Genomic DNA, 57,671 nt, shown 5'->3' with positions numbered 1-57,671 from the left:
TCGTCGGCCGTCGGGGCATCGGCATCGGTTCGGCCGGGCTGCCCTCGTACAACATCCTGCTGGAGGGCAACAGCGACGCCCTGGAGAACGACGTGGTGATCTACCTCAAGCAGGCGCAGACGCCCGCGGTCTCCCGGCACGTCACCGACGCGGCGGTGCGCGACTACTTCCGGCACGAGGGCCACCGCACCGTGATCTCCCAGCGCGCCCTGCAGGCGCACGCCGACCCGTGGCTCGGCTGGACGGAGCTGGACGGGGCCGGGCAGCTGGTCGCCGAGGTGTCCCCGTACGCGGTCGATCTCGACTGGTCCGACATCGACGAGCCGGAGGAGATCGCGGCGGTCGTCGCCGACCTCGGCCGGGCCACGGCGACGATGCACGCCGCGGCGGACGACGAGAGCGGCCACTCGCTGGTGCCGTTCTCCACCGAGCGGGCGATCGACGCGGCGATCGCGGCGGACGAGGAGGGCTTCGCCGGCCTGCTGGTGGACTTCGCCCACGACTACGGCGCCCGGGCCCGCGCCGACCACCAGATCTTCGTGGACCTCTTCCGCAACGGCCGCATCCCGGGGCTGTAGCGGGGCATCCGCCGAGGCGGCACGAGGGGGGCGGCTGAAGCCCGACCGCCCGTGCGACGACCGCCGGCGGTCGGCCGGATCCCCCTCCCACCCACTCCGCCACTCCACGGAAAGTGCCTTGGCACCAGGGTTTCCTCCTTGTACCGTCACCGATGTTGATCTTGACCAGCTCATCAAGGAGGACCCCTGTGAATCGTCGAGTCACGCTGGCCGCCGCCGCCTGCATAGCTGCTGGCGCCTCTCTTCTCGCCGTGCCCGCCAACGCGGCCGAGCGCGACACGTCCGTGCAGGCCTCCTCGGACGTGTCGGTCGCGAGCAGCGACAGGGTCAAGTGCACCAGCCTGAGCAACGGGCAGCTCTGCATCTCCCTCAACACGAGCCCTTCTCGCATCGAGATCATCTACACCAAGAAGGGCGGCTCGACCATCAAGGCAAACCTCGGGTACCGCGTGTCCAGCACGTCCTGGAGCCCGTTGAAGACCATCAGCAACGGTGAGCGGGCCGTCGCCACCTGGAACATGAGCTACCCCTGCGGCAAGAAGTACGTGGGGCTGATCAAGGTGCAGGGGCAGGGGACCTTCGAGACCCCGGCAGCCACCCCGCCCTGCGGCTGACGGTTCACGGAGAGGCGATCCGTCGCCTCTCCGCCCACTGACGGGGCCGTGACCGGAGGAGACCGCTGAAGAGCCCGGCGAGCCGGGCCGTGCGGTACGTCACGGGAACGGGCGTCGTCCGCGTACCGGGGGTGCGCGGACGACGTGGCCGTGCGGCGGAATGCGCGGGCCCGGCGCGGGGGAACGGGTCGGCTCGGGGGAACGGGCCGACACGGGGATACGGGCCGGTACAGGCCGATACGGGCCGATGTGCCGCCCCGCCGGGCGGGGCGGCGGCGCTCCCGATACGAACGGTCCGGGACCTGTCTCGTCCGGCGCACAGGTCGGCATGGCACACTCCTGGACGATGGACATATCCGGGACGCAGCTCAGGGTCGTGCGCGCGGCGCTTTTCACAGCGCTCGTCGTCACGCTCTCCGTCGCGTCCCATGTACTGCTCTCCCAGGTCCCGCTGCCGCTGACCGTGGTCGGTCTGCTGGCCTGCGGGGTCTTCGCCACGGCGTACGCGCTGGCCGGCCGGGAGCGCGGCTTCGGCGCGATCGCCGGGCTGCTGGTCCCGCTGGAGCTGGCCGCCGACACCGTCTTCACCACCGGCCAGCACCTCTGCTACGGGGCGGCGGGCGGCCCGATCGCCGGACCGCTGCGCTCGGTCGGCGTCGATGTGCTGTGCGGGGGCGGCGAGGTCGGCAGCGGCGTGGCGGGGGCCGCCGACGTCGGCACCCCGCTCACCTCGGTGACCGATGCCGGGCACACGGCGGCCTCGCTGCTGGCCTCCCCCGGCCCGGCGGTGCCGTGGCTGCTGCTGGCCGCCCACGTGACGGTCGGCCTGCTCGCCGCGGCCTGGCTCCGGCGCGGCGAGGCGGCGCTGGTCGCCCTGCTGGGCGCGGCCGCCGCCCTGGCGTTCCGGCCGCTGCTGATCGCGGTCGCCGTGGCCGGTACCGTCCGTCGCTGCGCGCGCCGCCGGGCGCGGCCCGCCGGACACGGCCCGCACCCGCTCGTCCGCACCCGCCCGCTCGTGCACTCCGTGGGACGGAGGGGACCGCCGCGCTCGGCCGTCATCGCCTGAGCACACGCATCCCCACCGACGTACCACCACACCCATGGAGAGAAGAACATGAGCAAGCGCAACAGCCAGGCCAACAAGGCGGCGGCCCGCGAGCGTCTGCGTGCCGAGCGCGAGCGGCAGGCCAAGCGGGACAAGACCCGCCGGCAGATCGTCGTCGGCGCCTCGATCGTGGCCGTCCTCGCGGTCGCGGGCGGCGTCGGCTGGGGTGTCATGCAGCTGAACAAGCCGTCCCACTGGGAGGCGGCCAAGGACGCGAAGAACGTCACCGCGCCCAAGAACACCTCGGGCGAGAACGGCACCACCGTCGTCATCGGCAAGTCGAGCGCCAAGAAGACCCTTGAGGTGTACGAGGACTCCCGCTGCCCGGTCTGCGCCACGTTCGAGCAGGCCGTCGGCGAGACGGTGCACAAGGACGTCGACGCCGGCAAGTACAAGCTCAAGTTCATCGGCGCCACGTTCATCGACGACGTCTCCGGCGGCGGCGAGGGCTCGAAGAACGCGCTGAGCGCGCTCGGTGCGGCGCTCGACGTCAGCACGGACGCCTTCCTCGACTACAAGGCCGCGCTCTACTCCGCGAAGTACCACCCGGAGGAGAGCGACGACAAGTTCAAGAAGGACTCCTACCTGATCGAGATCGCCGAGTCGGTGGACTCGCTGAAGGGCAACGCCGACTTCAAGAAGAACGTCGAGGACGGCACGTTCGACAGCTGGGCGATGAAGATGTCCGAGAAGTTCGACGACAGCGGCGTGAGGGGCACCCCGACGCTGAAGATGGACGGCAAGAAGCTCACCGACGGCCAGAGCGAGAACGCCCCGATGACGCTGGAGGCCTTCAACACCGCGATCACGGCCGCGCTGAAGGGCTGACCGGACGGCGACGCCCCGACGACGGGTCCTCGACGGGCAGGCGAACTTCCCTTGTTCGCCTGCCCGTTGGCTTTACCCGCCAGTAGGATTTTTGTCCGTGACCAGTCACCAGAGTTTCTCGCCGCTCTCCTCCCCCAGCCGCCGCACGGTCGTCAAGGCCGCTGCCGCCACCGCCGTCGCGGCCCCCGTGCTGGGCGCCGCCACGGCCGCGCACGCCGCGGCCGGACCCGCCTTCCTGCACGGCGTCGCCTCCGGCGACCCGCTCCCCGACGGCATCCTCCTGTGGACCCGCATCACCCCGTCCCCGGACGCCGTACCGGGCTCGGGCCTCGGCGCCGACACGGCGGTGCGCTGGGAGATCGCCGAGGACAAGGGGTTCGCCCGGGTCGTCGCAAGTGGCACCACCGTCGCGCGGGCCGCGTCCGACCACACCGTCAAGGCCGACGTGCGGGGCCTGAACCCGGCCACCGCGTACTGGTTCCGCTTCACGGCGGGGGACGGCGCGGAGACCGTCTCGCCGACCGGCCGGACCCGGACGGCCCCGGCGGCCGGGGCGGCCACGTCCGGCGTCCGGTTCGGCGTGGTGTCGTGCGCCAACTGGGAGGCCGGGTACTTCTCCCCGTACCGTCACCTCGCCGCCCGCGCCGACCTCGACGCCGTGCTCCACCTCGGCGACTACATCTACGAGTACGCCACGGGCAGTTACCCGGACGCGAAGTACGTCGTGCGGCCGCACGAGCCGAGGCACGAGATCCTCACCCTCGCCGACTACCGCACCCGGCACGGCAACTACAAGACGGACACCGACCTCCAGACCCTGCACGCCACCCACCCGGTGATCGCGATCTGGGACGACCACGAGTTCGCCAACGACACCTGGTCGGGCGGGGCGGAGAACCACACCCCGGGCGCGGAGGGCGCCTGGGCCGACCGGGTCGCGGGCGCCAAGCAGGCGTACTTCGAGTGGATGCCGGTCCGCGCCTCCACCGAGGGCACCGTCTACCGGCGGCTGCGCTTCGGCGACCTGGCCGACCTCCACCTCCTCGACCTGCGCAGCTTCCGCTCCCAGCAGGCGAAGATCGGCGACGGCGCGGTCGACGACCCGGAGCGCACCATCACCGGCCGGGCACAGCTGGACTGGCTGAAGGCGGGGCTGGCCGGATCGGACGCCACCTGGAAGCTGGTCGGCACGTCGGTGATGATCTCGCCGGTCGCCTTCGGTTCCGTGCCCGCGCACCTGCTGGAGCCGCTGGCCGAGCTGCTGGGCCTGCCGAAGGAGGGGCTCGCGGTCAACGTCGACCAGTGGGACGGCTACACGGACGACCGCAAGGAGCTGATCTCGCACCTGCGGGACCGGTCGATCACCAACACGGTCTTCCTGACCGGTGACATCCACATGGCGTGGGCCAACGACGTCCCGGTGAAGGCTGCGACGTACCCGCTCTCCGCCTCGGCCGCCACCGAGTTCGTGGTGACGTCGGTGACCTCGGACAACATCGACGACATCCTGCACGTGGCGCCGCAAACGGTCTCGGTGATCGCGGCCGCCGCGGTCAAGGCGGCCAACCGCCATGTGAAGTGGGTGGACATGGACTCGCACGGCTACGGGGTCCTCGACGTGACCGCCGAGCACTCGCAGATGGACTACTACGCCGTCTCCGACCGGACGAAGCGGGACGCCACGTCCACCTGGACGCGCTCGTACCGGACGCTCAGCGGTACGCAGAAGGTCGAGCGGGTGGACCGCCCGGTGCGCTGAGGGATCATTTTCAGCCACCCTCTCGTATGTTGACGGTGGATTACGTCGTCACGGCGGGTGGCGTGTCCCACGGACCGAATGGGGACACACCACCCGCCGGGGTAACGCCCACGGTTACGTCGCCGTCTCAAACTCCGGAACCGGGGAAAGATTCCTCCCGCTTTCCCCCCTTTGACACGTGCCCGATTGGGCTTGATCATTCCTCTTCCGCGTATGGCATGCGCACGTAATCTCCCGGCGGCGGGTGAGGAAATGCCTCCCCCCGACACATCCGCAAGGAGTCTCCGTGCGCACTCTTGCCCGTATATCGCCGCGTATGCGTAACCGTGCGATCGGCACCGCCGTCCTGGCCGGAACCCTGGCCCTGGCGCCGCTCTCCGCTCCTTCCGGCTCCACCGCCTCCGCCGCCGCCAAGACCTCCGCGGCCTCCGCCCAGAAGTGCGCGGACGACACGGGCGCCTCCGCCACGGCCCGCGAGGCCCGCCCCTCGGGCACCGCCCACACCGACGACCCCAACGAGGTGACCGCGACCCAGGCCAAGGCCATGGACGCGCAGTTGAAGCAGAGACTCGCGGACCGGCGGGTCAACGGCCCCTCGCTCGCCGCGGGCGCCACGATCCCGGTGTACTTCCACGTCGTGCACTCCGGGACGACCGGCAAGCTCAGCGCGGCCGACATCGACAGCCAGATGAAGGTCCTGAACGACGCCTACGCCGGGCAGGGCACCGGCAACACCGACTCCGGCTTCCGGTACACGCTGGCCGGCACGGACTACACGGACAACAGCTCCTGGTACGACGGCGTCGCCCCGGGCTCCGCCGCCGAGAAGGCCATGAAGTCCTCGCTGCGCAAGGGCGGCGCGAACGCCCTCAACATCTACACCGCCAACCTCGGCGGCGGCCTGCTGGGCTGGGCCACCTTCCCCAGCTCGTACAAGTCCAACCCCTCGGACGACGGCGTCGTCATCCTCGACAGCTCGCTGCCCGGCGGCTCCGCCACCAACTACAACCAGGGCGACACCGCCACCCACGAGGTCGGCCACTGGCTGGGGCTGTACCACACCTTCCAGGGCGGCTGCAATGGAAACGGTGACTACGTGGACGACACCCCGGCCGAGAAGAGCCCCGCGTACGAGTGCCCGACCGGTAGCGACTCCTGCACCAAGAAGCCCGGGGTCGACCCGATCCACAACTTCATGGACTACACCTACGACTCGTGCATGACCCAGTTCACGACGGGTCAGGTGCAGCGCATGAACGACAGCTGGACCGCCTACCGGGGCTGATCCGCTCCGCACCCGTGACGGGCCCCGCGGTGGGCGGGGCCCGTCACGCGGTCACAGCGTGGCGAGGAAGCCGAGCGAGACCTTCCAGGCCAACTCGGCCGACGCCTGGTCGAAATCGGGCAGTTCGGGATCGGTGAAGAGGTGCCCCGCGCCCGGGTAGCGGTAGATCTCGACGTCGGCCCCGGTCCGCTGCATCTGGAGGTACCAGGTGTTCAGCCAGTCATGCGTCTCGAACGCGTCCGGGTCGGCGACGTGCAGCTGCACCGGGAGTTCGTCCACCGAGGCGTTCTCGGCGATGTCCGAGGTGCCGTGGAACATCAGCAGCCCGCGGGCCTTCGCGTCGCCGAGCGCCAGGGTCTGCGCGGTGGAGGCCCCGAACGAGAAGCCCGCGTACACCAGGCCCCGCTCGGAGTAGGGCGCGGCGGCGAGCACGGCCCGCCTGAGCAGCTCGTCCTTGCCCACCTCCTCCTTGAAGGCCAGGCCCTCCTCGACGGTGTCGAAGGTGCGGCCCTCGAAGAGATCGGGCACCTGCACCTCGTGTCCGGCGGCCCGGAGCCGGTCCGCGGCCGCGTGCACCGCGGGGCGCAGACCGTACGTCGAGTGGAAGAGCATGATGTTCATGGGGCCATGGTGCCAGCTGCGGCCGGGCCCCGGAGCCGGGCCAGGGCCCGGAGCCCGGCCGACCGCTCCCCTGTCCACCGGCCCACCGCTCACCTGCTCACCTGCTCACCTGCTCACCTGCTCACCGCAGACTGCGCACGTCCAGCTGCCGCAGCACCCGGTCGACGATCTCCGGATCCGTCCCCGCCTCGTTGCGGGCCGAGAGCACCGCGTGACGGGCGGCCGACATCATCTCGCGCTGGACCCGACCGACCGCCTTGAAGCGCTCGGCGCGCTGCGCGTACGCCTCGCGGCGCTCGTCGTCGACCATGTCGGGGCTGATCCGCGCCCCCATGTCGTACGCCATCCGCTGCAACCGCTCGGCGACCTCCTCCGGGAAGTCCTCCTCCGCCCGGATCTCCTTCAGCCGCTGCTTCGCCGCCCTGGCGGCGCGGATCGCGAGGTCCTTCTCCAGCGCCTCCTCGGCCGCGGTGTCCGCCTTGACGTGGAGCTTGCGCACCAGCCACGGCAGCGTGAGCCCCTGCACGACGAGCGTGGCCATGATCACGGCGAAGGCGATGAAGACGATCTCGTCACGTCCGGGGAACGGCTGCCCGTCGTCCGTCTCCAGCGGGATCGCGAGCGCCAGCGCCACCGAGGCGACCCCGCGCATCCCGGACCACCACATCACGACGGTCTCCCGCCAGCTGGTCGGGATCTCCTCGCTGACGTCGCGCCGGGTGTGCAGCCGCTTGGCGAGCCAGGTCGCGGGCAGCAGGTACAGCAGCCGTACGCCGACGACGACCGCGACGACGGCCAGGCCCCAGCCCAGCATCTGAAGTTCCCGCCCGTCCGACGTCCCGAAGACGTTGTGCAGTTCGAGGCCGATCAGACCGAAGGCGACGCCCGTGACGAGGGTGTCGACGATCTCCCAGAAGCTGCGGCCGGTGAGCCGCCCGAGCACGTCGTCGGCGTCGGCGGTGTGCTCGGCGAGGAAGAGCGCGGTGGTGAGGACGGCCAGGACGCCCGACCCCTTCAGCTCCTCCGCGAGCACGTAGCTCACGAACGGCACCAGCAGGGTGAGGCCGACCTGGAGCGTGGCGTCCCCGAGCATGCCCATGAGCTTGATCGTGAGCCAGCCCAGCACGAGGCCCACCGCCACGGCGACGACCGCGGAGAGGATCAGCAGCCCGAACGCCTCCGGCAGCGAGAAGGTGCCGCTCACCGCGGCGGCGATCGCCACGTGGTACAGCACGATCGCGGTCACGTCGTTGAACAGTCCCTCGCCCTCCAGGATGGAGACGAGCCGGCGCGGCAGCCCGACCGACCCCGCGACGGCCGTCGCGGCGACCGGGTCGGGCGGGGCGACCAGCGCACCGAGCGCCACGGCGGCCGCGATGGGCAGCCCGGGGACTATCGCGTTGGCGACCGCGGCAACCGCGGCCGTGGTGACGAAGACCAGGGCGACGGCCAGCAGAAAGATCGGTCGTTTGTTGGCGGCGAACTGTCGCCAGGAGGTGCGCTGCACCGAGGCGTAGAGCAGCGGCGGCAGCAGCGCCGGAAGGATGACCTCGGGCGGGATGTCCACGTTCGGCACGAAACTGACGAACGCCATGCCGACTCCGGCGAGCGTCATCAGCACCGGCGCGGGCAGGCCCAGGCGCTCCCCGAGCGGAACCGTCACCACCGCCCCGAGCAGCAGCAGGAGGAGCAGTGCCATTTGGTCCACGGGATGCCTTCCGGAGCACGGTTGGCCGGTTCACTCGACCGGCGGGCCGGCTCAAAGCCTGCCACGCCGGGTGCGCAATCCGGACAACACCCCCCTTCTTCCCGCCATTCGCCCCGGATTCCTCCGATGTCTCCGCGACCGGCTCCGGCCGTCACGGGACGGATCGACCGGGCCCGGCGAAAGGAAAAGGCCCGGCGGAAGGAAAGATCCGGCGGAAGCGGAAGGTCCTGCGGGAGGAGAAGGTCCCGCGGGAGAAGACCGGAAGGACCGCCCCGCGCGAACCGGCTACAGGGTGCGCCGCATCGCCCGGTGGGGCATCCCTGCATCGGGGAACTCCGGCCCGTACGCCACGTACCCGAGCCGCTCGTAGAAGCCGAGGGCATGGGTCTGGGCGTGCAGGTCGACGGCGGTCAGCCCCAGCCCGCGGGCCGCGTCCTCGATGGCCCGGACCAGCGCGGCGCCGACGCCGAGGCCGCGCGCCCGCCCGGTCACCGCGAGCCTGCCGAGCGAGCCGACGGTCGCGTCGCCCCCGGTCCGGCCGACGGCGGCCGCCCCGTGCAGCAGTCGCCCGGTCCCGAGCGCCGTGCCGTCCGCCGCGAGGGCGATCACATGTACGGCGTCCGCGTCGTGGACGTCGTACTCGATCTCCTCGGGCACCTCCTGCTCGACGACGAAGACCTCCTTGCGGACCTGGAAACAGGCCGCGAGGTCCTGCTCGCCGACAGCGGTGCGCGTGGTGTACGGGACGGCCGGGCCGTCGCTCACCGGCTCTCCGCCGCGATCTTGTCCAGGGCCTGCTGGAGGTCGTCCGGGTAGCGGCTGGCGAACTCCACCCAGCGGCCGTCGGCCGGGTGCTCGAAGCCGAGCCGGACGGCGTGCAGCCACTGCCGGGTCAGACCGAGGCGCTTGGCCATCGTCGGGTCGGCGCCGTAGGTGAGGTCGCCGACGCAGGGGTGGCGGTGGGCGGACATGTGCACCCGGATCTGGTGCGTGCGGCCCGTCTCCAGCTTGATGTCCAGGAGGCTGGCGGAGCGGTACGCCTCGATGAGGTCGTAGTGCGTCACGGAGGGCTTGCCCTCGGCCGTGACGGCCCACTTGTAGTCGTGGTTGGGGTGGCGGCCGATGGGGGCGTCGATGGTGCCGCTCATCGGGTCCGGGTGGCCCTGGACCAGCGCGTTGTACTTCTTCTCGACGACCCGGTCGCGGAACTGCGCCTTCAGCAGGGTGTAGGCCCGCTCGGACTTGGCGACGACCATCAGGCCCGAGGTGCCGACGTCGAGGCGGTGGACGATGCCCTGGCGCTCGGCGGCGCCGGAGGTCGAGATCCGGTAGCCGGCCGCGGCGAGACCGCCGATGACGGTCGTGCCGGTCCAGCCGGGGCTCGGATGGGCGGCGACGCCGACCGGCTTCACGATCACGACGATGTCGTCGTCGTCGTGCACGATCTCCATGCCCTCGACGGGCTCGGCGACGATCTGCACCGGGGCGGCCGCCTGCGGCATCTCCACCTCGAGCCAGGCACCGCCGCTGACCCGCTCGGACTTCCCGACCACCGAGCCGTCCACCTGCACCTTCCCTGCGGCGGCCAGCTCGGCTGCCTTGGTGCGGGAGAAACCGAACATCCGGGAAATGGCGGCGTCGACGCGCTCGCCCTCCAGACCGTCGGGTACGGGCAGGGTGCGGACCTCGGGATGCGTACTCACCTGATCGAGTATGCCTTGCGCCCGCTAGTCCTTGTGCACGGTGCCGTCGGGGTCCAGGCCCTTGAAGGAGAGGATCACGATCAGGATGCCGCCGCAGACGATCGCGGAGTCGGCCAGGTTGAAGACGGCGAAGTGCGCGGGGGCGATGAAGTCCACCACCGCGCCCTCGAAGACGCCCGGGGAACGGAAGATGCGGTCGGTGAGGTTGCCGAGCGCACCGCCGAGCAGCAGACCGAGCGCGATGGCCCAGGGCAGGCTGTAGAGCTTGCGGGCGAGGCGGGCGATCACGACGATCACGGTCGCCGCGATGAAGGTGAAGATGATGGTGAACGCCTCGCCGAAGCCGAACGCGGCCCCGGGGTTGCGGATCGCGTTGAGCTGGAGCCAGTCGCCGATGAGCTCGATCGGCTCCTGGTGCTCCAGCTTCGCGACCACGATCATCTTGCTGATCAGGTCGAGGAGGTAGGCGAACACGGCCACCCCGAAGAGCACCATGATCCTCCGCTTGCCCTGCGCGGGGGTCGTCTCCCCGGCCCGGCCCGCTTCCCGGTCCTCGCCCCCGGTCTCCTCGGTCCCCTCAGTCTCGGGGATGTCCGGCGTACCGATGATGCGCTCCGCCTCTGCCACGTGAGTCCCTCAACCTAGGTTCCTGACTGAGGACGAGGGTACGACACACCGCGCGGTTCAACCTCGGCGCTCCTGCTTCTGCTTGTCCTCGACACAGAGCGTGGCCCGCGGGAACGCCTGCATCCGGGCCTTGCCGATCGGTTTTCCGCAGACCTCGCACAGCCCGTACGTCCCGGCGTCCAGCCTGGCCAGGGCCCGTTCGGTCTGCTCCAGCATCTCCTGTGCGTTGGCGGCGAGCGACATCTCGTGCTCGCGGGTGATGTTCTTGGTACCGGTGTCCGCGTCGTCGTCACCCGCGCCGTCGCCGGAGTCGCGCATCAGCCCGGCGAGCGCCGCGCTGGCGGCCTCCATCTCGCTGCGCAGCCGCATGACCTCGCTGCTCAGCTCGGCCCGCGCCTCGGCGACCTCGTCCGCCGTCCAGGGGTCCTCGCCCGGCCGGACCGCCAGTTCGCCGGGGGCCGTCGTGGCGGTCCCACGGGCCGGGGGCACGGGGGCCGGGCCCCCGTCGACCGTGCGGGTCCGGGCCGCGCTCTTCTTGGCTACCACCGTGTGGGCTCCCGTCTGCTCGGCGGACTCGGCCGCCACCGTGGCCGCGTGGGCGGCCTCCTTCGAGACCTTCGCGGCCGTGCTCCGGCCGGCCCCGGCCTTCTTCGCGGGCGCCTTGCCGGCCGGCGGCCCGTGCCCGGCGTCCGTGTGCTCGGCGGATGCCGGCCTCTTCCCTGTCGTGCTCTTCCTCGCCGCGGTCTTCTTCGCGGCGGTTTTCCTGGCGGCGGTCTTCTTCGCCACCGTCTTCTTCCCGGCGGTCCGCCCGGCGGTCTTCCCCGCCTCCGCTTCCCGCGTTCCGGATTCCGGGAGGGTCTCCGTACCCGCCTCCGCGCCGGTCGTCCCGGCCACCGCGCCCGTGGATCTCGTCGGCGCCGTCTTCTTCGCGGCGGTCTTCTTCGCCACCATGGCCGCGGCCCCTTCACATATTGTGATCTTGCACGCGAATCGTGCTGGGACGATAAATCGACCCCAGCCCCGCGGCAACGGGGCACACCGCCGAATCGCTCCTCCCCACGTCGGGTTTCCGACCTGCCTGAATCCGTTGTGCCCAGCTCACCGCCGGGTAATCCGTCCCCGGCACCCCGCCCGGCCCGGTCCGCGCCCGCCTGGCCATTCGGGTCACTCCCCCTCCCGCCGGAAAACCGGTCGGCCGTTGCCCGCGCGGGCCCTTACACTTGCCACAGCGAGAGGCGTGGATGGGACGAGTAGCGTCATACGCAGCCAGGAGCGACCCGGGGACGGTGGAAGCCCGGGGGCGAGCGTGCCGTGAAGATCACCCGGAGCCGTCGGAAGAAAGCCTTGGACAGTGGGCCCCGCCCACGGGCACAGGGCGAGTAGAACCGGCATCGCGCCCCAATGAGGGGGCCACGGGCGCATGCCCGGGGCCAAGGAGGGTGGTACCGCGGGAGTCGACGAGGCTCTCGTCCCTCCGACGGAAGTGGAAAACGTCCGCCGGAGGAAGTCCGCCCATGACATCGCCGCAGTACCGCCAGGTGCCCGCCCAGGTCGACCTGCCCGCGCTGGAGCACGCCGTGCTCGATTTCTGGCGCGAGAGCAAGGTCTTCGCCAAGACCCTCGAACAGTCCGAGGGCCGCCCCGAGTGGGTCTTCTACGAGGGCCCGCCCACCGCCAACGGCATGCCCGGCGCCCACCACATCGAGGCCCGCGTCTTCAAGGACGTCTTCCCCCGCTTCCGCACCATGCAGGGCTACCACGTCGGCCGCAAGGCGGGCTGGGACTGCCACGGCCTGCCGGTCGAGCTCGCGGTCGAGAAGGAGCTGGGCTTCAACGGCAAGAAGGACATCGAGGCGTACGGCATCGCCGAGTTCAACGCCAAGTGCCGCGAGTCCGTGACCCGGCACACGGACGCGTTCACCGAGCTCACGACCCGCATGGGCTACTGGGTCGACCTCGACAACGCGTACCGCACGATGGACCCCGAGTACGTCGAGTCGGTGTGGTGGTCGCTGAAGGAGATCTTCAACAAGGGCCTGCTGGTCCAGGACCACCGCGTCGCCCCCTGGTGCCCCCGCTGCGGCACCGGCCTGTCCGACCACGAGCTGGCGCAGGGGTACGAGACGGTCGTCGACCCGTCGGTCTTCGTCCGCTTCCCCCTCACCTCCGGCCCGCTCGCCGGCAGCGCCTCGCTCCTGGTCTGGACGACCACCCCCTGGACCCTGGTCTCCAACACCGCCGTCGCCGCGCACCCCGACGTCACCTACGTCGTCGCGACGAACGGCGAGGAGAAGCTGGTCGTCGCGCAGCCGCTCGTCGAGAAGGCTCTGGGCGAGGGCTGGGAGACCACCGGCGAGACCTTCACCGGCCGCGAGATGGAGCGCTGGACCTACGAGCGCCCCTTCGAGCTGGTCGACTTCCCGAGCACCGGCGGGGGAAGCAACGGGAACGGCCCGGCCGAGGCGCACTACGTCGTCAACGCCGAGTACGTGACGACCGAGGACGGTACGGGTCTGGTCCACCAGTCCCCCGCCTTCGGCGCCGACGACCTCCTGGTCTGCAAGGCGTACGGCCTCCCGGTCGTGAACCCGGTCCGCCCCGACGGCACCTTCGAGGAGGACCTGCCGCTGGTCGGCGGCGTCTTCTTCAAGAAGGCCGACGAGGCGCTCACCGAGGACCTGGCCGCCCGCGGCAAGCTCTTCCGGCACGTCCCGTACGAGCACAGCTACCCGCACTGCTGGCGCTGCCACACCGCGCTGCTCTACTACGCGCAGCCGTCCTGGTACATCCGCACGACCGCCGTCAAGGACCGGCTGCTCCAGGAGAACGAGAAGACCAACTGGTTCCCGGACTCCGTCAAGCACGGCCGCTTCGGCGACTGGCTGAACAACAACGTCGACTGGGCGCTGTCCCGCAACCGCTACTGGGGCACCCCGCTGCCGATCTGGCGCTGCGAGGACGGCCACCTCACCTGCGTCGGCTCCCGCGCCGAACTGGGCGAGCTGGCCGGCACCGACCTCTCGGAGCTGGACCCGCACCGCCCGTTCATCGACGAGATCACGTTCACCTGCTCGCAGGAGAACTGCCAGCTGGAGGCGCACCGCGTCCCGGAGGTCATCGACGCCTGGTACGACTCGGGCTCGATGCCGTTCGCGCAGTGGGGCTACCCGTACAAGAACAAGGAGACCTTCGAGAGCCGCTACCCGGCGCAGTTCATCTCGGAGGCCATCGACCAGACCCGCGGCTGGTTCTACACGCTGATGGCGGTCGGCACCCTGGTCTTCGACAAGTCCTCGTACGAGAACGTGGTCTGCCTGGGCCACATCCTCGCCGAGGACGGCCGGAAGATGTCCAAGCACCTGGGCAACATCCTCCAGCCGATCCCGCTCATGGACCAGCACGGCGCGGACGCGGTGCGCTGGTTCATGGCGGCCGGCGGCTCCCCGTGGGCGGCCCGCCGCGTCGGCCACAACACGATCCAGGAGGTCGTCCGCAAGACCCTCCTGACGTACTGGAACACGGTCGCCTTCCAGGCCCTGTACGCCCGTACGTCCAACTGGGCCCCCTCCGCGGCCGACCCGGCCCCGGCGGACCGCACGGTCCTGGACCGCTGGCTGCTGAGCGAGCTGAACGCGCTGGTGGACCAGGTCACGCAGGCCCTGGAGGGGTACGACACCCAGCGCGCCGGCAAGCTCCTGTCGGCCTTCGTCGACGACCTGTCCAACTGGTACGTGCGTCGCTCGCGCCGCCGCTTCTGGCAGGGCGACAAGGCGGCGCTGCGCACCCTGCACGAGGTCGTCGAGACGGTGACCCGGCTGATGGCCCCGCTCACCCCGTTCATCACCGAGCGGGTCTGGCAGGACCTGGTCGTCCCGGTCGCCCCGGACGCCCCCGAGTCGGTGCACCTGGCCACCTGGCCGAAGGCGGACCCGGCGGCGATCGACCCGGCCCTCTCCACGCAGATGGCGCTGGTGCGCCGGCTGGTCGAGCTGGGCCGGGCCACCCGCGCCGAGTCCGGCGTCAAGACCCGCCAGCCGCTGTCCCGGGCCCTGGTCGCGGTGACCGGCTTCGAGACGCTCTCCCCCGAGCTGCACGCCCAGATCACCGAGGAGCTGAACGTCTCCTCGCTGGCCTCGCTCTCCGAGGTCGGCGGCTCGCTGGTCGACACGACCGCGAAGGCCAACTTCCGGGCGCTCGGCAAGCGCTTCGGCAAGGGCGTCCAGGCGGTGGCCAAGGCGGTCGCGAACGCCGACGCGGCGGCCCTCTCACTGGCCCTGCGCGAGGGCACCGCTTCCGTCGAGGTGGACGGCGAGACGGTCACCCTCTCCCCGGACGAGGTGATCATCACCGAGACGCCGCGCGAGGGCTGGTCGGTCGCGTCCGACTCGGGCGCGACGGTCGCCCTGGACCTGGAGATCACGCCGGAGCTGCGGCGCGCGGGCCTGGCCCGTGACGCGATCCGGCTCATCCAGGAGGCCCGCAAGAACAGCGGCCTGGACGTGGCGGACCGCATCGCCGTCCGCTGGACGTCGTCCTCCCCCGCCACGGTGGAGGCGCTGACCGAGCACGCCGCCCTGATCGCGGACGAGGTCCTGGCCCTGGACTACGCGCAGGGCGAGGCGGACACGGCGTACGGCGAGCCGTTCACGGACGAGGGCCTGGCCCTGACGTTCCGCCTCCGCAAGACGGAGCAGTAAGACCCGGAACACCGGAGGGGCCCGGCGGACAGCCGTCCGCCGGGCCCCTCTTCCGTTCCTCTCCCCGCACCGCCCTCCGGCCGGGGCCGCCCACCGGCCCCGCACCGCGGGCCCGCCCCGTACCAGGCAAAAGGGCCGGGCCCCGGGGAAACCCCGGGGCCCGGCCCTCAGCCTGCCGACGGCTACGCGCTCATCGCGCGTACCCGGCTCAGTTGTCGTCCTCGTCGATCAGGAACCCGCGCATCGGCGAGGGAGCCTGCTGCATCGGCTGCGGCGCCTGCGGCCGCACCGGCGCCATCGGCTGCGTCATCGCCGGCGACATCTGCTGCTGACCGCCGTACGAGGGGCCACCGCCCATGGACGGGTTGCCGCCACCCATCGGCGGGTTGCCACCGCCCATGGTGTGGCCCATGGCACCCGCACCGGCCGGGGCCAGCGAGGGCGACGGCGGCAGCGAGGCGGTCGCCGGGGTCCGCGGCGGGGCCAGCGAGTCGTCCGCCTGGGTCTCCAGCTGACGCAGCTGGCTCTCCAGGTAGGACTTCAGACGGGTCCGGTACTCGCGCTCGAAGCCGCGCAGGTCCTCGACCTTGCGCTCCAGCGTCGCGCGGGCCGACTCCAGCGAGCCCATCGCCACGCGGTGCTTCTCCTGCGCGTCCCGCTCCAGCGCGTCCGCCTTGGCGCGGGCGTCCCGCTCCAGGCCCTCGGCGCGGCTGCGCGCCTCGCCGACGATCTTGTTGGCCTCGGAACGGGCCTCCGCGATCGCCTGGTCGGCCGTCTGCTGCGCGAGCGAGAGGACACGGGCGGCGCTGTCGCCGCCGGGGCCCTGACCGGGCTGCTGCATCTGCGGCTGCTGCATCTGCTGCATCTGCTGCTGCGGGGCGTGACCGCCCATGGGGCCGCCCATCGGGCCACCCATGGGACCGCCCTGCATCGGACCGGGGCCGTGCGGGCCCTGCGGGCCGGGGCCGTGCGGGCCCTGGGGACCAGGACCGTGACCGCTGGGACCGGCGGGCAGCTGCGGAGCACCACCGGGCAGCTGGGGGGGACCCATCTGCGGGGGCTGCTGCTGGACCGGCGGTCCCGATATGGCGGCGGGCACGGGTGCGCCGGGCCTGTCCTGCGGCTCCGGCTTGCGCATGCCCTGCTGCTGGTTCTGCGCGGCGGCACGCGTTGCGGCGGCCAGCTTCGCGCGCAGATCCTCGTTCTCACGGAGCAGGCGGGTCAGCTCGGACTCGACCTCGTCGAGGAAGGCATCGACCTCGTCCTCGTCATAGCCTTCTCGGAGGCGGACGGTCGTGAACTGCTTGTTCCGCACGTCCTCAGGAGTCAGCGGCATCTCTTCTTCACCTCTACGTAGTCGTCGGCAGTCGGCAAGACCGTATCGCTCACAGCCTGATCACGATGCTGATCAGGATGTAGACGATGATCATCAGAACGAAGAAGGACAGGTCGAGTGCCACGCCCCCGAGACGCAGCGGCGGGATGAACCGCCGCAGAAGCTTGAGCGGTGGATCGGTGACAGTGTAGGTGGCCTCAAGTATGACCACCATCGGCTTGCCGGGCTGCCATGAACGCGCGAACTGGAAGACGTAGTCCATGACCAGCCGGAAGATCAGCACGATGAGGAAACACATCAGCGCGACATAGACAACTTGCACTGCGACGCCCATTTCGCGCTTCCCTCTCCCCTGGCTCTCGTAGCTCCGGCCTCACGGCCGGGGTTGTTCCCGTTGTCGTGTTCTCAGCTCTGGTTGAAGAATCCGCCCTCAGCGATGCGGGCCTTGTCCTCCGCCGTGACATCGACGTTAGCAGGCGACAACAGGAACACCTTCTGCGTCACACGCTCAATGCTGCCATGGAGACCGAAGACGAGGCCTGCAGCAAAGTCGACAAGTCGCTTGGCGTCCGTATCGTCCATCTCCGTGAGATTCATGATCACCGGAGTGCCCTCACGGAAGTGTTCCCCGATGGTACGGGCCTCGTTGTAGGTCCTGGGGTGCAGCGTGGTGATGCGGTAGGGCTCCCGCTCGGACACGACCTTGGGCATGATCACCGGTGCGTTCTTCTCCATGTTCGGACGTTCAGGTGTGATGGATGCCACGGGAGCGATCCGGGCGGGTCGTTCTCTTTCCGCCGGGATCTGAACCGGCTCCCGCTGCGCGGGGGGCTGCACCGCTCGTACCGGTTCCTCCCGCTCCCGTTCGCGGTCCCGCTCCACCTGATGCGCGGGCTGGTGCCGCCGCCGGTCCCGCTCGGGCTCCGGCTCGGGCTCGAATTCGTCGTCGGGGTCGAACCCCGGACCGTCGTACCCATCGTCCTCCACGAGGCCGAGGTAGACCGCCATCTTGCGCATCGCGCCGGCCATGCTCCGAGTCCTCCGCTCTGTGGTGGATCGGCATATGTCACCAAGTGCCCCGCGATCCACTGAGGTCTGCCCGCCATCAGCGGGAATGACCATATTTTCTGCTGTGGTCCGACCTGCTTGGCGACGTTACCCGAGCCCGGGTCGGACTCCGAGTACCGCCGTACCGACGCGCACATGTGTCGCCCCGGCCGCGACCGCGTCCTCGAGGTCCGCGCTCATTCCTGCGGAGACCATGTTCGCAGCCGGATGGTTCCCGCGCAGCCGGGATGAGAATTCCATCAGCCGGTCGAAGGCGGCCCGTTGCCGCCCCGCGTACGGTCCGGCGAGCGGGGCGACGGTCATCAGGCCGTCGAGCCGCAGCCCCGGCGCGGAGCCGACCGCGGCGGCCAACTCCTCGATCCCGTCCGGCGCGACGCCGCCCCGGTCGCCCCGTTCGCCGCTCTCCGCGTCCAGTGCCACCTGGATGAGGCAGCCCAGTTCGCGCTCCTCGCGCACGGTCGCCGCCGAGAGCGCCGCGACCAGTTTGACCCGGTCCACCGACTGCACGACATCGGCATAACCTGCCACGGAGCGAACCTTATTGGTCTGCAATTGACCGACAAAGTGCCATGTGAGCGACAGATCCGCACATTCGGCTGCTTTGGGGGCCGCGTCCTGGTCACGATTCTCCGCGACATGACGCACACCGAGTTCATGCAGAATCCGCACATCGCTCGCGGGGTAGGTCTTGGTGACCACGATGAGGGTCACTTCGTCCCGCCCGCGCCCCGCGGCGGAACAGGCGGAAGCGATACGTTCCTCCACCCGTGCCAGGTTTTCGGCGAGTTGGGTTCTACGGTCCGTCATGCCCTATCAGTCCAACCAGACATATCCGGCGAGCCGCCCGGTGGTGCGGTCGCGGCGGTACGAGAAGTGGTCGCTCGATTCGAGGGTGCAGACCGGCGAGGCCCGGCGGTCCTCGACCCCGAGCGCCTCGAGCTGGGCGTGGACCCCCGCGACGACGTCCACGGCCGGGGTGCCCCAGCTGGTCTCGGACCATGCCGCGGGGACGCTGCGCGCGACCTCGGCGCGCATGTCGGCCGGGACCTCGTAGCACCGCCCGCAGACCGCGGGACCGGTGCGGGCGACGATCCGGGAGACCTCGGCACCGAGCCCGGTCATGGCCTCGACCGCGGCGGGGACGACCCCGGCGACCAGGCCGGGACGGCCCGCGTGCGCCGCGGCCACGACCCCGGCGACCGGGTCGGCGAGCAGTACGGGGGTGCAGTCGGCCGTGAGCACGGCGAGCGGGAGGTCGCGTCGCGCGGTCACCACCGCGTCCACCGCGGGTATCTCCGCGGCGTCGCCCCACGGGCCGTCGACGACCGCGACGTCCCTGCCGTGCACCTGGTTCATCCAGACGACCCGGGCCGGGTCCAGGCCCAGGTCGCGGGCGGCGCGCCCGCGGTTGGCCAGAACGGCGGCGGGGTCGTCTCCGACCGCGCCGCCGAGGTTGAGCTCCTCGTAGGGGGCTGCGCTCACCCCGCCCCACCTGTCGGTGAAGGCGAAGTGCGCACGGCCCCCGGAGGCTACTGCGTGGTGCTGGTCTATCACTTCAAGAAGTCCGGGACATCCAGCTCTTCGGCCTGGGAGTCCTGGTAGGGACGGGCCGAGGGGACCTGCGGCGGGGCGACCGGCGGCAGGTGGCTCTCGCTCACCACCGGCTTGGGCTCCACCTGGACCGGCGGCTCCTCGCGGATGGGCACGGAGCCCAGTCCGCCGCTCTGGCGCACCGGCTCGGCGGAGCGGACCGGCGGGACCTGCTCCTCGCGCTTGGCGGAGCTCGCGCCCAGGACGTTCTCCCGGCGGGCCGGCGGCTGTCCGCCGTCGAAGCCGGCCGCGATCACGGTGACCCGCACCTCGTCGCCCAGCGCGTCGTCGATGACCGCGCCGAAGATGATGTTCGCCTCGGGGTGCGCCGCCTCGCTCACCAGCTGGGCGGCCTCGTTGATCTCGAAGAGACCGAGGTCGCTGCCGCCGGAGATGGAGAGCAGGACACCGCGGGCGCCGTCGATGGACGCCTCCAGGAGCGGCGAGGAGATCGCCATCTCCGCGGCGGCCACCGCGCGGTCGTCGCCGCGGGCCGAGCCGATGCCCATGAGCGCCGATCCGGCCTCGGACATGACCGACTTGACGTCGGCGAAGTCGAGGTTGATCAGACCGGGCGTCGTGATGAGGTCGGTGATGCCCTGGACACCCGAGAGCAGCACCTGGTCGGCCGACTTGAACGCGTCGAGCACGCTGACCTGGCGGTCCGAGATGGACAGCAGCCGGTCGTTGGGAATGACGATGAGGGTGTCGACCTCTTCGCGGAGCTCGGCGATGCCGTCCTCCGCCTGGTTCGCGCGTCGCCGGCCCTCGAAGGTGAACGGGCGGGTGACCACGCCGATCGTCAGGGCGCCCAGCGAGCGGGCGATGTTGGCGACGACGGGTGCGCCGCCGGTGCCGGTGCCGCCGCCTTCTCCGGCGGTGACGAAGACCATGTCGGCCCCCTTGAGGACCTCCTCGATCTCCTCACGGTGGTCCTCTGCCGCCTTGCGACCGACGGCCGGGTTGGCCCCGGCGCCGAGGCCGCGGGTGAGTTCGCGGCCGACGTCGAGCTTGACGTCGGCGTCGCTCATCAACAGGGCTTGCGCATCAGTGTTGATCGCGATGAACTCGACGCCCTTGAGACCGACCTCGATCATTCGGTTGATGGCATTGACACCACCGCCGCCGACACCGATGACCTTGATGACTGCGAGGTAGTTCTGCGGTGCTGCCACGTCGAAGGCCTCTCGCCTCGAGTTACGTGTCGTCGCTGCGCGTTGTTCCCGCCGCGACGACGGATGCCGATTGGGACGGTCCGAAGTGCCGACCCAAACCCTAACGTTCAAGTTTAGGGTTACCAGTGTGTCTGCTTCATGGACTCTTCCGAACAGGACACTAAGTCGACAAGTGGCGCGCGTTCAACGAACACGCCGAACCTCCCGTTTTTCTTTTCACCCTATGTGATCACCCGTAGCGCTGACCAACCAGGGTGCTGGCCAGGCCAAATGCGCGTCAACTGCCCGATGCCGCAGGGGCCGTGGGTGCACTCACGTCGAAGTGTCCCGCTTTGGGAGCCGCTTTCATGAGAGCGGTGAGAACTCTCGCCTTCACCGGACCTCCTTCGGCACTGCCCCAGACCACCGTGCGCCCCCGGGTGAGCTCCAGGGAGATCGAGTCGTACGAGGTGACCCGCACGACCTCGGTGTCCTCGGCGACGCCGGCCGGGAGTTCACCGGCGACCCGGACCGCCGCCCCCACCAGCCGGTCGCTGCCGAACCGGCGCAGGCTCGCGGACTTCTGGGGCGCCAATTCCAGCAAAGGTACACCGTCGGGCGATTTGTCCACCGTTGCGAAGCGCACGCCTTTCGCGTCGACTTCGGTGAATTTTACGCCCTTCTTGATCAGCAGGACCGGCTGCCGTTCGGCCACTTCGAGACGGATTCCGTGCGGCCACGACCGCACGACGTCCACCGAATCGATACGGGGCAGTTCCCGGAGCAGCCGGTCGGCGATGACGTCGGTGTCGACGGAGGCCAGCGGCGCCCCGACCGGTACCGCCGCGACGGCCTCCACCTCGGCCGGGGTCAGCACGTCGAGGCCGGTGGTCGCGACCTGCTCGACCCGGAGCCAGGAGGAGCCGTAGAGCGCCCAGACGACGCCGGAACCGAGCAGCAGCGCCAGCACGCCGCTCACGATCAGCGTCCTGCGGCTGGGCAGTCGGCGCCCCTCGGGGCGCGTGCGCGGCGGGCGGGCCGGGGATTCCTCCCGCTGCGCCGTACCGCGCCGGGCGGTTGTCGGTCCGGCCACGCTCGCTCCTCACACCGGGTCCGGGGGCACCGCCCCCGGACCCGTCGGCCTCACGCGCCTCGGCGTGCGGCGATCGCCTCGTACACCATGCCGACGAGCAGGTCGTCGGCGTCCCGGCGGCCGAACTCGGCGGCGGCGCGGGACATCTCGTACAGCCGGTGCGGATCCGCGAGCACCGGGAGGACGTTGCCCTGCACCCACTCGGGGGTGAGCGCCGCGTCGTCCACCAGCAGACCACCGCCGGCGTTGACCACCGGCTGGGCGTTGAGCCGCTGTTCGCCGTTGCCGATGGGCAGCGGGACGTACGCGGCCGGGAGCCCGACGGCGGAGAGTTCGGCGACGGTCATCGCGCCGGCGCGGCAGAGCATCATGTCGGCCGCGGCGTACGCGAGATCCATCCGGTCCACGTACGGTACCGGGATGTAGGGCGGCATCCCGGGCATGTTGTCCACGCGCGGCAGTTCGTTCTTCGGACCGACCACGTGCAGGACCTGGATCCCGGCGCGCTGCAGCAGCGGGGCGACCCGCTGCACCACCTCGTTGAGCCGGCGTGCGCCCTGCGAGCCGCCGGAGACCAGCAGCGTCGGCAGGTTGGGGTCGAGGCCGAAGGCGGCGCGCGCCTCGGGGCGGACCCGGGCCCGGTCCAGGGTGGCGATGGTGCGGCGCAGCGGGATGCCGATGTAGCGGGCGCCGCGCAGCTTGCTGTCGGGGGTGGAGACCGCGACGCCGTGGGCGTACCGCGAACCGATCTTGTTGGCCAGGCCCGGGCGGGCGTTGGCCTCGTGGACGACGATCGGCACCCCGGCCCGCTTGGCGGCGAGGTAGCCGGGCAGGGCGACGTAGCCGCCGAAGCCCACGACGCAGTCCGCCCTGGTGCGTTCCAGGACCTGCTCGGCGGCCTTGATGGTGCCGCGCAGCCGTCCCGGGACGGTGATCAGTTCCGGGGTGGGCTTGCGGGGCAGCGGCACGGCCGGGATCAGGGCGAGTTCGTACCCCCGCTCGGGTACGAGCCTGGTCTCGAGTCCGCGCTCCGTGCCCAGGGCAGTGATTCCCACGGTCGGGTCCTGCCTGCGCAGGGCGTCCGCGAGGGCGAGCGCGGGCTCGATGTGGCCGGCGGTCCCCCCACCGGCGAGTACGACATGCACCGAAATTCACCGCTCTCCGGACGGACGCTTCTTGACGCGCCGTCTCATCGTCTTCCATCTCACCCCGGGCCTTCGCATGGCCAGGGCCGCCTTCGCTGCGGGGTCCTCTCGCGCGAACGCGATCAGCAGCCCGACGGCGAACATGGTCGGCAGCAGGGCCGACCCTCCGTAGGAGAACAGCGGGAGCGGGACACCGGCGATCGGCAGCAGGCCGAGCACCGCACCGATGTTGATCACGGCCTGCACCGTGATCCAGGTGGTCACACCTCCCGCGGCGTACCTCACGAAGGGGTCCTCCGTGCGTCCGGCCACGCGGATACCCGCATAGCCTAGAGCCGCGAAGAGGGCGAGCACCGACAGCGTCCCCGCCAGCCCCAGTTCCTCCCCTGTGATGGCGAAAATGAAGTCGGTGTGCGGTTCAGGCAGTTGACCCCATTTTTCCACACTTGCACCGAGCCCGGAACCGAACCATCCGCCGGAGGCCAGAGCATAGATGCCGTGCACGGCCTGCCAGCAGGAGTCCCCCGGTCCGGGTTCGGTGGCGCCGATGCAGGCGAGCCGCGACATCCGGTTCGGGCTGGTCTTGATCAGCACGAAGGCGATGAGCGCGGCGAAGCCGAGCACCCCGGCGAAGAGCCGGGTGGGCGCCCCGGCCAGCCAGAGCAGCCCGAAGAGGATCGCGGTGAGGATGATCGCGGTGCCCATGTCGCCGCCGAGCATGATCAGCCCGAGGAGCATGAAGGCGACCGGGACGAGCGGGACGAGCAGGTGCTTCCACTGCGCCAGCAGCCGCTTGTCCTGTTTGCGGGCGAGCAGGTCCGCGCCCCACAGGACCAGGGCCAGCTTGCCGAACTCGCTGGGCTGGAGCTGGAAGGGACCGCCCAGGTAGAGCCAGTTCTGGTTGCCGTTGACCGACATCCCTATCCCCGGCACCTGGACCAGCACCATCAGGAAGACGGTTCCCATGAGCAACGGGTAGGCGAGCGCCCGGTGGAGCTTGCCGGGCATCCGGGCGGCGAGCGCCATCAGCCCGGCGCCGATGACGGCTGCGAGGAACTGCTTGCGGAAGAAGTAGGTGCTCGGCTTGTCGAGTTCCAGGGCCTTGATCATCGAGGCGGAGTAGACCATCACCAGGCCGAGCACGGTGATCAGCAGGCCCGCGCCCAGGATCAGGTAGTAGGCGGTCAGGGGGCGGTCCCAGGCCCTGCGCACCCGCTCGTACACCCGGCGCGCGCCGCCGCCGCGCGGGGAGCGCGAGCCGCCGGTGGAGCGCCCCTTGGAGCGGGGGGCGGCTGGGCGGCGGGCGCCGGTGGCCGACCGGACCCGCAGCGCGGTGCCCAGCGGCACCGGAGCGCCCGTGCCCGCACCCGCGAGCAGGCGCGGGGGGAATGCCCGGCTGATCGGCGCGGTGGCCCGTGAGCGGTGCCCACAGGCCGCGGCGGAGCTCTCTTCGGCCGGCATTGTCGCTGTCCCCTCCACTGCTCGTGCCCGGGGCCGCCGCCGGGGGCCGGGGCCCGCGACGCGGCGGCCCGCCCCCGGTCGTCCGGGACAGTACGGCGCGGGGACCGGACCCGTCAGGCGCTCTCGGCGGCGAGCGCGCGGACCGCGTCCGCGAACGCCTCGCCCCGCTTGTTGTAGTTGACGAACATGTCCATCGAGGCACAGGCCGGGGCCATCAGCACGGTGTCCCCCGGGCGGGCGAGCCGTGCCGCCTCCCGGACCGCCTCGGACATCGCCCCAGTGTCGGTCCGGTCGAGGTCGACCACCGGGACCTCGGGGGCGTGTCGCGCGAGGGCTTCACGGATCAGTTCCCGGTCCCGGCCGATCAGGACGGCGCCGCGCAGCCGTCCGGCGGCCGCGGTCACCAGTTCGTCGAAGGTCGCGCCCTTGGCGAGGCCCCCGGCGATCCAGACGATCGGGTCGTAGGCCGCGAGCGAGGCCTCGGCGGCGTGGGTGTTGGTGGCCTTGGAGTCGTCGACGTACGCCACCCCGGCGACGTCCGCGACGTGCTCGATGCGGTGCGGGTCGGGGCGGAAGGCCCGCAGCCCGTCCCGTACGGCCGCGGGCTCGACGCCGAAGGCACGGGCCAGGGCCGCGGCCGCCAGGGCGTTGGCGATGTTGTGCGGGGCCGGCGGGTCGATGTCCCCGACCTCGGCGAGCTCCTGGGCCTGCTTCTGCCGGTTCGCCACGAAGGCGCGGTCGACGAGGATGCCGTCGACGACGCCGAGCTGGGAGGGGCCGGGCGTGCCCAGGGTGAAGCCGATGGCCCGGCAGCCCTCCTCCACGTCGGCCTCGCGGACCAGGTCCTCGGTGGCCGGGTCCGCCACGTTGTACACGCAGGCGACCCGGTTGCCCTCGTAGACCCGGCCCTTGTCGGCGGCGTAGGCCGCCATGGAGCCGTGCCAGTCGAGGTGGTCCGGGGCCAGGTTGAGGACGGCCGCGGAGTGGGCGCGCAGCGAGGGCGCCCAGTGCAGCTGGTAGCTGGACAGCTCGACGGCGAGCACGTCGTACTCCTGGTCGCCGACCACGGCGTCCAGGAGCGAGACGCCGATGTTGCCGACGGCCGCGGTGCGCAGCCCGGCCGCCTCCAGGATCGAGGCGAGCATCCGTACGGTCGTGGTCTTGCCGTTGGTGCCGGTGACCGCCAGCCACGGGGCCGCGTCGGGGCCGCGCAGCCGCCAGGCGAGCTCGACGTCGCCCCAGACCGGGACGCCCGCCTCGGCGGCTGCCGCGAAGAGCGGCTTGTCGGGCTTCCAGCCCGGCGCGGTGACCACGAGCTCGGTGGACTCGGGCAGGGTCGCCCCGTCGCCGAGGCGCACGGCGATGCCCTGCGCCTCCAGCTCCGCGGCCTGCGTCCGGGAACGCTCGTCGTCCCCGTCGTTGACCACCGTGACGACGGCCCCGAGGCCGTGCAGCACCTTGGCCGCCGGGATCCCGGAGACCCCGAGTCCCGCGACGGTGACGCGCTTGCCCTGCCAGTCCGGGTTGCTCACTTCTCGGCTGCCCATCCTGCGTAGAAGAGACCGAGTCCGACGATCACGCACATGCCCTGGATGATCCAGAAGCGGACCACGACAAGGACTTCGGACCACCCCTTGAGTTCGAAGTGGTGCTGGAGCGGTGCCATCCGGAAGACCCGCTTGCCGGTCATCTTGAAGGAACCGACCTGGATGACCACGGACATGGTGATCATCACGAAGAGGCCGCCGAGGATGGCCAGCAGGAACTCGGTGCGGGAGCAGATCGCCAGGCCGGCGAGCGCGCCGCCGAGGGCCAGCGATCCGGTGTCGCCCATGAAGATCTTGGCGGGCGAGGTGTTCCACCACAGGAAGCCGAAGCAGGCGCCCATCAGCGCGGAGGCGACGACGGCGAGGTCGAGCGGATCTCGCACCTGGAAGCAGGCGTTGGGGTTGGTCAGGGTCTCCGCGTTGACACAGGACTCCTGGAACTGCCACAGCCCGATGAAGGTGTACGCGCCGAAGACCATCACCGAGGCGCCGGTGGCCAGACCGTCCAGGCCGTCCGTCAGGTTCACGCCGTTGGACATGGCGAGGATCATGAACAGCGCCCAGACGACGAACAGCACCGGGCCGATCGTCCAGCCGAAGTCCGTGACGAACGACAGCCGGTCGGAGGCCGGGGTGTTGCCGTGCTTGTCCGCGAACTGGAGCGAGAGCACCGCGAAGGCGACGCCCACGATCAGCTGGCCCGCCATCTTCGCCTTGGCCCGCAGACCCAGCGAACGCTGCTTGACGATCTTGATGTAGTCGTCGAGGAAGCCGACGAGGCCCATGCCCGCCATCAGGAAGAGCACCAGCACGCCGGAGAATCGCATCTCCTCGCCGGTGATCAGCTTCGCCGCGACGTACGCGATGATCGTCGCCAGGATGAAGGCAATGCCGCCCATGGTGGGCGTGCCCTTCTTGGACCCGTGGGTGCGCGGGCCGTCGTCCCGGATGAACTGGCCGTATCCCTTGCGGGCCAGCAGCTTGATCAGCAGCGGAGTTCCGACCAGGGTCAGGAAGAGCCCGATGGCCCCCGCGAACAGGATCTGCCTCATCGGCCCGCGACCTCGCCCTCGGACGCGTTGCCCAGCAGTGCCATGGCGACCTGCTCCAGGCCGACCGACCGGGACGCCTTCACCAGCACGACGTCTCCCGGGCGCAGTTCACTGCGCAACAGGTCGACCGCAGCCTGTGCGTCGGACACGTGCACCGACTCCTCACCCCACGAACCCTCGTTGTATGCGCCCAGTTGCAACCAGGAGGCTTCTCTCCCCCCGACGGCGACGAGCTTGCTGACGTTGAGCCGGACGGCGAGCCGTCCGACCGCGTCGTGCTCGGCGAGCGAGGCGTCGCCGAGCTCGGCCATCTGGCCGAGCACCGCCCACGTACGCCGGCCCTTCCCCATGGCGACCAGCGCGCGCAGCGCGGCTTTCATGGATTCGGGGTTCGCGTTGTAGGCGTCATTGACGAACGTCACGCCGTCCGGACGCTCGGTGACCTCCATGCGCCAGCGGGAGAGGGTGCCCGCCTCGGAGAGCCCTTCGGCGATCTCGTCTGCGGACAGGCCCAACTCATGGGCGACGGCGGCCGCGGCGAGCGCGTTCGACACGTGGTGCTCACCGTACAGGCGCATGGTCACGTCGCTGCACCCGGTGGGTGTGTGGAGCTTGAAAGCGGGGCGCCCGTCGTCGGTGAGACGGACGTTCTCTCCCCGTACGTCCGCTTCCGCGGCTTCACCGAAGAGCAGCACCCGGGCCTTGGTGCGGGAGGACATGGCGCGTACCAGCGGGTCGTCGGCGTTGAGCACGGCAACGCCGTCCTCGGGCAGCGACTCGACCATCTCGCCCTTGGCCTGCGCGATCTGCTCCCGGCCGCCGAACTCGCCGATGTGGGCGGTGCCGACGTTGAGGACAAGGCCGATCCGGGGCGGGACGAGGCCGGTGAGGTAACGGATGTCGCCGATGTAGCGGGCGCCCATCTCCAGCACGAGGTGGCGGGTGTCCTCGGTGGCGCGCAGGGCGGTGAGCGGCAGGCCGATCTCGTTGTTGAGGTTGCCCGCCGGGTAGACGGTGGGCCCCTTGCGTTCGAGGAGCTGGGCGATGAGGTCCTTGGTGGAGGTCTTGCCGGCGGAACCGGTGAGCGCGACGACGGTGGTGCCGAGGCGGCCCACGACGGCCCTGGCGAGCGCGCCGAGCGCCGCCAGGACGTCGTCGACGACGATCGCCGGAACACCGACGGGGCGGGCGGCCAGCACTGCTGCCGCGCCCGCCTCGACGGCGCGCTGCGCGTAGTCGTGGCCGTCGACCCGCTCGCCGGCGAAGGCGACGAACAGGCTGCCGTGCTTCACCTCCCGGGAGTCGATGACGACCGGTCCGCTGACGGTTGCTGCCGGATCGGGTATGTCGTGCGACTGCCCGCCGACGATTTCGGCGATCTCGGCGAGGGAAAGGGCGATCACTTGGTCATCCCTGACTGTTGTTCTCGTGGGTGTGGGCGCGGGGAGCGGCGTCCGTGGTGCTCGCGCGCCCCAGGGAGCGGTCGATGGCCGCGCGCAGGACCACGCGGTCGTCGAAGGGGCGTACGACGCCGTGGATGTCCTGGCCCTGCTCGTGGCCCTTGCCGGCGACCAGCACGGTGTCACCGGGTTCGGCACGGGCGACCGCGGCGGCGATGGCCGCGGCCCGGTCGGCGTCGACCAGGACGTCGCCCCGCTCGTGGACGGGGACCTCGGCGGCGCCCGCGAGCATGGCGGCGAGGATTCCGAGGGGGTCCTCGGAACGGGGGTTGTCGGAGGTCAGTACGGCGGTGTCGGCGAGGCGGGCCGCGGCGGCGCCCATCGGGCCGCGTTTGGTCGTGTCCCGGTCGCCGCCGCAGCCGAGGACGATGTGCAGCCTGCCCTCGGTGACCTTGCGCAGGGCGCGCAGGACGGATTCGACGGCGTCGGTCTTGTGCGCGTAGTCGACGACCGCGAGGTAGGGCTGCCCGGCGTCCACCCGCTCCAGCCGGCCGGGGACCCCGGGGACGGCCGCGACGCCGTCGGCCGCGGTCTGCGGGTCGATGCCCGCGACGGCGAGGGTGACGATCGCGGCGAGGGTGTTGGCGACGTTGAACGGGCCGGGCAGCGGGGCCCTGGCCGCGATCCGTTCGTCCTTGGGGCCGACGACGGTGAAGGTGGAGCCCAGCGGACCCACCTCGACCTCCTCGGCCCGCCAGTCGGCGTCCGGGTGGCCCTCGGCGGAGAAGGTGACGACCGGGACGGACGCCTCGGTGACCAGCCTGCGGCCGTACTCGTCGTCGAGATTGACGACGCCCTGCCGGCTGCGGCCGGGGGTGAAGAGCCGCGCCTTGGCCTGGAAGTAGTCCTCCATGTCGGAGTGGAACTCCATGTGTTCCGGGCTGAGGTTGTTGAAGACCGCGACGTCGAAGACGCAGCCGTCGACCCGGCCGAGCACCAGCGCGTGGCTGGAGACCTCCATGGTCACCGAGTCGACGCCGCGTTCGCGCATGACGGCGAACAGGGCCTGCAGGTCGGTGGCCTCGGGGGTGGTGCGTTCGGACTTGATGCGCTCGTCGCCGATCCGCATCTCGACGGTGCCGATCAGTCCGGTGGCGCGGCCCGCGCCGCGGAAGCCGCCCTCGACGAGGTACGCGGTGGTGGTCTTGCCGGACGTCCCGGTGATCCCGATCTGGAGGAGGTCGGCTCCGGGGCGTCCGTAGATCTCGGCGGCGAGTTCGCCCATCCGGCCGCGCGGGTCCTCGACGACCAGCACCGGCAGTCCGGTGGCGGCGGCGCGTTCGGCGCCCGTCGGGTCGGTGAGGATCGCCGTCGCGCCGAGGCCGGCCGCCTGGGCGGCGAAGTCGGCGCCGTGCAGACGGGCGCCCGGCAGGGCCGCGTACACATCACCGGGGCGCACCGCCCGCGAGTCGTGGGTGATGCCGGTGACCTCGCCGGTCCCCGGCGGTTCGACTCCCAGCCGGGCCGCCAGTTCGCCGAGCGGCGTCGGTCCGATCCGGTCCGGACGGGGCGCTCCCGGGTATTGCGCGGGCGCGGCCTTCTGGGTGGTTTGGAACTGATCAGCGTGGGGCACGGCGGTGAGCGTACCGGGAGCACCCGGCCTCTCGCGAAGTGAGGGGCCGGGGTTCCGGTGGTTCCGGTTCCGGTTCCCGGGTTCGGGCGTGATGGTTGTCACTGCTTGGTTCCCCGGGTTCCCTCGTCGGGTTCGAAGGACACCGGCAGCCTGGCCGGGCCGCTGCCGGACGGCGGGGTCTGGAGGGTCTTCAGCGCGAATTCCATGACCTGCTTGTAGATCGGCCCGCAGATCTGGCCGCCGAAATAGCTGCCCTTGGTCGGGTTCTGGATCGCGCAGTAGACGGTGATCTGCGGCTTGTCGGCGGGCGCGAAGCCAGCGAAGGACGCGGTGTAGCCGTGGTATCCGCCGCGCACCGGATCGACCCGGTTGGCCGTACCGGTCTTGCCCGCCACCCGGTAGCCCGGGATCTTGGCCTTCGTGCCGGTGCCCTCCTCGTCGCCGACCACCGACTCCAGCATGGCGGCCAGCGTCCTGGCGGTCTTCGCGCTGATCACCCTGGTCCGCTCGGGAGGATCGGCGGCCAGGAAACGGCCGTCGGCGTCCTTGGTGCCGCGCACCAGCGTGGGTTCGATCCGGACACCGCCGTTGGCGATCGTGGAGTAGATGGAGGCGGCCTGCATGGCGTTGAGCGAGAGGCCCTGGCCGAACGGGATCGTGTACTGCTGCGAGGTCGACCAGTCGCCGGGGGCGGCGAGGATGCCGGGGGTCTCGCCCGGGTAGCCGAGGCCGGTCGGCGAGCCGATCCCGAATTTGCGCAGGTAGGAGTGGAGGACCTTGTTGGCCTCCGGCTGCGTCCTGCCGAGTTCGCCGGTGGCCAGGATGGTGCCGATGTTGCTGGACTTGGCGAGTACGCCGTTGAGCGTCAGGTACCAGGTGGGGTGGTCGATGTCGTCCTTGAAGAGCCGGTCGCCGCGGTGCAGCCGGTTGGGGACGGTGACATGGGTGCCCGGGGTGGCGACCTTCTCCTCCAGTACGGCGGCCATCGACATGACCTTGCTGGTGGAGCCGGGTTCGTACGCGTCCTGGAGCGCCGCGTTGCCCAGCGCCGCCGCGTCGGCCTGCGAGAGGTCGTTGGGGTCGAATCCGGGGGCGTTGGCCATGGCGAGGACCTCGCCGGTCCTGGCGTTCTGGACGATCACGTAGCCCCGGTCGGCCTTCGACTTCTTCACCTGGTCGGTGATGGCCTGCTGGGCGGCCCACTGGATGTCGCGGTCGATGGTGAGCTCGATGTCGGACCCGGCGACGGCCGGGATCTCCTTGGTGCCCGCGGTGGGCACCCGTCGGCCGCCGGCCTGGGCGTACCTGATCTTGCCGTCCTCGCCCGCCAGTTCCTTGTCCAGTTTCGATTCGAGGCCGCCCGCGCCCTTGCCCTCGGCGTTGACGTAACCCAGTATCCCGGCGGCGAGCCCGCCGTTGGGGTAGACCCGTTTGGTCGTCGCCTCCTGGAAGACCCCGGCCAGCACGTTGGCCCCGGCGCCGCCGCGTGCCCGGTCCTCGGACGCCTTCTCGGCGAAGACCGATTTGAGGTCCTTGATCTGGTTCCAGACCTGGGGGGTCTGGCGGCGGGCCAGGACGGTGTAGCGGCCTTTTCCGGCCAGTTTTCGGGTCAGTTCGGCGGTGTCGGTGCCGAGGATCGGGGCGAGCAGCGCCGCGGCCTGCTGGGGTGCGTCGGGGGCCTTGCTGAACTCGGGCGTGAACATCGAGGGGTCGGCGGTGATGTTGTACGCGTCGACGCTGGTGGCCAGCGCGACCCCGTTGCGGTCGGTGATCTCGCCGCGCTCGGCGGAGATCGTGTAGTCGAGGTAGCGGTTCTCCTTCGCCTTGGCCGCGTACGCGTCGGCGTCGACGGCCTGGACCTGGAGGAGCCGGACGACGAACGCCAGCATGACGAGCGTCAGCGCGAGGCTGACCAGCCGGAGCCGGGGGCGCGGATTGCCCAGTCGCAGCGGACCCGCGGGGCGGGGGCGGGACGGGCGCGGGGCCGGGGCGGAGGGGCGGCGGGCGGCGGGCCGGGGGCGCCGTCCGTCCGTGGCGCCGCGCGGGCGGGCGGGGCCGGGGACCCGGCGGCGCGGTGGTTCCTTGGACGGCACTGGGTCACCTGCCGGGGCTCGTCGAGGGCTGGTCCGCCGGGGTGCGCGGCGTGGTGGACGGGGCCGCGGGGGCGGTGGGACGTGTGGTGCCCGAGGGGGTGGGCGGGGTCCGTGCGGCGGTACGGGACGCGGCGCCGGCGGTCGGCCCGGCCGCGGGGGTCCCGGTACCGCGCGGCGGGGTCGGGGTCGGCTCGGCGCTGGCCTCGGAGGGCACGCCCCGGACTTTGCCGTCCGGGCCGAGGAAGGCGGGGCTGCCGCCGGGCACCATGCCCAGCTCGCGGGCGCGCCGTTCCAGGGCGTCCGGCTTGGAGTGGCTGTCGACGTCGCGCTGGAGGGCCTGCTGCTCGTCGGTGAGCTCGGTGGTCCGCTTCTTCAGCTCGCTCAACCTGAACGATCCTTCGTTGAGGGCCGAGTTGAGCACCAGGAGCGTGATCAGGCCGCCACCGAGAAGCACCACGACCAGCAGGACGAAGGGGGTGCGTGCCGCTCTGCTGGGCCGGGACGGCAGCAGCCGGGCGAGCCGCGCGGCCCGCCCCTTCAACTGCGCGGCCGGTTTGCTCACCGCGCCGCCCCGGACGTCGCCGGGGGCCGGAGGTCCGGACGCCGGGCGCTCATCGCTCCTCCTCGCGGATCCGCTGGGCGCCGCGCAGCCGGGCGGGGGCGGCCCGCCGGTTCTCGGCGACCTCCTCCTCCGTGGGCAGCTCCGCGCCGCGGGTCAGCAGCTTCAGCCGGGGCTGGTAGCGCTCGGGCACGACCGGCAGTCCGGGCGGCGCCGTGGTGGCGGCGCCCGCCGCGAACACCTGCTTGACCAGCCGGTCCTCCAGCGAGTGGTACGAGAGGACGGCGATCCGGCCGCCGACCGCGAGGCTCTGCACGGCCGCCGGGATGGCCCGCTCCAGGACGGTGAGCTCGCCGTTGACCTCGATGCGCAGCGCCTGGAAGGTGCGCTTGGCGGGGTTGCCGCCGGTCCGCTTGGCGGCCTGCGGCAGCGCGTCGCGGATCAGCTCGACGAGCCGGGCGCTGTTGCTGAACGGCTCCTTCTCGCGCTCGCGCACGATCGCGGAGACGATCCGCTTGGCCTGCTTCTCCTCGCCGTACGCCCGCAGGATGCGCACCAGCTCGCCCGGCGGGTACGTGTTGAGCACCTCGGCCGCGCCGATGCCGGTCGTCTGGTCCATGCGCATGTCGAGCGGGGCGTCCTGGGCGTAGGCGAAGCCGCGGTCGGCCTCGTCCAGCTGCATGGAGGAGACGCCGAGGTCGAACAGGACGCCCTGGACCTTCGGGACGCCGAGTCTGTCGAGCACCTCGGGAAGTTCGTCGTAGACGGCGTGCACCAGGGTGGCCCGGTCGCCGTACGGGGCGAGCCGCTCGCCGGAGAGCCGCAGCGCCTCCTTGTCCCGGTCCAGCGCGATCAGCCGTACGGAGGGGAAGGCCGAGAGCAGCGCCTCGCTGTGTCCGCCGAGGCCGAGGGTGCAGTCGACGACCACGGGCGCCTGCGGGCCCGGCGTCTCCAGAGCCGGGGCCAACAGGTCCAGGCACCGCTGGAGCATCACCGGGACGTGTCGGGTCTGGCTCATGTGCCCTCTCAGGCTCAGGTCCCGTGCGGTCGTACGTGCGGCCCGGTCCCCGCCCGCTCAGAAGGGGAGGCCGACCGGCACCGGGAAAGGGGCGCCTGCCGACCGGCGAGCGGGAGAGGGCCGGGCCGCACGTACGCCGCACACGGGGGAAATCTTCGGAATGTGCGGGGTGTCGGTAACTTCCCGTCACTTTAGTCCACCCTGCCATTCGATCGATTCCCGATCAATCAGCCGGGCTGCGCGTCGCCCTGCCCGGCGCTCACCCGCCCGGAGGAGCGCCGGGAGGCTTGTGGGTTACCTCACAACAAGTCTCGTTGACGTTCTTTGTCCCTTCTCACAGCGCGACGCGACGGGGGCCGGGGGATAACGTCATAGCCATGTCGACTTCCGCGCACTCCCCCGCCGGGCCCGCCGCGCCCGCCGCCGATCAGGCCCGTGACGGGGAGACGGTCACCGACCGCCTCGTCGCGGCGAACACCAGGTACGCCGCCGGGTTCGAGGATCCGGGCATGGACGCGAAGCCGGTGCTGCGCGTCGCCGTGGTCGCCTGCATGGACGCCCGGCTCGACCTGCACGACGCGCTCGGTCTGGCGCTCGGCGACTGCCACACCATCCGCAACGCGGGCGGCGTGGTCACCGACGACGTGATCCGTTCGCTGACCATCAGCCAGCGGGCCCTGGGCACGCGCAGCGTCATACTGATCCACCACACCAACTGCGGTCTGGAGTCGATCACCGAGGAGTTCCGCCAGGAGCTGGAGGTGGAGGTCGGCCAGCGTCCGGTCTGGGCGGTCGAGGCGTACAAGGACGCCGACCAGGACGTGCGGCAGTCGATGCAGCGCGTGCGCACCTCGCCGTTCCTGCTGCACACCGATGACGTCCGCGGCTTCGTCTTCGACGTGACCACCGGTCTGCTGCGCGAGATCCTGCCCGCGGCCTGACCTCCGGCCCCGCCCCTCGCCCTCCCCGGTACCACCCCTCCGGAACCGAAAAATCCCACCGAACCCGGCATACCGCCCCCACTTGTCCACAGGCAAGTGACATGACGCGGCAACGGCAACAAGAATGCCCGTGTGGCATCCCGCCGGACGGTTCCGGAAGGGGTGTCCGTGTTTCGGGGTGGCCGGGCGGTTCCATGCGCGTCGGTCCGTGATTGGGGTACCCCTTGCCCCTCGTGGGCGGGGGCAGGGCCGAGGAGGGCCGGGTGACGACCTATGACGATCGAGCGAGCCTCACAGATCTGACCACGACCGCGGAGCGGGTGCGCAGGTCGGTGGAGCGGGTGATCGAGGGCAAGCCCGAGGTCGTACGGCTTTCGCTGACCGTACTGCTGGCGGAGGGGCATCTCCTCATAGAGGACGTCCCCGGAGTCGGCAAGACGATGCTGGCCAAGGCACTGGCGCGATCCATCGACTGCTCGGTGCGGCGCATCCAGTTCACGCCGGACCTGCTGCCCTCGGACATCACCGGGGTGTCGGTCTTCGACCAGCAGCGGCGCGACTTCGAGTTCAAGCCGGGCGCGATCTTCGCCCAGATCGTGATCGGCGACGAGATCAACCGGGCCTCGCCGAAGACCCAGTCGGCGCTGCTGGAGTCGATGGAGGAGCGCCAGGTCACCATCGACGGGCACAGCTACGAGCTGCCCGATCCGTTCATGGTGGTGGCCACCCAGAACCCGGTGGAGATGGAGGGCACCTATCCGCTGCCCGAGGCCCAGCGCGACCGGTTCATGGCGCGGGTGTCGATCGGCTACCCGAACGCGGACGCCGAACTGCGGATGCTCGACGTGCACGGTGCCGTCTCGCCGCTCGACGACCTGCAGCCGGTGGCGCACGCGCACGACATCGTGAAGCTGATCGACGCGGTGCGTACGGTGCACGTCGCCGACGCCGTGCGGCGGTACGCGGTGGAGCTCGTCGGGGCCACCCGAAGCCATCCCGACCTCCGGCTCGGCGCCTCGCCGCGGGCCACGCTGCACCTGCTGCGCGCCGCGAAGGCGTCCGCGGCGCTGGACGGCCGGGACTACTGCCTGCCGGACGACGTGCAGGCGCTGGCGGTCGCGGTGCTCGCGCACCGTCTGCTGCCGACGGCCCAGGCCCAGCTGAACCGCCGCACCTCCGAGCAGGTCGTGCAGGAGATCCTCCAGCGGACACCGGTCCCGACCGCCGCCGGCGGCGTCCAGACGCAGCCCCATCACCAGCAGGGGCCCCCGGTGTACGGCCGGCAGCCCGGCGCACGGCGGGTGTGATGGCCGCCGGGGGGCCGCCCGCGAGGGACGACGGCGACGACAGGGGCGCGCTGCGGGCGGCCCTGAGCGGGCTGACCACGCGCGGGAGGTCCTTCCTCGCGGCCGGTGTCGCCGCGGCGGTCTGCGCGTACGTGCTGGGACAGGGGGACCTGCTGCGGGTCGGGCTGCTGCTCGCCGTGCTGCCGCTGGTCTGTGTGGTGGTGCTGGTCCGCACCCGGTACCGGGTGGCGGGCACCCGGCGGCTCTCGCCGTCCCGGGTTCCGGCGGGCACGGAGGCGCGGGTCCATCTGCGGATGGAGAACGTGTCGCGGATACCGACGGGGCTGCTGATGCTCCAGGACCGGGTGCCCTACGTGCTCGGGCCCCGGCCCCGGTTCGTACTGGACCGGGTGGAGGCCGGCGGCCACCGCGAGGTGTCCTACCGGGTGCGGTCGGACCTGCGCGGGCGCTATCCGCTCGGGCCGCTCCAGCTGCGGCTGAGCGATCCGTTCGGGATGTGCGAGCTGACCCGCTCGTTCAGCGCGTACGACACCCTCGTCGTCATTCCGCGGACCGAGCCGCTGCCGCCGGTGCGGCTGGCCGGCGAGGCCCCGGGGTACGGCGAGGGGCGGCAGCGCTCGCTGGCTCTGGCCGGTGACGACGACGTGATCCCGCGCGGTTACCGGCACGGCGACGACCTGCGCCGGGTCCACTGGCGTTCCACGGCGCGCTACGGCGAGCTCATGGTGCGCCGCGAGGAACAGCCGCAGCGGTCCAGGTGCACGGTGCTGCTGGACACCCGGCGGATCGCCTACCGGGGGGCGGGGCCCGATTCCGCCTTCGAGTGGGCGGTGTCCGGGGCCGCGTCCGCGCTGGTGCACATGCTGGAGCGCGGCTTCGCCGTCCGGCTGCTGACCGATGACGGCACCACGGTTCCCGGCGAGGGCGCGGGCGGTTTCGCCGGTTCGACGCAGGAGTCCGCCGACTCGGCGGGGCTGATGATGGACACCCTGGCGGTGGTCGGCCATTCGGACGGCAGCGGCCTGTCCCGCGCGTACGACGTGCTGCGCGGCGGCAACGAGGGGCTGCTGGTCGCGTTCTTCGGCGACCTCGACGAGGAGCAGGTGGCGGTGGCGGCGCGGATGCGGCAGCGCAGCGGCGGCGCCGTGGCGTTCGTCCTGGCCGGTGCGGCCTGGGCGCAGGGCGACGCCCCGGCCCCCGGGGCGGAGTCGGCGTCCGAGGAACGGCTGCGACTGCTGCGGGAGTCGGGCTGGACGGCGGTCCCGGTGACGCCCGGGACCGGTCTCGCCGAATACTGGCGGCAGGCGGGGCACCAGGGCGTGACGGCGGAGTCCGTCGGCGGCACGGGTGGTACGACGGGTTTCTCCGGGGGATGGTCATGAGCGGTCGTGGTCGGCTGGCGCTGTGCGCCTTCGTGGCGACGCTGGCGGCGGCGACCTCGATGCTGCCGCTGGTCGAGCCGGCGAGCTGGATCCTGCAGGCGGCCTTCCTGCTGGCGGTCCAGAGCGGGACGGGCGCACTCGTCCGCCGGGCGCCCGTGCCCCGTGCGGTGATCGTCGCGGCACAGGCGCTGGTCATGCTGGTCCTGCTGACCGTGGTGTTCGCCAGGGGGCAGGCCCCGGCCGGTGTGCTGCCGGGTCCGGAGGTGCTCCAGCGGCTGGCGGAGCTGCTGACGGCGGGCGCCGAGGACGTCGGCAGATACGCCGCTCCGGCGCCCGTGACGGACGGCATCCGGTTGATGCTGGTCGGCGGTGTGCTGCTGGTCGGCCTGGTCGTGGACGCCCTCGCGGTGACCTTCCGCAGCGCGGCCCCGGCCGGTCTGCCGCTGCTCGCGCTGTACTCGGTCGCCGCCGGGCTGTCCGAGGGCGGGGCCGGCTGGCTCTGGTTCCTGCTGGCGGCCGGTGGCTATCTGCTGCTCCTGCTGGCGGAGGGCCGGGACCGGCTCTCGCAGTGGGGGCGGGTCTTCAGCGGCGCGACCTCCGGGGCCCCTCGTGGCCCCGCGGTCGGCGCGGCGCTCTCGGGCGGCCGCCCGACGGCCCCGGTCCGGACCGGGCACCGCATCGGCGCGCTGGCCCTGGGCGTCTCGCTGGTCGTACCGGCGGCATTGCCCGCGCTCGACGGCGGCCTGCTGAGCGAGCGGAACGGCGGCGGGGGCGGCCAGGGGGGCGGCGGCACCATCTCCGCGGTGAACCCCCTGGTCTCGCTGCAGAACAACCTGAACCAGCCGGAGAACCGGCAGGTGCTGTCCTACCGCACCAACTCCAACGATCCGCAGGGCTTCTACCTGCGCATCCTCGCCCTGGACCAGTTCAACGGCGACGAGTGGCGGCCCTCCACGCGCCGTCTGAGCGACGTGCCCCAGCGGCTCCCGCAGCCGAACGGCCTCGGCCCGGACGTCAAGGTCACGGAGATCCGGTCGAACATCTCCTCGTCCCGTTCCTACCGGCAGACCTATCTGCCGCTCCCCTACCCCGCGACCGAGGTCGAGATCGGCGGGCGCTGGCGGTACGAGCCGACGGGGCGGACGCTCGTCGGCGACGGCGGGCAGACGACCGGCGGTGCGCAGTACGAGGTCTCCAGCCTGGTGGTGCAGCCGACCGCCGACCAGCTCGCCTCGGCGGGCCCCGCCCCAGCCGCCCTGCAGCGTGAGTACACCCGGGTGCCCGACTCCCTGCCGAAGGTGGTCGGGAAGACCGCGACCGAGGTGACCGAGGGCGCCGCCAACGACTACGAGCGGGCGGTGAAGCTGCAGAACTACTTCGCGTCGAACGGCGGCTTCGTCTACAACACCTCGGTGAGCTCGGGCACCGGGAGCGCGGCGATCGGCCGCTTCCTCAAGGAGAAGCAGGGCTTCTGCGTCCACTTCTCCTTCACGATGGCCGCGATGTCGCGGACGCTGGGCATCCCGGCCCGGGTCGCGGTGGGCTTCGCCCCCGGCACGGAGCAGGCGAACGGTTCGGTCTCGGTGGGGCTGCGCGACGCGCACGCCTGGCCCGAGCTGTACTTCGAGGGCATCGGGTGGACCCGTTTCGAGCCGACCCCGACGCGGGGCAGCGTGCCGACGTACACCCAGGAGGAGGCCCCCGAGGGCGACGCGAGCGACCCGGCCGTGCCGGAGGAGAACGCCTCGGCCGCCCCGACGGCCGTCCCTGCCGCCCCGGACGACTGCCCGGCGCAGATGCGCAAGCAGGGCGAGTGCGGCGACACGACGGCGCAGGGACCGGTGACCCCGACGGATTCCGGTACGCCGACGGGCACCGTCGTCGGTCTGTCCCTGCTCGCCGTGGTGATCCTCGTGCTGCCCCTCCTGCCGATGCTCTGGCGGCTCAGGACGCGTCGACGCAGGCTGGCCCCGCCCGCCGGGCGGACGCCGGCCCGGGAACGGGCCGCGCCGGTGTCGGCCGACGGGCGGGCCGTACCGTCGGACTCGCGGTCCGCAGCCACCGGCCCGGACCGGGCACCGGGCAGCACGTGGACCCCCGCCCAAGCGGATGCGGCGGACACGACGGCCAGGACGCTGGCGGCCTGGCGGGAGATCACCGACACCGCCTGGGACCACGGCATCGAACCGGACGACTCCCGGACCCCGCGCAAGGCGGCGGTGCGGATGGTGCGGCTGGGGCGGCTCGAATTCGACGCGGCGGACGCGGTGCACCGGGTGGCCGGGGCGGTCGAGCAGGTCCTCTACGCCCCGGAGCCCCGCCCGGCCACCGGCCTGTCCGAGGACGTGGAGACGGTACGGGCCGGTCTGCGGGCGTCCGTCGGCCGGGGCGCCCGGATCCGGGCGGTCGTGGCACCGCGCTCGGCCGTTCGGGTGATCTGGGCGGCCTCGGCCCGCTGGGCGGCGTTCACCGGCCGGTGCTCGGCGCTGTGGGGCCGGCTCCACTGGCCGCTGCGGCCGCTGCGGCGCCCGTTCCGCCCACAGGGATGAGGCCGCGGCCTGCGGGCCGCCGGAAGGGACGGCCGGAAGTCCGGTCCCCGCCCGGCGGCCCGCAGGACCGGCCCGAAGCCGGACGGCGCACCGACAAGAACGGCGTCGGCACCGCATGCGCCACAGACACGGCACGGCACGGCACGACAGCACCGGGACGGGACCGCGCAGGCACCGGACGGGGCTGTGCGTCGGCACGGCGACCCGGCACGCGTTCACCGGCCGGTGCGCCGCAGGGGCGGGTTTCCGTGCTCCTCGGCAGGTCCGGACAGGACTGAGGGGCGGCCGCGAAGTCGCGGCCGCCCCTCAGTCCAGGAGTGTTCGAGGGCTACTGGCCCTGCTCGTCACGGCGGCGCTGCCACCGCTGCTCGATGCGGTTCATCACGGTCCGGCGCTGCCTCGGGTGGTGACGGCCGCCACCACCGTTCGCCGGATGCTCGCCCGGCTTGGGCGCCTTGCGCCAGCCGGTGACCGCGAGGACCGCGCAGCCCAGCATGACGAGGAATCCCACCACGCTGATCCAGATCAGCTGAGCGACCATTCCGGACATGAGGAGCGCGATACCCACCAGGAAGCCTGCGACCGCCTGATAGACCCGTCGCCGGGTGTACGTACGCAGCCCGCTTCCCTCGAGCGCTGTCGCGAACTTGGGATCTTCGGCGTACAGCGCTCGCTCCATTTGCTCGAGCATTCGCTGCTCGTGCTCCGAGAGCGGCACGGAGTCCTCCTCGTCGTCGGCCGCGGGGGGCGGCCGGTATGCGGCCCTTCCAGGATAGGCAGGGATTCGCCCCCGTGAAACCCGCCTTCATTGCCCATCAGCCAGTCCGGGCCGCCACGACGGCTCGGCTGCTGAGGCGTTGATTCCCCGACCTCCGATCCGTCATGCCGGATGGTGTCCCCCGATCATACGGGGCGAAGCCCCCGATCGGGGGGTCCGGGGCGTACTCCGTCTGCCGCTGCGCCGCTGATCAGCCATGCCGCGGCCCCGGACGGCCGTCGGACCGGCTCGCGCTCAGGCCCGCTTCGTGCCCAGAACGTGCAGCTGCGTCGCGACCGAGTGGAAGGCGGGCAGCTCCGCCGCCGCGGCCTCCAGCTTGAGCAGCGCCTCCATCGCGCCGGGCTCGGTGTCCACCAGGACGCCGGGCACGAGGTCCGCGAAGACCCGCACCCCGTGGACCGCGCCGACCTCGACGCCGGCCCCGGACACCAGCTCGGTGAGCTGCTCCGCGGTGTAGCGCCGGGGCACCGGGTCCCCCTCGCCCCAGCGGCCCGCCGGGTCGCCGAGCGCCTGCCGGGCCTCCGTGAAGTGGCCGGCGAGCGCCCGTGCCAGGACCGCGCCGCCGAGCCCGGCGGCGAGCAGGCTGAGCGCTCCGGCCGGCCGGAGCGCGTCCACCGCGTTGCGCACCCCCTCGGCGGGGTCGTCCACGTACTCCAGGACGCCGTGGCACAGCACCGCGTCGTAACCGCCGCGCTCGGCCACCTCGAACAGGCCGTGGATGTCGCCCTGCACACCACGGACCCGGTCGGCGACCCCGGCCTCGGCGGCCCGGCGCTCCAGTGCGAAGAGCGCGTTGGGGCTGGGGTCGACGACGGTGACGCGGTGGCCGAGGCGGGCGACCGGCACGGCGAAGTTCCCGGTGCCGCCGCCGGTGTCCAGGACGTCCAGGACGTCCCTGCCGGTCGCCTTGACCCGGAGATCGAGGGCGTCCTTGAGTACGTCCCAGACCACAGCGGTACGGAGGGAGGCGCGGGGGCGCAGCTGGTCCGACACGGCAGATGACTCCTCGGCACGGTGCCGCCACTGACGGCGGGAGCGTGAACAGTGCAGGTGGTACGAGTGCTGTCCACCCTATTGCCTCGCGCCGCCGGTGCCGTCATCCCGCGTCCGGCCGCCCCACCGGCCCGCAGCGGAGCTCCCGCCGCCCCGGGCCGGTCCGCTCCCCCGCCCGTACCGGACCGGCCGCCGCCCCGGACCGGGCCGAGGTTCCCCGTCCCGGCCCGGGGCGCCCGTCACGCCGTGTCGGGCCGCTCCCTACGGGACTGCGGGAGCACCGGCTGGAGCACCAGCAGCCGCTCGACCAGGCGCAGGAACATCGCCACGTCGCGCAGCAGGTCGTCGGCGTCCCGACGGCTGGCGGCGCCCGGGATCCCGGCCTCCGCACGGGCCCTGCGGGCGGCGCCGGAGGCGAACAGCGCGCTCCACTCGGTCAGCTCCGGGGCTATCTCGGGGAGGACCTCCCAGGCGCTGCGGATGCGCTCCCGACGACGCCGGGACGTCTCCGGGCGGCCCCGCGCGGCCAGCACGGCGGCCGCGGTCCGCAGCGCGGCGAGGTGGGCGGTGGCGTACCGCTCGTTCGGCACATCGAGAACGGCTGCCTCGTCGAGGCCGGCGCGGGCCTGGGCGAGCAGATCGAGAGCGGCGGGCGGGGCGGTGGTGCGTCGCAGGACGGGGTGGACATCGCTTGCCGGACCGGTCAGTGAGGGGGCAGGGCCGTCTGCGCGGCGCCGGGGTGCGGCTGCTGCGGACGAGTGGGCCATGACGAAACCTCCTGTCTCGTGTAACGACTCCGTGGCCGTATGCATCCATCGTGAGGGGCACCACTGACAGTCCCCGTCAGGACCGCGTTGACCTGTGCTTTTGCCTCGATCGCGAGTTCGGGCTACCTTTTTGCACTGACTGGTCAGTTCAAAATCAGGGGAGGGTCAGTGGACAGCCCGCACGGGGCAGCCGTCACTGCCGGGAATCTCGGGCTCAAGGGGCCGCGCGGCTGGGCCTTCCGCGGCGTGGACGTCGAGGCCCGGCCCGGCTCGCTGGTGGCGATCGAGGGCCCCTCCGGCTCCGGCCGCACCTGCCTGCTGCTCGCCCTCACCGGCCGGATGCGCCCCACCGAGGGCCACGCGGAGGTCGGCGGACTGCGCCTGCCGCGCAAGATGGCGGCGGTGCGCCGCGTCTGTGCCCTGGGCCCGGTGCCCGGCGTCAGCGAGCTCGACCCGGCCTTCACCGTCGCCGAGCACCTGCGCGAGCGGGCCCTGCTCCAGCGCCGCTACGGCGGTTCGCTGCGCGCCCTGCTGCGCCCGCGCGCCGAGCGGATCGCCACCGCGCAGGAGCGGATCGACACGGCGCTGGCCGCCGCGGGGCTCGACCCGGCCACCCTGCCCAAGGCCGAGCGGACCTCCGTACGGGATCTGGAGCGGCTGGAGGCGCTGCGGCTCTCCGTCGCACTGGCGCTGATCGGCGGCCCCCGGCTGCTCGCGGTGGACGACACCGACCTCAAGCTCTCCGACTCCGAGCGCGCCGAGGCGTGGGAGCTGCTGCGGTCCGTCGCGGTCGACGGCACGACCGTGCTCGCCGTCTGCAGCCAGGCCCCCGAGGGTGCCCTCACCCTGCGCACCGGCACCGACAGCGAGAACGACACGAACGGCAACGGCGCGAAGAGCCCGGCCGGCGACACGGACGGCACGAAGGACACGGCCGGCACGGCCGACGGAACCACGACCGGGAAGGGGACGGCCGATGCGTTCGCCGAGACTGGCCGCGCTTGAGCTCAAGCGCTTCGGCAGGGGAAAGCTGCCGCGCGCCGCACTGGTCGCGCTCCTGCTCCTGCCGCTGCTCTACGGCGCCCTGTACCTGTGGTCCTTCTGGGACCCGTACGGGCGCCTCGACCGGATCCCCGTCGCGCTGGTCAACGACGACAAGGGCGCCACCGCGGCCGGGAAGCGCATCACGGCCGGTGACGAGATCACCGGCAAGCTCCTCGACTCCAAGGTGTTCGACTGGCACGAGGTGAGTTCCGCCGAGGCCGCCGAGGGCGTCGAGGACGGCACGTACTACCTCTCGCTCACCATGCCCTCGGACTTCAGCGAGCGGATCGCGTCCAGCTCGGGCGACTCCCCCGAGACCGGCGCGCTCCAGGTGCGCACCAACGACGCCAACAACTACATCGTGGGGCAGATCTCCCGGACGGTGTTCTCCGAGGTGCGCACCGCCGCGTCGACCAACGCCTCGCGCGGCTTCCTCGACCGGATCTTCATCAACTTCTCCGACCTCCACGACGCGACGGAGAAGGCCGCCAAGGGCGCCGACGACCTCAAGGGCGGCATCGGCAGAGCGAAGAAGGGCTCGCAGGACCTCGCGGACGGGCTGAAGGACGCCAAGGCCGGCAGCGGCCGGCTGGCCGGCGGCATCGTCAGGCTGAACAAGGGCGCGGGCGACCTGGAGACCGGCTCCCGCCAGGTGGCCGAGGGCACCCAGCAGCTCGCCGACAAGGTGAACGGGGTGGCGGCCGACGTCCGTCCGTTCCTGAAGGACAACGGCAAGTCGATCGGCGACACCGCCCGGCTGGTCGCCGACTCCTCGCAGGCCGTGCGGGACAACCTCGACCTGCTCGTGAAGACCGCCCCCACCGCGGCCACCGCCGCCCGCACGGCCTCCGACGAACTGGCCGGGCTCTACCGCACCAGCTGCGCCCAGGAGCAGGACGCCGACCCCGACGTCTGCCCGCCGCTGAAGCGCGCCACGACCGCCGCGGCCGACGTCGCGAAGGTCGCCGACGACGTGAACGTACTGGTCACGAACCAGAACGGGGACCTGAAGAAGCTGCGCGCCCAGCTGACCACGCTCCAGCGTCAGGCCGAGGACCTGGCCGAGCACGCACCGCGCCTGGACGAGGACCTGGAGTCCGCCGTCAAGAAGGTCAACGCGCTGAACACCGGCGCGCACAAGGTCGCCAAGGGGGCGAACGACCTGCACACCGGCCTCACCACGGCCCGGACCGGCTCCGCCGACCTGGACACCGGGGTGAGCGACCTCAGGAAGGGCGCGGTGAACCTGGACAGCGGGCTGATCCGGCTCGGCGACGGCTCGACCACCCTCGCCGAGGGGCTCAACGACGGCGTCGGCAAAATCCCCGACTACGACAAGAAGGACCGCGACGCCCGTACGGGAGTCATGGCCGACCCGGTGCAGCTGGCCTCCGAGTCGCTGCACAAGGCCCCCAACTACGGCACCGGTTTCGCCCCGTACTTCATCCCGCTCTCCCTGTGGGTCGGCGCGATGGTGGCGTACATGCTGATCCAGCCGCTCAACCGGCGGGCGCTCGCCGCCGGGGCCTCCGCCTGGCGGATCGCCTTCGCGGGCTGGCTGCCGGTGGCCGCGATCGGGCTGCTCCAGGTGGCCGCCCTGATGGCCGTACTGCACTGGGGACTGGGGCTGCAGATGACCCGGGCCGCCGGGACGATCGCCTTCCTGGCCCTGGTGACCTGCTGCTTCGCGGCGATCGTGCAGTGGCTGAACGCCCGGTTCGGCGCCGCGGGACGCATCCTCGTCCTGGCCGTGCTGATGCTCCAGCTGACCTCGGCCGGCGGGACGTACCCCGTCCAGACCAGTCCGGGCTTCTTCAACGCGATCCACCCCTACCTGCCGATGAGTTACATCGTCGAGGGGCTGCGCCGGCTGATCACCGGTGGCGGGCTCGGCCCGGTCTGGCAGGGCAGCGCGGTGCTGCTGGCCTTCACGGCGGGGGCGCTCGCCCTCACCGCGGTCGCCGCACGCCGCAAGCAGGTATGGACCCTGGACCGGCTCCACCCGGAACTGAGCCTGTGAGCGCGCCGGGACCTGTGAGAATCAGGGGCATGGAAAGCAGCAGCACCACGCGTCGCCGGGCCACCCGGCAGAAGCTCTACGAGGCGGCCGTGACCCTCATCGCGGAGAAGGGCTTCTCGGCCACCACGGTGGACGAGATCGCCGAGCGCGCCGGGGTCGCCAAGGGCACGGTCTACTACAACTTCAAGAGCAAGACCGAACTCTTCGAGGAGCTCCTGCGGCACGGCGTCGGGCTGCTCACCGCCTCGCTGCGCTCCGCGGCCGAGGAGACCGGGCGGCGCGGCGGCACCCGGGTCGAGGCACTGGACGCGATGATCCGGGCCGGCCTGGTCTTCATCGACCGGTATCCGGCGTTCACCCAGCTGTACGTAGCGGAGCTGTGGCGCACCAACCGGGCCTGGCAGGGAACCCTCCTGGTGGTGCGTCAGGAGGCCGTCGCGGTGGTCGAGGACGTGCTGCGCGAGGGGGTGGAGAACGGCGAGCTGAGCCGGGAGATCGACATCCCGCTGACGGCCGCCGCGCTGGTCGGCATGGTGCTGGTGGCGGCCCTGGACTGGCAGGCGTTCCAGCCCGAGCGGTCGATCGACGACGTGCACTCGGCGCTGTCGCTGCTGCTGCACGGTCGGGTCAGCGGACGCTGAGCCGCCCGCCCCCGGCGGACGGAGCGCACGCGGGCAGAACCGTATGACGGGCAGGAGCGCATACGGAAGGCGCCGGTCCGGTGGGACCCGGTTTCCCGGGTCCGCGCCGGACCGGCGCCTTCCGTAACTGCTGGAGGACTTCCCCCGTGGCCCCGTGTCCCCCGTGGCCCCGAGTCCTCCGTAGTGCTCCCCCGTACCGGAGGGGAGTGCCGCGACCGTTCCGCCGCCCCGTGCCGGCGGTGCCTGCGCGGCGCCCCTCTCCGTGCCCACCACTCTCCCGTCCGGGCAGGTGGGAGCCCATCCGCGTACCTACTCATCTCGCGGTCTAGGTACGGATACTCAGATCTGGGCACCGAACCCGTCCCGTGCCGTACGCCATCTGGCTTACGATCGCGTCCGTGTCCGTACTCCCTCTGGTGTTCACAAGCGGCTGGGCCAGCGGGATCAACGCCTACGCGGTGGTCCTGCTCCTCGGCATTTTCGGTACGACCGGTCTGAGCGACGAGGTGCCCGACGCCCTCCAGCGCACCGACGTCCTGGTGGTGGCCGGGATCCTCTTCCTCTGCGAGGTGGTGGCGGACAAGGTCCCGTACGTGGACTCGGTCTGGGACTCGGTGCACACCGTCATCAGGCCGGTGGCCGGTGCCGTCGTGGCGGCGCTGCTGGCCGGTGGCGACGGTTCGCTGCCGGAGCTCGCGGCGGCGGCGATCGGCGGCTCCACCGCGCTGGTGAGCCACCTGGTGAAGGCCGGCACCAGAATGGCGGTCAACACCTCCCCCGAGCCGTTCAGCAACATCGTCATGAGCATCGTCGAGGACCTGGGCGTCGCCGGGATCGTCACCTTCGCGATATTCCATCCGGTGGCGGCCTCGCTCATCGCGGCGTCGCTGCTGCTGATCGGCATCGTGATCGTGGCCTTCCTGTTCTCCCGCATCCGGCGCTTCCTGCGGCGCAGGAAACAGCGGCGGGAGGAACGGCGGCTGGCCCGGACGGGCTCGTACCTACCGCCGGGCTGACCTTCGGCGGTGGCCGTTAAGGTCACTGACATGGCACGTATTGCGGTGATCGGCGCCGGGATGGGCGCGATGGCGGCGGCCGCCCGGCTCGCCGTGGCAGGGCACCGGGTGACGGTGTACGAGCGGTCGGAGACCTTCGGCGGTTCGGTGGGCCGGTACGCCCGTGAGGGCTTCGCCTTCGACACCGGCCCGGCGCTGCTCCATCTGCCCGCCGTCTACCGCGACCTGTTCGTGAAGACGGGCAAGGAGCCGCTGGAGCGGTGCGTCGGGCTGACCCAGGTCGATCCGGCGAGCCGGCACCTGTTCGCGGACGGCACGGCGGTGTCGCTGCCGAACGCCTCGCGGGCCGGGGTGGTCTCCGCCCTGGACGCGGCGCTCGGCGACGGCGCGGGCGCGGCGTGGGGCGGGTTCCTCGACCGGGCGCGCGATGCCTGGGACCGGTCGCGGCGTCCGCTGCTGGAGGAGCCGCTGCGCCCCGACCGGCAGGTGTTCGGCCGTGATCCCTATCCGGCGCTCCGGCAGCGCCGACTGCTGCGCTCCGCCCGGCAGGCGGGCACGGTCGCGGAGGTCGGCGCGTGGGAGCTGTCCGACCCCCGGCTGGCCGCGCTCCTCGACGGGTACGCCCTGTCGTACGGGCTCGACCCGGTGCGCGCACCGGCGTCGGCGGCCCTGCTGCCGTACATGGAGGAGACGTTCGGCAGCTGGTACGTCTCCGGCGGCATCCGGGCCCTGGCGCAGGCGGTGCACGAGCGGTGCCTGGCCCGGAAGGTGGAGTTCGTCCTGGGGTGCGAGGTGGCCCGGGTCGTCGAGAAGGACGGCCGGGCGGCGGGGGTCGAGCTGGCGGACGGGACGGTCGCCGAGGCCGATCACGTGGTGCTGGGCGCCCCGCCCCGCCCCGGTCTGGTGCCGGGTCAGGAGTCCTGGCAGGACGAGGACGTGACGGCCCGGCAGGGTGCGGGGCAGGAGCTGGTGCCGGGCCGGTTCCTGGTGCTGCTCTCGCTGCGCGGCGCCCGGCCCGCGGACACCGTGCACCGGACGCTGGTGCACCCGGCGGACGGTGCGGCGGAGCGCGACGCGGTGTTCGGCGGGCGGCTCGCCGAGCACCCCACGGTGACGGTGCTGCGCCCGGACGACCCGTCGACCCGCCCCGACGACGACCACGAGGCGGTGACGCTGACGGCGACGGTCGCCCCGCACGGCCCGGTGGACTGGACGGACCCGGCGGTGCGCGAACGGTGCGCCGATTCGCTGATCGTGGCCGCCGCCGCGGCCGTGCCCGGGATACGGGAGCGGTTGCTGCACGCCGAGGTGCGGACCCCGGCGGAGACGGCGGCGCGGACCGGCGCGGAGGGCGGTTCGGTGCCCGCGCCCGCGCTGGCCGGGGCGGGCGGCGCGTATCTGCGTCCGGGCAACCGCACCCGGCTGCCGGGGCTCTACGCCGCGGGCGGCTGGTCGCACCCGGGCGGTGGACTCGCCCACGCGGGCATGTCGGGGGCCCTGGTCGCCGGGCTGATCGTGGAGGGGGACGGGTTCCGGGGCTCCCGGTGAGCGCCCGGAGGCCGTCCGTACCGCGGGACCGGCCTCCGACGGCTACGGCTACCGCTACGGCTCAGTAGCGGTACTGCTGTTCGTCGTAGCCGCTGCCGTTGTTGTAGCCGTTCGGCGGCGGGGCGGGGTGGGCGGGCTGCTCCGGGGGCGTGACGGGGTACTGCTCGCCCTCGCGCTGCTGCGGCACCCAGACGCCGCCGGGCGGGGTGTCGGCGTACGGCTGCTGGGCGTACGGGTCGGGGGCGTACTGCTGCCGGCCCCCGAAGCTGTCGTAGTCGTTGCCGTTTCCGTAGCCGTCGTACGAGGGGTACTCCGCGGGGCCCCCGGCGGTGCCGGTCCCGATGTACGGGTCGGAGTACGCGGCGTACTGCTGCTGCGTGCCGTAGTCGTACTGCCCGGCGAGCGGGTCCTGGGCGGCGTACGGGTCCTGGCCCGGTGCTCCGTACGCGGCGGTGGGCTCGGCGTGGACGTCGTACGGGGCGTACGGGGGCTGCTGCGGGAGGGAGGCGGACCGGTCGTCCTGGCGCGCCCGGTGACCGTCGGAGTAGACGCCGTACTGACCGGTGTCGTCCGGCATGGGCTCCGGCTCGTAGACCGCGGGGGCCTGTACGGGCGGCGGCGGGGTCTGCCCGTCGTGCTCCAGCTCCAGGTCCGAGACCTGGAGCGTGGGTCCGCGGCCCTGCCGCCCCTCCCCGTTGCCGCCCTTGCGGCGCCGGCTGGCGCCGGGGTTGCCCCCTATGGCCCAGCCGGTGGAGAAGCCCCGCCGGAAGGACAGCGTGACCTGGGTCTGCCCGGTCGCGAAGGCGATCGTGCCGAGGACGATGACGAGCACGGACGGGATGAGCACCCCGACGACCACGCAGGCGAAGCCCGCGAAGGCCAGCAGTCTCCAGCGAAGGCGCGCCTTGTACTGCAGGAGCACTTCACCGAGCAGCCACAGCGCGACGATTCCGAACGCGATGTAGAGGACCGTCCAGCCCATGCCCGCCCCCTCCTACGGCCACCGCCCCGGGTAGCGGCGGGTACGGCCGGTCACGACTGCTTGTGCAGTCCGAGATTCTCGTAGATTTCGAGCGTCGCCGTCGAGTTGTTGAGCGTGATGAAGTGCAGTCCGGGAACACCCTCGGATCGCAGCCTCGCGCAGAACTGCGTTGCGAAGTCGATTCCAATGGAGCGTACAGCGGCGGGATCGTCCTTTGCCGCGAGGATCCGTTCTTTCAGGAACGGGGGGAAGGACGCGTTGCTGAGCTGTGCGAATCTGTCCAGTTGTTTGACGCTGGTCAGCGGCATGACCTCGGGAATGATCGGGGTTTCGCAACCCGCGGCGACCACTCGGTCACGCATCCGCAGATAATCCTCCGGGTCGAAGAACATCTGGGTGATCGCGTAGTCGGCGCCGGCCCGGCACTTGTCCACGAAATGCCGGATGTCGGTGTCCCAGTCGGTCGAGCGCGGGTGCATCTCGGGAAATGCCGCGACGCCGACGCAGAAATCACCGGATTCCTTGATGAGCCGGACGAGGTCCGCCGCGTACCGCACGCCCTGGGGGTGCTCGACCCACTCGCCCATCGGGTCGCCCGGCGGGTCCCCGCGCACGGCGAGGATGTTCCGGATCCCGGCGTCCGCGTACTGCCCGATCATGTTGCGCAGCTCGGCGACGGAGTGGTTGACCGCCGTGAGGTGGGCGACCGGGGTGAGGGTGGAGTCGGCCGCGATCTGCTCGGTGGCCCGCACCGTCCCGGCCCGGGTGGAACCGCCGGCCCCGTAGGTCACGGAGACGAAGCTCGGCCTCACCGCCTCGACCCGGCGCAGCGCGTTCCAGAGGTTCCGCTCGCCCTGCTCGGTCTTGGGAGCCCAGAACTCGAAGGAGTAGGAGGTCTTGCCGGTCGCGAGGACCTCACGCACCGTGCGTGCGCGATCCGTCCTGGTGGATGGTGTACCAAGGGCCATACCGGCAGGTTAACCAGAGCAGGGCGGCCATAGGACCGGACCAGGGAGAATTGTCCGAATTGACGGGTTGTTTGTCCATCCTTCGGACACCCGGGCCGAATCACGCCCCTGAATGCCCGTGCCCATGTCCGTGTCCGGCCCCGTCCCGGGCATCCGGCCCGGTAACGGCCCCGGCGGGCCGTTACCGATCACGGTCCCGGCGGGACGGCCGGGGTCACTCCCCGGCGTGCGCCCTGATCCGGCGGGCCAGCTCGGCGGTGGCGGCGCCCGGGTCGGCGGCCTCGGTGATCGCCCGTACGACGACCACCCGGCGGGCCCCGGCGTCCAGCACCTCGTCGAGGTTGCCGGCGTCGATGCCGCCGATGGCGAACCAGGGGCGCGGCTGGTCGAGCGAGGCGGCGTACCGGACGAGGTCGAGGCCCGGGGCGTGCCGTCCGGGCTTGGTCGGGGTGGGCCAGCAGGGGCCGGTGCAGAAGTAGTCCACGCCGGGTTCGGCGACGGCCGCGTCGACCTCGGACCCGGCGTGCGTGGAACGGCCGATCAGCACGTCGTCGCCGACGATCGCACGGGCGGCGGGCACCGGCAGGTCGCCCTGGCCGAGGTGCAGCACGTCGGAGCCGATGGCGTGGGCGACATCGGCCCGGTCGTTCACCGCGAGGAGCTTGCCGTGGCGCCGGCACGCGTCGGCGAACACGGCGAGGTGGTCGAGCTCCTCGGCCGCCTCCATGCCCTTGTCGCGCAGCTGGACGACATCCACCCCGGCGGCGAGCACGGCGTCGAGGAACGCGGGGAGGTCGCCCTGGCGCCTGCGGGCGTCCGTGCACAGATAGAGCCGGGCTTCGGACAGCGACGCGCGGAGCGTGGACATCGGTGCGGTTCCCCCCTGGGAGAGCGGTGCGGAAGACGGCACGGGGCAGGGGCGGACGGCGCGGGACCGCGCCGTCCGCCCGCTCGCACCGGGCCTGTGATCAGACGGCGAGCGCCTGGGCGCGGCGCTTCACCTCCGTGCCGCGATTCTCGCTCAGTGCCTGGGCGGGGGTGCCCGGCAGGGTCGGGTCGGGGGTGAAGAGCCACTCCAGCATCTCTTCGTCGGTGTAGCCGTCGTCCTTCAGGAGCGTCAGGGTGCCGGAGAGGCCCTTGACCACCCTGGTGCCGTCGATGAAGGCGGCCGGCACCTGGAGTGCCCGGTTCTCACCACGGCGTACGGCGATCAGCTGGCCCTCCTTGACCAGCTGCCGCACACGCGTCACCTCGACATCGAGCATTTCGGCGATGTCGGGGAGGTGGAGCCAGGCAGGGACGAGAGCATCGATCTTTGCGTCAATCTCGGTCACGAGGACAAGCCTGCCATCCCGCACTGACAGCCGATACCCGGACTCGGCCCTTCAGGGCGTCCCGAACCGCTCCCCCGGCCCCTCTCCGCCCTTCCGTCCCGGTCGCCGGGGCCGCGCGCCGCCCGGCGGGTCCTCAGTCGCGGACCGCCGTCTTCAGCGGCACGGCGGGGTCGGCGGCCCGTTCCGGATCGAGCGACGCCCCCGCCTCGATGAGCTTGCGCCCCTGCGCCAGGTCGCGCGGGCGGCCGACGGCGAGAACCGCGACCAGGACGCCGTCGCGCAGCCAGCACACCGACCAGGCGGGGTCCGCCGGATCGCCGCGCCACAGCAGGGTGTCGGCACCGCCGTGGTGGCCCGCGTACTGCACGAACCGGTCGAACTGCTCGGACCAGAAGTACGGCACGGGGTCGTACGTCAGCGGCTCGAAGGCACTGTCGGCCGCCGCGCCGATGATGTTGGCGGCGGCGGTGCGCGGGCCCTGGAGGGCGTTGTCCCAGTGGTGGACGAGCAGGCGTTCGCCGTACCGGGCGGAGGGGAACGAGGCGCAGTCGCCGACCGCGTACACGTCGGGTGCCGAGGTGCGCAGCGCCCCGTCGGCGGTCACCGACCCGTCGGGGCCGAGCTCGATGCCGGAGCCGGCCAGCCAGCCGGTGGCGGGCCGTGCGCCGATCCCGACGACGACCGCCCCGGCCTGGAGCGTACGGCCGTCCGCGAGGACCACCCGGCCCGGCTCGATCCGGTCGACCCGGGCCCCGGTGAGGAGTTCGGCGCCGATCCCGGCGTACCAGTCGGCCATCGGGGCGGCGACCTCGGCGGGCATCGCGCCCGCGAGGGGCCGGTCGGCGGCCTCGACGACGGTGACCCCGCAGCCCGCGGCGCGGGCCGCGGTGGCGAACTCGGCCCCGATCCAGCCCGCGCCGACGACCACGACGTCGTGCCGTTCGCCGAGGACCGGGCGCAGCCGGGCCGCGTCGTCGAGGGTGCGCAGCAGGTGGACGCCGGGAACGCCCTCGGTGCCGGGCAGCACGACCGGTTCGGCGCCGGTCGCGATCACCAGGGCGTCGTAGCCGACGGGGCCCGAGGGGGTGTCCAGCTCGTGCGCGTCCGGTCGCACGCCGGTGACCTCGACGCCCAGCCGCAGTTCAATGTCCAGCGCCTCGAAGTCGACCTCGAAGGCGGAGTCCTCGGCCTTGCCGAGCAGCACCGCCTTGGACAACGGGGGCCGGTCGTAGGGCTGGTGGGGTTCGGCGCCGATCAGGACGACGGGGCCGGTGAAGCCCTGTTCCCGCAGGGCCACCGCGGTCTGCACGCCCGCCATGCCCGCGCCCACGACGACGACGCGGCGCCCCGGCCGCCGGTCCGGCTGCTCTGACTGCTGCTGATCGCTCACCCCTACACCATAAGCATCTGACATTTCGTCAGGAAGAGGGGATCTCCTCGACCGTGCTCGTCCCGCCGCCCTCCTGCGACTCCCACTCCCACCGCTCCTCCAGCCGGACCCGGCCGTCCGCGAGGTCGACGACGGTGGAGACGCAGTGGCCGCAGGACGTCGTCCCGTCCTGCTTCAGCTGGACGTACCTGAAGTCGAGGGTGTCACCGTCCCGGGTGCCGACGAGATGGCCGCGGACCACGTCACCGCCCGCGTAGTCGGCCCAGATCCGGCCGTCCTGCTCGTGGTACGCGAAGCGGGTGCGGGTGCCGACCTGGCCCGGGGCCTGGTCGGCGACCGGGGCGAGGACGAGTCCGTCGAGCGAACGGGCCACGGTGGCTGCTCCCTTACTGGGCCGGGACGGCGGGGTTTAGGGTGGCCAACGTAAAACACTCGCGGGAGCCCGGACGCACCGGGCTGAGAGGGAGGCTGGGCGGCCTCCGACCGTACGAACCTGATCCGGGTCATGCCGGCGAAGGGAGGGGCTGGACGCCCATGCGTTCTTCCGGAAACGGGAAGGGACACGACGTCCTCGTCATCGGGGGCGGGATCATCGGTCTGGTGACCGCCTGGCGGGCCGCGCAGCGCGGACTGGGCACCGCGGTCGCCGATCCCGAACCGGGCGGCGGGGCCGCCCGGGTGGCGGCCGGCATGCTGGCCGCCGTCACCGAACTCCACTACGGCGAGGAGCTGCTGCTCGGTCTCAACGTCGCCTCGGCCGCCCGCTATCCGGCCTTCGTGGCCGAGCTGGAGGAGGCGAGCGGGCGGGAGACCGGCTTTCGCACCTGCGGCACCCTGGCCGTCGCCCTGGACGCCGACGACCGCGCCCATCTGCGGGAGCTGCACGCCCTCCAGCAGCGGTCCGGGCTGATGTCCCAGTGGCTCACCGGCCGTGAGTGCCGCCGGCTGGAGCCGATGCTGGCGCCGGGAGTCCGGGGCGGCCTGCGGGTCGACGGCGACCACCAGATCGACCCCCGCCGGCTGGCCGCCGCCCTGCTGACCGCCTGCGAGCGGGCCGGGGTGACCTTCCACCGCGACCGGGTGGAGCGCCTGACGGTGCGGGGCGGCCGGGCCGCCGGGGCGGTGCTCGACGGGGGTACGGAACTGGCGGCCGACCAGGTCGTGCTCGCCGCGGGCAGCCTCAGCGGCCGGCTCCCGGGGCTGCCGGACCACGTCGTGCCGCCGGTCCGGCCGGTCAAGGGGCAGGTGCTCCGGCTGACCGTGCCCGCCCCGTACGCGCCCTTCCTCAGCCGGACGGTACGGGCCGTGGTCCGGGGCAGCCACGTCTACCTGGTCCCGCGCGAGAACGGCGAGCTGGTCGTCGGCGCCACCAGCGAGGAGCTGGGCTGGGACACCACCGTCACCGCGGGCGGCGTCTACGAACTGCTGCGGGACGCCCACGAGCTGGTCCCCGGCATCACCGAGCTGCCGCTCACCGAGGCCCTGGCCGGTCTGCGCCCCGCCTCCCCCGACAACGCCCCGCTGCTGGGCCCCACCGCCCTGCCCGGCCTGCACCTCGCCACCGGTCACCACCGCAACGGGGTGCTGCTCACCCCCGTCACCGGTGACGTCATGGCGGAGTTCCTCACCGGCGGCGAACCGCCCGAGCAGGCCCGCCCCTTCACCCCGCACCGATTCCCGTCCGCCGCCGCCCCCGTACGTCAGGAGCAGCCCGCATGACCGAGTCCGCATCCCGCCCCGGCTCCCCCGCCGGGCCCGGCACGTCCCCCGCCCCCTCCGCCGCCCTCTCCGTGTCCGTGAACGGCGAGGTCCGCGTCCTCGCCGCGGGCACCGCCCTGGACGCCCTGGTCGCCTCCCTCACCACCGCGGGCTCCGGCGTGGCCGCCGCCGTCAACGAGACCGTCGTGCCGCGGGGCCGGTGGTCCGCCGTCGTGCTGGCCGACGGCGACCGCGTCGAGATCCTGACCGCGGTCCAGGGGGGCTGACCGTGTCCGACGACCTCTTCGCCCTCGGCGGCACCGACTTCGGCTCCCGGCTGATCATGGGGACGGGCGGGGCGGCCGGCCTCGACGTGCTGGAACGTTCCCTGGTCGCCTCCGGCACCGAGCTGACCACCGTCGCGATGCGCCGCCTCGATCCGACCGTGCAGGGCTCGGTGCTCTCCGTCCTGGAGCGGCTCTCCATCCGCGTGCTGCCGAACACTGCGGGCTGCTTCACCGCGGGCGAGGCCGTGCTGACCGCCCGGCTGGCCCGCGAGGCGCTCGGCACCGACTGGATCAAGCTGGAGGTGGTGGCCGACGAGCGGACCCTGCTGCCCGACCCGATCGAGCTGCTGGACGCCGCGGAGATCCTGGTGGACGACGGCTTCACCGTGCTGCCGTACACCAACGACGACCCGGTGCTGGCGCGCAGGCTCCAGGACGTGGGCTGCGCGGCGGTCATGCCGCTGGGCTCCCCGATCGGATCCGGCCTCGGCATCCGCAATCCGCACAACTTCCGGCTGATCGTCGAGCAGGCCCGGGTGCCGGTGATCCTCGACGCCGGTGCCGGGACGGCCTCGGACGCGGCGCTCGCGATGGAGCTGGGCTGTGCGGCGGTGATGCTGGCGTCCGCGGTGACCCGGGCCCAGGAGCCCGAGCTGATGGCCGCGGCGATGCGGCACGCGGTGGCGGGCGGGCGCCTGGCGTACCGGGCGGGCCGGATCCCGCGCCGCCACTTCGCCGAGGCGTCGTCGCCGGTGGAGGGGCGCGCCCGGCTGGACCCGGAGCGCCCGGCCTTCTGAGCCGCCGGGGCGACCTGCGGTTCATGTCCCTGTCACGGCTCGGCTGCAGTACGGCTCCGGGTCCGCCCCGGCCCGTGAGCCGGGTCCGTGGCTGCTCGTAGACTCGCCTGCGTGGATACGACCCTCCAGGACCCTCTCGTCGGGCAGCTGCTCGACGGCCGCTACCGCGTCGATGCCCGCATCGCCGTGGGCGGCATGGCCACGGTCTACCGGGCCGTGGACACCCGGCTCGACCGGGTTCTCGCCCTCAAGGTGATGCATCCGGCGCTGGCGACCGACGCCACGTTCGTCGAGCGCTTCATCCGCGAGGCCAAGTCCGTGGCCCGCCTCGCGCACCCGAACGTGGTGGCCGTCTTCGACCAGGGCGCGCAGGGACAGTACGTCTACCTGGCGATGGAGTACGTGGCGGGCTGCACCCTGCGCGACGTGCTGCGCGACCGGGGCGCGCTGCAGCCGAGGGCCGCGCTGGACATCCTGGAGCCGGTCCTGGCCGCCCTCGGCGCCGCGCACCGGGCGGGTTTCGTGCACCGCGACATGAAGCCGGAGAACGTCCTGATAGGGGACGACGGCCGGGTCAAGGTCGCCGACTTCGGCCTCGTGCGGGCGGTGGGCTCCGTCACCAGCACCACCGGGTCCGTCCTGGGCACGGTCTCCTACCTCGCCCCCGAGCAGATAGAGCACGGCACGGCGGACACCCGTACCGACGTGTACGCCTGCGGCGTCGTCCTGTACGAGATGCTGACCGGTGCCAAGCCGCACGGCGGGGAGACCCCCGCCCAGGTCATCTACCAGCACCTCAACGAGGACGTCCCGCCGCCTTCGGCCGTCGTCCCCGGGCTCCCGGAGGAGCTCGACGGGCTGGTGGCCGCCGCGACCGCCCGCGACCCCGAGGCCCGCCCGTTCGACGCGGTGGCCCTGCTCGCCCGGACCCGCGAGGCGCGCGCCGGCCTCACCGACGCCCAGCTGGACGCCGTACCGCCGCAGGCCACCGCCGAGTCGCACGACGCCACCGAGGACCGCACCAGCGTGATCCCGCGGCTGCTCCCGGCCGACCAGGGCGTCTCGCACCACACCAGCCGGCTGGAGATGCCCCCGCCGGAGCCCGCGCGGCCCGCGGCTCCGGCACGGCGCCGCGGTGTGCCGCCGCGCTCCGTCCTCGTCGCGGTCGTCGCCGTGCTGCTGGCGCTGGGCATCGGCACCGGCGTCTGGTACATCAACTCGGGGCAGTTCACCCGGGTCCCCGCGCTGCTCGGCCAGACCCAGAAGAACGCCGAGAAGCGGCTCGCGGAGACCGGTCTCGAGGTCAAGACCGTCGAACGGGAATACAGCGACACCGTGGAGCGCGGCAAGGTCATCAGCAGCGAACCCGAGCCCGGCGACCGCGTCAGGGGCAACGCCTCGGTGACCCTCGTCGTCTCGCGGGGGCCGGAGATCGTGAAGGTCCCCGAGCTCCGGGGCCTCTCCCTGGCCGACGCCAGGAAGGAACTGAAGAAGGTCGGCCTGGTGTCGGGCATGGTCACCAAGGAGTTCAGCGAGGACATCGTGCGGGGCGACG

General features: G+C 72.2%; 51 protein-coding genes and 1 riboswitch (2 of these 52 running past the window's edge). Of the genes, 20 read left to right on the top strand and 31 right to left on the bottom strand.

The features are described 5' to 3' along the window. From ABZZ04_RS13115 to ABZZ04_RS13090, 6 genes are all read left to right on the top strand, one after another. Positions 1-578, top strand: partial view of a DUF2252 domain-containing protein gene (locus tag ABZZ04_RS13115; protein WP_356932275.1) — the 3' end only. It extends 748 nt beyond the left edge of the window; the window shows 578 of its 1,326 coding nt (coding positions 749-1,326); its start codon lies beyond the left edge, outside the window; its stop codon occupies positions 576-578. Positions 579-766: 188 nt separating this feature from the next. Beyond that, positions 767-1,192, top strand: coding sequence for a hypothetical protein (locus ABZZ04_RS13110; protein ID WP_356932274.1), 426 nt, complete (start codon positions 767-769; stop codon positions 1,190-1,192). A gap of 346 nt (positions 1,193-1,538) precedes the next feature. Beyond that, positions 1,539-2,258 (top strand): hypothetical protein, encoded by a 720-nt coding sequence (locus ABZZ04_RS13105; RefSeq protein WP_356932273.1) that lies wholly within the window; start codon positions 1,539-1,541, stop codon positions 2,256-2,258. A 48-nt stretch (positions 2,259-2,306) separates the two neighbouring features. Further along, entirely contained in the window at positions 2,307-3,125 is an 819-nt protein-coding gene (locus ABZZ04_RS13100; protein ID WP_356932272.1) for a DsbA family protein, read from the top strand. 97 nt (positions 3,126-3,222) lie between these two features. Further along, positions 3,223-4,884, top strand: coding sequence for an alkaline phosphatase D family protein (locus ABZZ04_RS13095; RefSeq protein WP_356932271.1), 1,662 nt, complete (start codon positions 3,223-3,225; stop codon positions 4,882-4,884). A 316-nt stretch (positions 4,885-5,200) separates the two neighbouring features. Beyond that, positions 5,201-6,169, top strand: a complete 969-nt coding sequence (locus ABZZ04_RS13090; RefSeq protein ID WP_356932270.1) for a zinc metalloprotease — start codon at positions 5,201-5,203, stop codon at positions 6,167-6,169. A 51-nt stretch (positions 6,170-6,220) separates the two neighbouring features. On the opposite strand, the gene ABZZ04_RS13085 is transcribed toward ABZZ04_RS13090, so the two are convergent. The 6 genes from ABZZ04_RS13085 to ABZZ04_RS13060 form a co-directional block, all read right to left on the bottom strand. After that, a complete protein-coding gene (locus ABZZ04_RS13085) occupies positions 6,221-6,790 on the bottom strand; it encodes a dienelactone hydrolase family protein (protein WP_356932269.1) in 570 nt (189 codons plus the stop codon). 121 nt (positions 6,791-6,911) lie between these two features. Beyond that, entirely contained in the window at positions 6,912-8,498 is a 1,587-nt protein-coding gene (locus tag ABZZ04_RS13080) for a Na+/H+ antiporter (RefSeq protein WP_356932268.1), read from the bottom strand. A gap of 285 nt (positions 8,499-8,783) precedes the next feature. Next, a complete protein-coding gene (locus ABZZ04_RS13075; RefSeq protein ID WP_356932267.1) occupies positions 8,784-9,263 on the bottom strand; it encodes a GNAT family N-acetyltransferase in 480 nt (159 codons plus the stop codon). Then, positions 9,260-10,201, bottom strand: a complete 942-nt coding sequence (locus tag ABZZ04_RS13070; RefSeq protein ID WP_356932266.1) for an RluA family pseudouridine synthase — start codon at positions 10,199-10,201, stop codon at positions 9,260-9,262. The genes ABZZ04_RS13075 and ABZZ04_RS13070 overlap by 4 nt, the downstream gene beginning before the upstream one ends. Before the next feature lie 24 nt (positions 10,202-10,225). Continuing rightward, a complete protein-coding gene (lspA, locus tag ABZZ04_RS13065; protein WP_356932265.1) occupies positions 10,226-10,828 on the bottom strand; it encodes a signal peptidase II in 603 nt (200 codons plus the stop codon). A 57-nt stretch (positions 10,829-10,885) separates the two neighbouring features. Further along, positions 10,886-11,779 (bottom strand): TraR/DksA C4-type zinc finger protein, encoded by an 894-nt coding sequence (locus ABZZ04_RS13060; RefSeq protein WP_356932264.1) that lies wholly within the window; start codon positions 11,777-11,779, stop codon positions 10,886-10,888. Positions 11,780-12,342: 563 nt separating this feature from the next. Here ABZZ04_RS13060 and ileS point away from each other — a divergent pair. After that, on the top strand, positions 12,343-15,525 hold the full coding sequence (ileS, locus tag ABZZ04_RS13055) for an isoleucine--tRNA ligase (protein ID WP_356932263.1): 3,183 nt from the start codon (positions 12,343-12,345) through the stop codon (positions 15,523-15,525). A 208-nt stretch (positions 15,526-15,733) separates the two neighbouring features. On the opposite strand, the gene ABZZ04_RS13050 is transcribed toward ileS, so the two are convergent. The 16 genes from ABZZ04_RS13050 to rsmH all read right to left on the bottom strand — a co-directional run bounded on the left by ABZZ04_RS13050 (position 15,734) and on the right by rsmH (position 33,674). Beyond that, on the bottom strand, positions 15,734-16,861 hold the full coding sequence (locus ABZZ04_RS13050; protein ID WP_356932262.1) for a DivIVA domain-containing protein: 1,128 nt from the start codon (positions 16,859-16,861) through the stop codon (positions 15,734-15,736). A 49-nt stretch (positions 16,862-16,910) separates the two neighbouring features. After that, positions 16,911-17,195: a YggT family protein gene (locus tag ABZZ04_RS13045; RefSeq protein ID WP_148834395.1), complete on the bottom strand. Its 285-nt coding sequence runs from the start codon at positions 17,193-17,195 to the stop codon at positions 16,911-16,913. A 71-nt stretch (positions 17,196-17,266) separates the two neighbouring features. Next, a complete protein-coding gene (gene sepF, locus ABZZ04_RS13040) occupies positions 17,267-17,890 on the bottom strand; it encodes a cell division protein SepF (RefSeq protein WP_148834397.1) in 624 nt (207 codons plus the stop codon). A gap of 126 nt (positions 17,891-18,016) precedes the next feature. Continuing rightward, the gene (locus ABZZ04_RS13035; protein WP_356932261.1) at positions 18,017-18,736 is read right to left on the bottom strand and encodes a YggS family pyridoxal phosphate-dependent enzyme; all 720 of its coding nucleotides are present in this window, start codon (positions 18,734-18,736) and stop codon (positions 18,017-18,019) included. Between the two features lie 6 nt (positions 18,737-18,742). Beyond that, positions 18,743-19,483: a peptidoglycan editing factor PgeF gene (gene pgeF, locus ABZZ04_RS13030; RefSeq protein WP_356932260.1), complete on the bottom strand. Its 741-nt coding sequence runs from the start codon at positions 19,481-19,483 to the stop codon at positions 18,743-18,745. Next, entirely contained in the window at positions 19,480-20,694 is a 1,215-nt protein-coding gene (gene ftsZ / locus ABZZ04_RS13025) for a cell division protein FtsZ (RefSeq protein WP_356932259.1), read from the bottom strand. The genes pgeF and ftsZ overlap by 4 nt, the downstream gene beginning before the upstream one ends. 277 nt (positions 20,695-20,971) lie before the next feature. After that, positions 20,972-21,766 carry an FtsQ-type POTRA domain-containing protein gene (locus ABZZ04_RS13020; protein WP_356932258.1) on the bottom strand — a complete coding sequence of 265 codons (795 nt, stop codon included), beginning with the start codon at positions 21,764-21,766 and terminating at the stop codon, positions 20,972-20,974. Positions 21,767-21,816: 50 nt separating this feature from the next. Next, entirely contained in the window at positions 21,817-22,911 is a 1,095-nt protein-coding gene (murG, locus tag ABZZ04_RS13015; protein ID WP_356932257.1) for an undecaprenyldiphospho-muramoylpentapeptide beta-N-acetylglucosaminyltransferase, read from the bottom strand. A 6-nt stretch (positions 22,912-22,917) separates the two neighbouring features. Beyond that, positions 22,918-24,258, bottom strand: a complete 1,341-nt coding sequence (gene ftsW, locus ABZZ04_RS13010; protein ID WP_356932283.1) for a putative lipid II flippase FtsW — start codon at positions 24,256-24,258, stop codon at positions 22,918-22,920. 227 nt (positions 24,259-24,485) lie between these two features. Further along, positions 24,486-25,919, bottom strand: coding sequence for a UDP-N-acetylmuramoyl-L-alanine--D-glutamate ligase (gene murD / locus ABZZ04_RS13005; RefSeq protein WP_356932256.1), 1,434 nt, complete (start codon positions 25,917-25,919; stop codon positions 24,486-24,488). Further along, positions 25,901-26,971, bottom strand: a complete 1,071-nt coding sequence (gene mraY, locus ABZZ04_RS13000; protein WP_148834411.1) for a phospho-N-acetylmuramoyl-pentapeptide-transferase — start codon at positions 26,969-26,971, stop codon at positions 25,901-25,903. Before mraY ends, murD begins: the two co-directional genes overlap by 19 nt. Beyond that, positions 26,968-28,374 carry a UDP-N-acetylmuramoyl-tripeptide--D-alanyl-D-alanine ligase gene (gene murF / locus ABZZ04_RS12995; protein WP_356932255.1) on the bottom strand — a complete coding sequence of 469 codons (1,407 nt, stop codon included), beginning with the start codon at positions 28,372-28,374 and terminating at the stop codon, positions 26,968-26,970. The genes mraY and murF overlap by 4 nt, the downstream gene beginning before the upstream one ends. Before the next feature lie 4 nt (positions 28,375-28,378). Further along, on the bottom strand, positions 28,379-30,106 hold the full coding sequence (locus ABZZ04_RS12990; RefSeq protein WP_356932254.1) for a UDP-N-acetylmuramoyl-L-alanyl-D-glutamate--2,6-diaminopimelate ligase: 1,728 nt from the start codon (positions 30,104-30,106) through the stop codon (positions 28,379-28,381). Then, positions 30,103-32,097 (bottom strand): penicillin-binding protein 2, encoded by a 1,995-nt coding sequence (locus tag ABZZ04_RS12985; RefSeq protein ID WP_356932253.1) that lies wholly within the window; start codon positions 32,095-32,097, stop codon positions 30,103-30,105. Before ABZZ04_RS12985 ends, ABZZ04_RS12990 begins: the two co-directional genes overlap by 4 nt. A 4-nt stretch (positions 32,098-32,101) precedes the next feature. Continuing rightward, a complete protein-coding gene (locus ABZZ04_RS12980) occupies positions 32,102-32,659 on the bottom strand; it encodes a septum formation initiator (RefSeq protein ID WP_356932252.1) in 558 nt (185 codons plus the stop codon). 49 nt (positions 32,660-32,708) lie between these two features. Then, complete coding sequence (gene rsmH, locus ABZZ04_RS12975; protein ID WP_356932251.1) at positions 32,709-33,674, bottom strand: 16S rRNA (cytosine(1402)-N(4))-methyltransferase RsmH; 966 nt, start codon at positions 33,672-33,674, stop codon at positions 32,709-32,711. 377 nt (positions 33,675-34,051) lie between these two features. On the opposite strand from rsmH, the gene ABZZ04_RS12970 reads away from it, so the two are divergent. The 4 genes from ABZZ04_RS12970 to ABZZ04_RS12955 all read left to right on the top strand — a co-directional run bounded on the left by ABZZ04_RS12970 (position 34,052) and on the right by ABZZ04_RS12955 (position 39,853). Continuing rightward, a complete protein-coding gene (locus tag ABZZ04_RS12970; RefSeq protein ID WP_283851164.1) occupies positions 34,052-34,615 on the top strand; it encodes a carbonic anhydrase in 564 nt (187 codons plus the stop codon). A gap of 263 nt (positions 34,616-34,878) precedes the next feature. Further along, positions 34,879-35,922: a MoxR family ATPase gene (locus ABZZ04_RS12965; protein ID WP_356932250.1), complete on the top strand. Its 1,044-nt coding sequence runs from the start codon at positions 34,879-34,881 to the stop codon at positions 35,920-35,922. Beyond that, the gene (locus ABZZ04_RS12960) at positions 35,922-37,304 is read left to right on the top strand and encodes a DUF58 domain-containing protein (RefSeq protein ID WP_356932249.1); all 1,383 of its coding nucleotides are present in this window, start codon (positions 35,922-35,924) and stop codon (positions 37,302-37,304) included. Before ABZZ04_RS12965 ends, ABZZ04_RS12960 begins: the two co-directional genes overlap by 1 nt. Continuing rightward, entirely contained in the window at positions 37,301-39,853 is a 2,553-nt protein-coding gene (locus ABZZ04_RS12955) for a DUF3488 and transglutaminase-like domain-containing protein (protein WP_356932248.1), read from the top strand. Before ABZZ04_RS12960 ends, ABZZ04_RS12955 begins: the two co-directional genes overlap by 4 nt. Before the next feature lie 328 nt (positions 39,854-40,181). Here ABZZ04_RS12955 and ABZZ04_RS12950 read toward each other — a convergent pair whose 3' ends face one another. The 3 genes from ABZZ04_RS12950 to ABZZ04_RS12940 all read right to left on the bottom strand — a co-directional run bounded on the left by ABZZ04_RS12950 (position 40,182) and on the right by ABZZ04_RS12940 (position 42,391). Beyond that, a complete protein-coding gene (locus ABZZ04_RS12950) occupies positions 40,182-40,571 on the bottom strand; it encodes a DUF3040 domain-containing protein (protein WP_356932247.1) in 390 nt (129 codons plus the stop codon). 294 nt (positions 40,572-40,865) lie between these two features. After that, a complete protein-coding gene (locus tag ABZZ04_RS12945; RefSeq protein WP_356932246.1) occupies positions 40,866-41,624 on the bottom strand; it encodes a methyltransferase in 759 nt (252 codons plus the stop codon). A gap of 239 nt (positions 41,625-41,863) precedes the next feature. Then, entirely contained in the window at positions 41,864-42,391 is a 528-nt protein-coding gene (locus ABZZ04_RS12940; RefSeq protein WP_356932245.1) for an SAV_6107 family HEPN domain-containing protein, read from the bottom strand. A 168-nt stretch (positions 42,392-42,559) separates the two neighbouring features. On the opposite strand from ABZZ04_RS12940, the gene ABZZ04_RS12935 reads away from it, so the two are divergent. From ABZZ04_RS12935 to ABZZ04_RS12915, 5 genes are all read left to right on the top strand, one after another. Continuing rightward, positions 42,560-43,396, top strand: a complete 837-nt coding sequence (locus ABZZ04_RS12935) for an ATP-binding cassette domain-containing protein (protein WP_356932244.1) — start codon at positions 42,560-42,562, stop codon at positions 43,394-43,396. Then, a complete protein-coding gene (locus ABZZ04_RS12930) occupies positions 43,368-45,455 on the top strand; it encodes a YhgE/Pip domain-containing protein (RefSeq protein WP_356932243.1) in 2,088 nt (695 codons plus the stop codon). Before ABZZ04_RS12935 ends, ABZZ04_RS12930 begins: the two co-directional genes overlap by 29 nt. 29 nt (positions 45,456-45,484) lie before the next feature. After that, positions 45,485-46,096, top strand: coding sequence for a TetR/AcrR family transcriptional regulator (locus ABZZ04_RS12925; protein WP_356932242.1), 612 nt, complete (start codon positions 45,485-45,487; stop codon positions 46,094-46,096). Positions 46,097-46,494: 398 nt separating this feature from the next. Beyond that, positions 46,495-47,112, top strand: coding sequence for a DUF4126 domain-containing protein (locus ABZZ04_RS12920; RefSeq protein ID WP_356932241.1), 618 nt, complete (start codon positions 46,495-46,497; stop codon positions 47,110-47,112). A 30-nt stretch (positions 47,113-47,142) separates the two neighbouring features. Next, positions 47,143-48,660 carry an NAD(P)/FAD-dependent oxidoreductase gene (locus ABZZ04_RS12915; RefSeq protein WP_356932240.1) on the top strand — a complete coding sequence of 506 codons (1,518 nt, stop codon included), beginning with the start codon at positions 47,143-47,145 and terminating at the stop codon, positions 48,658-48,660. A 61-nt stretch (positions 48,661-48,721) separates the two neighbouring features. On the opposite strand, the gene ABZZ04_RS12910 is transcribed toward ABZZ04_RS12915, so the two are convergent. From ABZZ04_RS12910 to ABZZ04_RS12885, 6 genes are all read right to left on the bottom strand, one after another. Further along, entirely contained in the window at positions 48,722-49,642 is a 921-nt protein-coding gene (locus ABZZ04_RS12910) for a hypothetical protein (protein WP_356932239.1), read from the bottom strand. Positions 49,643-49,692: 50 nt separating this feature from the next. Beyond that, a complete protein-coding gene (gene metF / locus ABZZ04_RS12905) occupies positions 49,693-50,610 on the bottom strand; it encodes a methylenetetrahydrofolate reductase [NAD(P)H] (protein WP_356932238.1) in 918 nt (305 codons plus the stop codon). 214 nt (positions 50,611-50,824) lie between these two features. Next, entirely contained in the window at positions 50,825-51,478 is a 654-nt protein-coding gene (gene thiE, locus ABZZ04_RS12900) for a thiamine phosphate synthase (RefSeq protein ID WP_356932237.1), read from the bottom strand. 100 nt (positions 51,479-51,578) lie between these two features. Further along, complete coding sequence (locus ABZZ04_RS12895; protein WP_148834452.1) at positions 51,579-51,944, bottom strand: Rv2175c family DNA-binding protein; 366 nt, start codon at positions 51,942-51,944, stop codon at positions 51,579-51,581. A 133-nt stretch (positions 51,945-52,077) separates the two neighbouring features. Next, positions 52,078-53,358: an FAD-dependent oxidoreductase gene (locus ABZZ04_RS12890; RefSeq protein ID WP_356932236.1), complete on the bottom strand. Its 1,281-nt coding sequence runs from the start codon at positions 53,356-53,358 to the stop codon at positions 52,078-52,080. 4 nt (positions 53,359-53,362) lie between these two features. Continuing rightward, on the bottom strand, positions 53,363-53,707 hold the full coding sequence (locus ABZZ04_RS12885) for a hypothetical protein (protein WP_356932235.1): 345 nt from the start codon (positions 53,705-53,707) through the stop codon (positions 53,363-53,365). 51 nt (positions 53,708-53,758) lie between these two features. Next, positions 53,759-53,871, top strand: a riboswitch (TPP riboswitch). Between ABZZ04_RS12885 and thiO the strand changes: the two genes are divergently transcribed. The 4 genes from thiO to pknB all read left to right on the top strand — a co-directional run. Next, positions 53,869-55,053, top strand: a complete 1,185-nt coding sequence (gene thiO, locus ABZZ04_RS12880) for a glycine oxidase ThiO (RefSeq protein ID WP_356932234.1) — start codon at positions 53,869-53,871, stop codon at positions 55,051-55,053. It overlaps the preceding riboswitch by 3 nt. Continuing rightward, positions 55,050-55,319, top strand: coding sequence for a sulfur carrier protein ThiS (gene thiS, locus ABZZ04_RS12875; RefSeq protein ID WP_356932233.1), 270 nt, complete (start codon positions 55,050-55,052; stop codon positions 55,317-55,319). Before thiO ends, thiS begins: the two co-directional genes overlap by 4 nt. 2 nt (positions 55,320-55,321) lie before the next feature. After that, a complete protein-coding gene (locus ABZZ04_RS12870) occupies positions 55,322-56,116 on the top strand; it encodes a thiazole synthase (protein ID WP_356932232.1) in 795 nt (264 codons plus the stop codon). A 111-nt stretch (positions 56,117-56,227) separates the two neighbouring features. Continuing rightward, positions 56,228-57,671 carry the 5' portion of a Stk1 family PASTA domain-containing Ser/Thr kinase gene (gene pknB, locus ABZZ04_RS12865; RefSeq protein WP_356932231.1) on the top strand. The gene runs 473 nt beyond the window's last position, so only the first 1,444 of its 1,917 coding nucleotides appear in the window; it begins with the start codon at positions 56,228-56,230; its stop codon lies beyond the right edge, outside the window.

Origin of the sequence: Streptomyces sp. NPDC006435, assembly GCF_040612315.1 — a bacterium.
Lineage (GTDB): Bacteria > Actinomycetota > Actinomycetes > Streptomycetales > Streptomycetaceae > Streptomyces.
The sequence above is the reverse complement of the archived record's forward strand: the minus strand, read 5'-3'. Positions and strand labels throughout refer to the sequence as shown.

Coding starts and splice junctions, on each gene's coding strand:
- ABZZ04_RS12970 (WP_283851164.1), top strand. CDS start 34,052: ATGTCGACTTCCGCGCACTCCCCCGCCGGGCCCGCCGCGCCCGCCGCC.
- ABZZ04_RS12960 (WP_356932249.1), top strand. CDS start 35,922: ATGGCCGCCGGGGGGCCGCCCGCGAGGGACGACGGCGACGACAGGGGC.
- thiO (WP_356932234.1), top strand. CDS start 53,869: ATGCGTTCTTCCGGAAACGGGAAGGGACACGACGTCCTCGTCATCGGG.
- ABZZ04_RS13060 (WP_356932264.1), bottom strand. CDS start 11,779: ATGGTGGCGAAGAAGACCGCCGCGAAGAAGACGGCGCCGACGAGATCC.
- ABZZ04_RS12940 (WP_356932245.1), bottom strand. CDS start 42,391: ATGGCCCACTCGTCCGCAGCAGCCGCACCCCGGCGCCGCGCAGACGGC.
- ABZZ04_RS13045 (WP_148834395.1), bottom strand. CDS start 17,195: ATGGGCGTCGCAGTGCAAGTTGTCTATGTCGCGCTGATGTGTTTCCTC.
- ABZZ04_RS12890 (WP_356932236.1), bottom strand. CDS start 53,358: ATGTCAGATGCTTATGGTGTAGGGGTGAGCGATCAGCAGCAGTCAGAG.
- ABZZ04_RS13100 (WP_356932272.1), top strand. CDS start 2,307: ATGAGCAAGCGCAACAGCCAGGCCAACAAGGCGGCGGCCCGCGAGCGT.
- ABZZ04_RS13090 (WP_356932270.1), top strand. CDS start 5,201: ATGCGTAACCGTGCGATCGGCACCGCCGTCCTGGCCGGAACCCTGGCC.
- ABZZ04_RS12910 (WP_356932239.1), bottom strand. CDS start 49,642: ATGGGCTGGACGGTCCTCTACATCGCGTTCGGAATCGTCGCGCTGTGG.
- murD (WP_356932256.1), bottom strand. CDS start 25,919: ATGGGCAGCCGAGAAGTGAGCAACCCGGACTGGCAGGGCAAGCGCGTC.
- thiE (WP_356932237.1), bottom strand. CDS start 51,478: ATGTCCACGCTCCGCGCGTCGCTGTCCGAAGCCCGGCTCTATCTGTGC.
- ABZZ04_RS13050 (WP_356932262.1), bottom strand. CDS start 16,861: ATGCCGCTGACTCCTGAGGACGTGCGGAACAAGCAGTTCACGACCGTC.
- ABZZ04_RS12925 (WP_356932242.1), top strand. CDS start 45,485: ATGGAAAGCAGCAGCACCACGCGTCGCCGGGCCACCCGGCAGAAGCTC.
- ABZZ04_RS12930 (WP_356932243.1), top strand. CDS start 43,368: ATGCGTTCGCCGAGACTGGCCGCGCTTGAGCTCAAGCGCTTCGGCAGG.
- ABZZ04_RS13085 (WP_356932269.1), bottom strand. CDS start 6,790: ATGAACATCATGCTCTTCCACTCGACGTACGGTCTGCGCCCCGCGGTG.
- ABZZ04_RS13105 (WP_356932273.1), top strand. CDS start 1,539: ATGGACATATCCGGGACGCAGCTCAGGGTCGTGCGCGCGGCGCTTTTC.
- ileS (WP_356932263.1), top strand. CDS start 12,343: ATGACATCGCCGCAGTACCGCCAGGTGCCCGCCCAGGTCGACCTGCCC.
- ABZZ04_RS12955 (WP_356932248.1), top strand. CDS start 37,301: ATGAGCGGTCGTGGTCGGCTGGCGCTGTGCGCCTTCGTGGCGACGCTG.
- mraY (WP_148834411.1), bottom strand. CDS start 26,971: ATGAGGCAGATCCTGTTCGCGGGGGCCATCGGGCTCTTCCTGACCCTG.
- ABZZ04_RS13035 (WP_356932261.1), bottom strand. CDS start 18,736: ATGACGGACCGTAGAACCCAACTCGCCGAAAACCTGGCACGGGTGGAG.
- thiS (WP_356932233.1), top strand. CDS start 55,050: ATGACCGAGTCCGCATCCCGCCCCGGCTCCCCCGCCGGGCCCGGCACG.
- sepF (WP_148834397.1), bottom strand. CDS start 17,890: ATGGCCGGCGCGATGCGCAAGATGGCGGTCTACCTCGGCCTCGTGGAG.
- rsmH (WP_356932251.1), bottom strand. CDS start 33,674: ATGAGCCAGACCCGACACGTCCCGGTGATGCTCCAGCGGTGCCTGGAC.
- metF (WP_356932238.1), bottom strand. CDS start 50,610: ATGGCCCTTGGTACACCATCCACCAGGACGGATCGCGCACGCACGGTG.
- ABZZ04_RS12915 (WP_356932240.1), top strand. CDS start 47,143: ATGGCACGTATTGCGGTGATCGGCGCCGGGATGGGCGCGATGGCGGCG.